This is a genomic window from Streptomyces sp. NBRC 110035, assembly GCF_000829695.1.
GTDB lineage: Bacteria > Actinomycetota > Actinomycetes > Streptomycetales > Streptomycetaceae > Streptomyces.
This window is the reverse complement of the sequence record NZ_BBNN01000028.1, coordinates 114609-170013: the sequence shown is the minus strand read 5'-3', so window position 1 is coordinate 170013 and position 55405 is coordinate 114609. Positions and strand designations below refer to the sequence as shown.

Annotated in this window: 52 protein-coding genes, 3 tRNA genes, 4 pseudogenes and 3 riboswitches (1 of these 62 running past the window's edge); of the genes and pseudogenes, 29 read left to right on the top strand and 30 right to left on the bottom strand. The window is 72.7% G+C overall.

Annotated elements, in window-relative coordinates:
* Window positions 1-188: 188 nt before the first annotated feature.
* Window positions 189-812: pseudogene (locus TU30_RS37415) on the bottom strand (radical SAM protein); the annotation flags it as partial.
* Window positions 813-1286: 474 nt separating this feature from the next.
* Here TU30_RS37415 and TU30_RS19235 point away from each other — a divergent pair.
* On the top strand, window positions 1287-2120 hold the full coding sequence (locus TU30_RS19235; protein WP_042171650.1) for an N-formylglutamate amidohydrolase: 834 nt from the start codon (window positions 1287-1289) through the stop codon (window positions 2118-2120).
* A 79-nt stretch (window positions 2121-2199) separates the two neighbouring features.
* On the opposite strand, the gene TU30_RS19230 is transcribed toward TU30_RS19235, so the two are convergent.
* From TU30_RS19230 to TU30_RS19220, 3 genes are read right to left on the bottom strand one after another with little or no spacing between them, the layout of a single operon-like run.
* Window positions 2200-2727, bottom strand: coding sequence for a hypothetical protein (locus TU30_RS19230; protein ID WP_042171678.1), 528 nt, complete (start codon window positions 2725-2727; stop codon window positions 2200-2202).
* A gap of 5 nt (window positions 2728-2732) precedes the next feature.
* Window positions 2733-3308, bottom strand: a complete 576-nt coding sequence (locus TU30_RS19225; protein WP_042171649.1) for an RNA polymerase sigma factor — start codon at window positions 3306-3308, stop codon at window positions 2733-2735.
* Between the two features lie 59 nt (window positions 3309-3367).
* Window positions 3368-4798, bottom strand: coding sequence for a S8/S53 family peptidase (locus tag TU30_RS19220; protein ID WP_042171648.1), 1431 nt, complete (start codon window positions 4796-4798; stop codon window positions 3368-3370).
* 262 nt (window positions 4799-5060) lie between these two features.
* On the opposite strand from TU30_RS19220, the gene TU30_RS19215 reads away from it, so the two are divergent.
* Both TU30_RS19215 and TU30_RS19210 read left to right on the top strand, forming a co-directional pair.
* Entirely contained in the window at window positions 5061-7652 is a 2592-nt protein-coding gene (locus TU30_RS19215) for a CHAT domain-containing protein (protein ID WP_199816873.1), read from the top strand.
* 175 nt (window positions 7653-7827) lie between these two features.
* Window positions 7828-8254 (top strand): annotated as a pseudogene (locus tag TU30_RS19210) (hypothetical protein); the annotation flags it as partial.
* A gap of 131 nt (window positions 8255-8385) precedes the next feature.
* Here TU30_RS19210 and TU30_RS19205 read toward each other — a convergent pair.
* The 4 genes from TU30_RS19205 to TU30_RS19190 form a co-directional block, all read right to left on the bottom strand.
* A complete protein-coding gene (locus TU30_RS19205; protein WP_042171646.1) occupies window positions 8386-9324 on the bottom strand; it encodes a TauD/TfdA family dioxygenase in 939 nt (312 codons plus the stop codon).
* Window positions 9325-9775: 451 nt separating this feature from the next.
* Window positions 9776-10474, bottom strand: a complete 699-nt coding sequence (locus TU30_RS19200) for a (2Fe-2S)-binding protein (RefSeq protein WP_042171645.1) — start codon at window positions 10472-10474, stop codon at window positions 9776-9778.
* Window positions 10475-10536: 62 nt separating this feature from the next.
* Window positions 10537-10944 (bottom strand): (2Fe-2S) ferredoxin domain-containing protein, encoded by a 408-nt coding sequence (locus TU30_RS19195; protein ID WP_234307909.1) that lies wholly within the window; start codon window positions 10942-10944, stop codon window positions 10537-10539.
* A gap of 63 nt (window positions 10945-11007) precedes the next feature.
* Window positions 11008-11137: riboswitch (cobalamin riboswitch) on the bottom strand.
* A 181-nt stretch (window positions 11138-11318) separates the two neighbouring features.
* Window positions 11319-12305: a ferric reductase-like transmembrane domain-containing protein gene (locus TU30_RS19190; protein ID WP_042171644.1), complete on the bottom strand. Its 987-nt coding sequence runs from the start codon at window positions 12303-12305 to the stop codon at window positions 11319-11321.
* Window positions 12306-12648: 343 nt separating this feature from the next.
* A riboswitch (cobalamin riboswitch) is annotated at window positions 12649-12851 on the top strand.
* 120 nt (window positions 12852-12971) lie between these two features.
* On the opposite strand from TU30_RS19190, the gene TU30_RS19185 reads away from it, so the two are divergent.
* The 8 genes from TU30_RS19185 (at window position 12972) to TU30_RS19150 (ending at window position 21402) form a co-directional block, all read left to right on the top strand.
* Window positions 12972-13958, top strand: a complete 987-nt coding sequence (locus TU30_RS19185; RefSeq protein ID WP_234307908.1) for a hypothetical protein — start codon at window positions 12972-12974, stop codon at window positions 13956-13958.
* A complete protein-coding gene (locus tag TU30_RS19180; RefSeq protein ID WP_042171643.1) occupies window positions 13955-14977 on the top strand; it encodes a cysteine synthase family protein in 1023 nt (340 codons plus the stop codon). Before TU30_RS19185 ends, TU30_RS19180 begins: the two co-directional genes overlap by 4 nt.
* Window positions 14974-16227: an ATP-grasp domain-containing protein gene (locus tag TU30_RS19175; protein WP_042171642.1), complete on the top strand. Its 1254-nt coding sequence runs from the start codon at window positions 14974-14976 to the stop codon at window positions 16225-16227. The genes TU30_RS19180 and TU30_RS19175 overlap by 4 nt, the downstream gene beginning before the upstream one ends.
* Window positions 16220-17485, top strand: a complete 1266-nt coding sequence (locus tag TU30_RS19170; RefSeq protein WP_042171641.1) for an MFS transporter — start codon at window positions 16220-16222, stop codon at window positions 17483-17485. The genes TU30_RS19175 and TU30_RS19170 overlap by 8 nt, the downstream gene beginning before the upstream one ends.
* Window positions 17454-18203 (top strand): class I SAM-dependent methyltransferase, encoded by a 750-nt coding sequence (locus TU30_RS19165; protein WP_042171640.1) that lies wholly within the window; start codon window positions 17454-17456, stop codon window positions 18201-18203. The genes TU30_RS19170 and TU30_RS19165 overlap by 32 nt, the downstream gene beginning before the upstream one ends.
* Before the next feature lie 55 nt (window positions 18204-18258).
* Window positions 18259-18434: riboswitch (cobalamin riboswitch) on the top strand.
* A 39-nt stretch (window positions 18435-18473) separates the two neighbouring features.
* The gene (locus tag TU30_RS19160) at window positions 18474-19490 is read left to right on the top strand and encodes an ABC transporter substrate-binding protein (protein WP_370626675.1); all 1017 of its coding nucleotides are present in this window, start codon (window positions 18474-18476) and stop codon (window positions 19488-19490) included.
* Window positions 19487-20590: an iron ABC transporter permease gene (locus tag TU30_RS19155; protein ID WP_042171638.1), complete on the top strand. Its 1104-nt coding sequence runs from the start codon at window positions 19487-19489 to the stop codon at window positions 20588-20590. Before TU30_RS19160 ends, TU30_RS19155 begins: the two co-directional genes overlap by 4 nt.
* A complete protein-coding gene (locus TU30_RS19150) occupies window positions 20587-21402 on the top strand; it encodes an ABC transporter ATP-binding protein (protein WP_042171637.1) in 816 nt (271 codons plus the stop codon). The genes TU30_RS19155 and TU30_RS19150 overlap by 4 nt, the downstream gene beginning before the upstream one ends.
* Before the next feature lie 105 nt (window positions 21403-21507).
* On the opposite strand, the gene TU30_RS19145 is transcribed toward TU30_RS19150, so the two are convergent.
* The 3 genes from TU30_RS19145 to TU30_RS37405 form a co-directional block, all read right to left on the bottom strand.
* A tRNA-Pro gene (locus TU30_RS19145) sits at window positions 21508-21581 on the bottom strand.
* 179 nt (window positions 21582-21760) lie between these two features.
* A complete protein-coding gene (locus TU30_RS37410) occupies window positions 21761-21985 on the bottom strand; it encodes a hypothetical protein (RefSeq protein WP_052479858.1) in 225 nt (74 codons plus the stop codon).
* Window positions 21960-22259 (bottom strand): hypothetical protein, encoded by a 300-nt coding sequence (locus TU30_RS37405; protein WP_052479857.1) that lies wholly within the window; start codon window positions 22257-22259, stop codon window positions 21960-21962. The genes TU30_RS37410 and TU30_RS37405 overlap by 26 nt, the downstream gene beginning before the upstream one ends.
* A 143-nt stretch (window positions 22260-22402) precedes the next feature.
* Here TU30_RS37405 and TU30_RS19135 point away from each other — a divergent pair, with 143 nt between their 5' ends.
* Window positions 22403-23563: a Gfo/Idh/MocA family protein gene (locus tag TU30_RS19135; RefSeq protein WP_042171636.1), complete on the top strand. Its 1161-nt coding sequence runs from the start codon at window positions 22403-22405 to the stop codon at window positions 23561-23563.
* On the opposite strand, the gene TU30_RS19130 is transcribed toward TU30_RS19135, so the two are convergent.
* Window positions 23544-24587 (bottom strand): LacI family DNA-binding transcriptional regulator, encoded by a 1044-nt coding sequence (locus tag TU30_RS19130; protein ID WP_042171635.1) that lies wholly within the window; start codon window positions 24585-24587, stop codon window positions 23544-23546. The genes TU30_RS19135 and TU30_RS19130 overlap by 20 nt on opposite strands.
* 126 nt (window positions 24588-24713) lie before the next feature.
* Here TU30_RS19130 and TU30_RS19125 point away from each other — a divergent pair, with 126 nt between their 5' ends.
* From TU30_RS19125 to TU30_RS19115, 3 genes are all read left to right on the top strand, one after another.
* Entirely contained in the window at window positions 24714-25922 is a 1209-nt protein-coding gene (locus TU30_RS19125; RefSeq protein WP_042171634.1) for a phytanoyl-CoA dioxygenase family protein, read from the top strand.
* A gap of 19 nt (window positions 25923-25941) precedes the next feature.
* Window positions 25942-26718, top strand: coding sequence for an SDR family oxidoreductase (locus TU30_RS19120; protein WP_042171633.1), 777 nt, complete (start codon window positions 25942-25944; stop codon window positions 26716-26718).
* 95 nt (window positions 26719-26813) lie between these two features.
* A complete protein-coding gene (locus TU30_RS19115; protein ID WP_042171632.1) occupies window positions 26814-27818 on the top strand; it encodes a Gfo/Idh/MocA family oxidoreductase in 1005 nt (334 codons plus the stop codon).
* A gap of 40 nt (window positions 27819-27858) precedes the next feature.
* On the opposite strand, the gene TU30_RS19110 is transcribed toward TU30_RS19115, so the two are convergent.
* From TU30_RS19110 to TU30_RS19090, 5 genes are read right to left on the bottom strand one after another with little or no spacing between them, the layout of a single operon-like run.
* Entirely contained in the window at window positions 27859-28878 is a 1020-nt protein-coding gene (locus tag TU30_RS19110; RefSeq protein ID WP_042171631.1) for a Gfo/Idh/MocA family protein, read from the bottom strand.
* A 37-nt stretch (window positions 28879-28915) separates the two neighbouring features.
* A complete protein-coding gene (locus TU30_RS19105; RefSeq protein ID WP_042171630.1) occupies window positions 28916-29818 on the bottom strand; it encodes a sugar phosphate isomerase/epimerase in 903 nt (300 codons plus the stop codon).
* A gap of 1 nt (window position 29819) precedes the next feature.
* Complete coding sequence (locus TU30_RS19100; RefSeq protein ID WP_042171629.1) at window positions 29820-30731, bottom strand: ATP-binding cassette domain-containing protein; 912 nt, start codon at window positions 30729-30731, stop codon at window positions 29820-29822.
* A 5-nt stretch (window positions 30732-30736) separates the two neighbouring features.
* The gene (locus TU30_RS19095; protein WP_042171628.1) at window positions 30737-31813 is read right to left on the bottom strand and encodes an ABC transporter permease; all 1077 of its coding nucleotides are present in this window, start codon (window positions 31811-31813) and stop codon (window positions 30737-30739) included.
* Window positions 31813-32835, bottom strand: a complete 1023-nt coding sequence (locus TU30_RS19090; protein WP_042171627.1) for a sugar ABC transporter substrate-binding protein — start codon at window positions 32833-32835, stop codon at window positions 31813-31815. Before TU30_RS19090 ends, TU30_RS19095 begins: the two co-directional genes overlap by 1 nt.
* A gap of 319 nt (window positions 32836-33154) precedes the next feature.
* Between TU30_RS19090 and iolC the strand changes: the two genes are divergently transcribed.
* The 6 genes from iolC (at window position 33155) to TU30_RS19060 (ending at window position 40345) form a co-directional block, all read left to right on the top strand.
* Window positions 33155-34153, top strand: a complete 999-nt coding sequence (iolC, locus tag TU30_RS19085; protein WP_042171626.1) for a 5-dehydro-2-deoxygluconokinase — start codon at window positions 33155-33157, stop codon at window positions 34151-34153.
* A 13-nt stretch (window positions 34154-34166) separates the two neighbouring features.
* Window positions 34167-35042: a hypothetical protein gene (locus TU30_RS19080; RefSeq protein WP_042171625.1), complete on the top strand. Its 876-nt coding sequence runs from the start codon at window positions 34167-34169 to the stop codon at window positions 35040-35042.
* 84 nt (window positions 35043-35126) lie between these two features.
* Window positions 35127-36020, top strand: a complete 894-nt coding sequence (iolB, locus tag TU30_RS19075) for a 5-deoxy-glucuronate isomerase (RefSeq protein WP_042171624.1) — start codon at window positions 35127-35129, stop codon at window positions 36018-36020.
* Window positions 36017-37888, top strand: coding sequence for a 3D-(3,5/4)-trihydroxycyclohexane-1,2-dione acylhydrolase (decyclizing) (iolD, locus tag TU30_RS19070; protein ID WP_042171623.1), 1872 nt, complete (start codon window positions 36017-36019; stop codon window positions 37886-37888). Before iolB ends, iolD begins: the two co-directional genes overlap by 4 nt.
* 118 nt (window positions 37889-38006) lie before the next feature.
* Window positions 38007-39500, top strand: a complete 1494-nt coding sequence (locus TU30_RS19065) for a CoA-acylating methylmalonate-semialdehyde dehydrogenase (protein ID WP_042171622.1) — start codon at window positions 38007-38009, stop codon at window positions 39498-39500.
* A gap of 59 nt (window positions 39501-39559) precedes the next feature.
* Window positions 39560-40345, top strand: coding sequence for a GntR family transcriptional regulator (locus TU30_RS19060; protein ID WP_042171621.1), 786 nt, complete (start codon window positions 39560-39562; stop codon window positions 40343-40345).
* Window positions 40346-40597: 252 nt separating this feature from the next.
* On the opposite strand, the gene TU30_RS19055 is transcribed toward TU30_RS19060, so the two are convergent.
* From TU30_RS19055 to TU30_RS19040, 4 genes and pseudogenes are all read right to left on the bottom strand, one after another.
* Window positions 40598-41752 carry a hypothetical protein gene (locus TU30_RS19055; protein ID WP_042171620.1) on the bottom strand — a complete coding sequence of 385 codons (1155 nt, stop codon included), beginning with the start codon at window positions 41750-41752 and terminating at the stop codon, window positions 40598-40600.
* 168 nt (window positions 41753-41920) lie between these two features.
* Window positions 41921-42252 (bottom strand): annotated as a pseudogene (locus tag TU30_RS19050) (DUF3140 domain-containing protein).
* Between the two features lie 6 nt (window positions 42253-42258).
* Window positions 42259-42486: a DUF2945 domain-containing protein gene (locus TU30_RS19045; protein WP_042171619.1), complete on the bottom strand. Its 228-nt coding sequence runs from the start codon at window positions 42484-42486 to the stop codon at window positions 42259-42261.
* Between the two features lie 191 nt (window positions 42487-42677).
* A complete protein-coding gene (locus TU30_RS19040) occupies window positions 42678-42893 on the bottom strand; it encodes a hypothetical protein (protein ID WP_176726263.1) in 216 nt (71 codons plus the stop codon).
* 244 nt (window positions 42894-43137) lie between these two features.
* On the opposite strand from TU30_RS19040, the gene TU30_RS19035 reads away from it, so the two are divergent.
* The gene (locus TU30_RS19035; RefSeq protein WP_042171617.1) at window positions 43138-43401 is read left to right on the top strand and encodes an HU family DNA-binding protein; all 264 of its coding nucleotides are present in this window, start codon (window positions 43138-43140) and stop codon (window positions 43399-43401) included.
* A 228-nt stretch (window positions 43402-43629) separates the two neighbouring features.
* Here the strand turns inward: TU30_RS19035 and TU30_RS19030 are convergent.
* Window positions 43630-43703 (bottom strand) — tRNA-Pro (locus TU30_RS19030).
* 99 nt (window positions 43704-43802) lie between these two features.
* Here TU30_RS19030 and TU30_RS19025 point away from each other — a divergent pair.
* Both TU30_RS19025 and cobF read left to right on the top strand, forming a co-directional pair.
* Window positions 43803-44375: a DUF309 domain-containing protein gene (locus tag TU30_RS19025; RefSeq protein ID WP_042171616.1), complete on the top strand. Its 573-nt coding sequence runs from the start codon at window positions 43803-43805 to the stop codon at window positions 44373-44375.
* 112 nt (window positions 44376-44487) lie between these two features.
* Entirely contained in the window at window positions 44488-45261 is a 774-nt protein-coding gene (gene cobF / locus TU30_RS19020; RefSeq protein ID WP_042171674.1) for a precorrin-6A synthase (deacetylating), read from the top strand.
* Window positions 45262-45325: 64 nt separating this feature from the next.
* Here cobF and TU30_RS19015 read toward each other — a convergent pair whose 3' ends face one another.
* The gene (locus TU30_RS19015) at window positions 45326-46120 is read right to left on the bottom strand and encodes a cobalt-precorrin-6A reductase (RefSeq protein ID WP_042171615.1); all 795 of its coding nucleotides are present in this window, start codon (window positions 46118-46120) and stop codon (window positions 45326-45328) included.
* A gap of 258 nt (window positions 46121-46378) precedes the next feature.
* On the opposite strand from TU30_RS19015, the gene TU30_RS19010 reads away from it, so the two are divergent.
* The gene (locus tag TU30_RS19010) at window positions 46379-47782 is read left to right on the top strand and encodes a diacylglycerol kinase family protein (RefSeq protein WP_042171614.1); all 1404 of its coding nucleotides are present in this window, start codon (window positions 46379-46381) and stop codon (window positions 47780-47782) included.
* A gap of 29 nt (window positions 47783-47811) precedes the next feature.
* Here TU30_RS19010 and TU30_RS19005 read toward each other — a convergent pair whose 3' ends face one another.
* Window positions 47812-48627: a sulfite exporter TauE/SafE family protein gene (locus TU30_RS19005; protein ID WP_042171613.1), complete on the bottom strand. Its 816-nt coding sequence runs from the start codon at window positions 48625-48627 to the stop codon at window positions 47812-47814.
* Between the two features lie 229 nt (window positions 48628-48856).
* On the opposite strand from TU30_RS19005, the gene TU30_RS19000 reads away from it, so the two are divergent.
* From TU30_RS19000 to TU30_RS18990, 3 genes are all read left to right on the top strand, one after another.
* The gene (locus TU30_RS19000) at window positions 48857-49339 is read left to right on the top strand and encodes a Dps family protein (RefSeq protein WP_042171612.1); all 483 of its coding nucleotides are present in this window, start codon (window positions 48857-48859) and stop codon (window positions 49337-49339) included.
* A gap of 180 nt (window positions 49340-49519) precedes the next feature.
* Complete coding sequence (locus TU30_RS18995) at window positions 49520-50335, top strand: SAM-dependent methyltransferase (RefSeq protein WP_042171611.1); 816 nt, start codon at window positions 49520-49522, stop codon at window positions 50333-50335.
* Between the two features lie 110 nt (window positions 50336-50445).
* Window positions 50446-50982, top strand: a complete 537-nt coding sequence (locus tag TU30_RS18990) for an NUDIX hydrolase family protein (RefSeq protein ID WP_042171609.1) — start codon at window positions 50446-50448, stop codon at window positions 50980-50982.
* A 42-nt stretch (window positions 50983-51024) separates the two neighbouring features.
* On the opposite strand, the gene TU30_RS18985 is transcribed toward TU30_RS18990, so the two are convergent.
* Complete coding sequence (locus TU30_RS18985) at window positions 51025-51705, bottom strand: GPP34 family phosphoprotein (RefSeq protein WP_042171608.1); 681 nt, start codon at window positions 51703-51705, stop codon at window positions 51025-51027.
* Between the two features lie 239 nt (window positions 51706-51944).
* Window positions 51945-52018 (bottom strand) — tRNA-Pro (locus TU30_RS18980).
* 90 nt (window positions 52019-52108) lie between these two features.
* Here TU30_RS18980 and TU30_RS37395 point away from each other — a divergent pair.
* Window positions 52109-52320: pseudogene (locus TU30_RS37395) on the top strand (transketolase); the annotation flags it as partial.
* 67 nt (window positions 52321-52387) lie between these two features.
* Here TU30_RS37395 and TU30_RS18975 read toward each other — a convergent pair.
* The 4 genes from TU30_RS18975 to TU30_RS18960 form a co-directional block, all read right to left on the bottom strand.
* Window positions 52388-52747, bottom strand: a complete 360-nt coding sequence (locus tag TU30_RS18975) for an MmcQ/YjbR family DNA-binding protein (RefSeq protein ID WP_042171607.1) — start codon at window positions 52745-52747, stop codon at window positions 52388-52390.
* Window positions 52748-52851: 104 nt separating this feature from the next.
* Complete coding sequence (locus TU30_RS18970) at window positions 52852-53148, bottom strand: hypothetical protein (RefSeq protein WP_042171606.1); 297 nt, start codon at window positions 53146-53148, stop codon at window positions 52852-52854.
* 178 nt (window positions 53149-53326) lie between these two features.
* Entirely contained in the window at window positions 53327-54232 is a 906-nt protein-coding gene (locus TU30_RS18965) for a LysR family transcriptional regulator (RefSeq protein WP_042171605.1), read from the bottom strand.
* Window positions 54233-54245: 13 nt separating this feature from the next.
* A protein-coding gene (locus TU30_RS18960; RefSeq protein WP_042171603.1) for a glycine C-acetyltransferase crosses the window boundary here: on the bottom strand, window positions 54246-55405 show its 3' portion. The gene runs 40 nt beyond the window's last position; 1160 of the gene's 1200 nt are visible here — the last part of the coding sequence; its start codon lies beyond the right edge, outside the window; it ends in the stop codon at window positions 54246-54248.

Sequence of the window (55405 nt, the reverse complement as noted above, 5' to 3'; positions counted from 1 at the left end):
GGCTTGGCCCGTCCAGAGGTCATCCCGGACACGGTCAGCTGCCGGAAGAGGTCAAGTCCTCGCGCGATTGAGGTTCTGTGGTGGTCCATGCCACGGATGGGCACGCAGTGGAACAGGTAGTGCGCTTCGATGTCCAGGTACCGAAGTTCGTCGTAGAGGCTGACAAGGGTGTCGATGTCGTCGTTCACGTCACGGAGCAGGTCAGTCTGCTCATAGATGCGGGCACCAGCTTCCTGCAGCTTGGCGCAGGCCTCGCGGACCTCGGGAAACAGCTCGCCCGGGTGGTTGATGTGGGTGGCGATCTCCACGCGGAACGTCGAACGGCGGCGGAGGGCTCGTGCCATGCGTTCGTCGACGCGTTTGGGGTCCTGGAGCGGCGTGCGGGTGCCGATGCGTACGACTTCGACCTGGGGCGCGTGCTGCTCGATCGCGTCGAGGAGAAACTCCAGCCGGTCGACGAGGATCAGAGGGTCTCCTCCGGTGATGAGCACCTCACGCACATCGGAGTTTTCCGGAGCTAAGCCGCAGTAGCGGGCGATACGCGCCAAATCGCCGTTCCCCGGAGTCTTGGTGTCGTACTGTCCGCGGATGCACCAGCGGCAGTGGGCGGCACAGATAGGGGTGGGCTCGACCAGCAGGGTCCGGCGGTACAGCTTCTCGACGCCCCTGAGCTCCTCACCTTCAAAGGTGGGGTGCAGCTCGGACTCATAGTGCCGGGCGACTTCGTGGGCCCGGCTGACATTCTCCGAGGGGTCGGCGACGTACTGAAGGTCCAGGAAAGCGAGTTCAGCACTGCTCCCCCTCTCGGCCATCTTCTGTCGCAGGTACGGAGATATCTTCTCAGTGAAGACGCCGTCTTTCGCTCCAGCCAAGGCGCCTCCTCCACATATGCGGTCGCAACAGCGCATAGCTGCGCACCGGGACGATGGCCTGGGGCGATGCAAATCGCGCCTCGCCCCACATACCCAGGCTGACTCAACCACCGCGGCTGCCCCAAGTGACTCCTCGGCCATATTCGCCGGGCACACGCCGTCTGATTAGTCACCTTTGCCACTACATCAAGCCGCTCGGAGAGCGCTTCTTCCAGCTTTTCCGCGGAGGCGGTGCGCTCGCCTGCTCTGGGCGTATCTCCTCCACCCACCAGTGACAGGTATCGCGCCCAGGTGACACCTATCTCGCCCAGTCACAGGGATCGGTCCTCGGTCTCGGTGCGTCGCCGCGTTGTCAGTGGTGTGTGGCACCTTGATCCTGCCGTGCACCACTGACAACGCCCCTGGAACAGCCGTATGACCGACGTCCCGCCGGTACCGCACCCCCCGAAGGCCCCGCACGCCCCGCGGTCCTTCCGTCTCCTTCCCGGTGCCGAGGACTCCCCCGTGATCCTCCATGTGCCGCATTCCTCACGGGAGATACCGGCCGAGGTGCGGTCCGGGATCGTGCTGGGCGACGCGGCGCTGGAGCGGGAACTGGACCACATCACCGACGCGCACACCGCCGCGATCGCCGGGGCCGCCGCCGGGGCGGCCGGGATCACTCCGTGGCGGTTCGTCAACGAACTGTCCCGGCTGGTGATCGATCCCGAGCGGTTCCCGGACGAACGGGAGGAGATGCTGGCGTCCGGGATGGGCGCGGTCTACACCCGGACCACGCACAAGGAGGCCCTGCGGCCCGACCGGTTCGAGCACGGGCCGCTGATCGAGCGGTACTTCCTTCCGTACGCACAGGCCATGACCCGGGCGGTGGCGGACCGTCTGGCGGCCACCGGGCGGGCCGTGATCATCGACGTCCACTCCTACCCCACCGCGCCCCTGCCCTACGAACTCCACGGCGGGGGCCCCCGGCCGCCGGTCTGCCTGGGCACCGACGCCTTCCACACGCCGGCCGGCCTGCTCGACGCGGCCCTCGAGGCCTTCGCGCCCTGCGGGGAGACGGGACTCGACAGCCCGTTCGCCGGGACGTACGTACCGCTGGAGTTCTTCGGGAAGCGGGCGGAGGTGACGGCGCTGATGGTGGAGATCCGCCGGGACACGTACATGACGGAGCCGGGCGGTCCCGCGGGGCCGGGCCTGCGGTACCTCGCCTCGGCCCTGGGGACCCTGGTGGACGCGGTGTCACGCTGACCGGGTGCGGGTCCCGCCCGTCACCCGGTCGTGCGCGGCGTACGGCGCAGGGCCGGCGGTGTCCGGTCCGCGGTACGGCTCAGGTGCGCAGCCACTCCGTCTCGACCACGTCCCCTGCGGTCCGCAGGCGCAGGGCGAACGGGCCGGCGGGCGGGGTGGCTCCGGTGAAGCGGCCCATGTCGTCGGCGACGAGGGAGGAGCCCGGCTGCGGTCCGCCCAGGACCTCGATCCGGGCCGGCTGGGGCGGCAGCAGCTGCCCCATGAGGCCGTGCGCGGTCACCTCGACGTCCACGGTCACCTCGCCCACGCTGAAGGTGAGCATCCGCGGCGGGTCCTCGGCTCCTCTGACCGGGATGGCGTCGACCAGCGAGTCGAAGGTCAGCTCGGCCACCCTGGTGTCCAGGTCGTGCAGCGCGTAGGCGTCCACCGCGATCTGCAGCAGCGCCGGCGGCAGCGGGTCCAGGACCGCGGCGGCCTGCCGGAGTTCCTCCTCCAGCGGGTCGGTGGCGGCGTCCCCGGCGGCGGAATCCGCCGCCCCGGGAATCTCGTCGAGCGCGCCGTCGCCGGGGCCGCCGTCCATCCCGTCCATGCCGCTCGTGCCGTTCATGGCGTTCACATCGCCCCCCGTGCCTCGATCCGGGCCCGCAGCCGGCGCAGACAGCGCTGGCGCAGGGGCCCGATACTGCCCACCGCGATACCGAGCGCGGCGGACACCTCCTGATAGCTGGGCGGCGGCGAGGCGATCAGCACGCGCAGCAACTGCCTGCACCGGTCGCCGAGTTCCTCGAACTCCTGCCACATCCGCCGTACCCGTTCGCTCTGGACCGCGGCTTCCTCGGACTCCAGCAGCGACTGCTCCGGTGTGCCGTCCTCGCTGACCCTGTCCAGGAGCTGCGGGTCGTCCGTCAGGGTCAGCCGGCGCGCGTTCCTGAGCACCTTCAGGCACTCGTGCCGCGCCGTGCTGGCCAGCCAGGCCCCGGTCCTCTCCGGTTCACGGATGCGCCCCAGGTTCTGGGCGAAGCGGAACCAGACCGTCTGGTAGACCTCGTGCGCGTCCGCGTCGGAGAGCCGGTGGGCGCGCACCACGGACCACACCAGGGGGCCCAGTCCCTCCACGATCGCCTTCCAGGCCGCCGCGTCGCCGCCGACGGCGGACTGGACCAACGCGCCGACATCAGTACGGTCCACGTCCCCACCCCTCGTGTACGGCACGTCATCGTACGCCGCGGAGGGGACGGTCCTGGACCTCATGTCCGGGCGGAGGGGAGCACGACCGGCGTGGGACGCCAGGCGGCCGGGACGAGCGCCGGTACGTTCGCCCCGCGCACCTCGGCGACGTCGCCGTTCGCGTCCATCAGCTGCTGCCGGGCCTTGCGCGGGTCGGTCTCGGCCCGCGCGGTCATGTGGGCGGCGACCATGCCGACGACGACGGGGGTGGCGAACGAGGTGCCGCTCCACTGGGCGAGGCCCTCGAACATCACCTGGTCCGGCTTGCCGGAGCCGCCCTCCTCACTGAGGACGCCGGTGTGCGGGGGGTGGCTGCAGGTGCAGGCGTAGCCGAAGCCGTAGCGGCAGGCGTCGTAGGTGGAGTGCTGGTACACGTACGGCACCGGGGTCTTGAAGCCGGTGAGCGCGCTGGTGAGGCGCTCGCCGGGCGCGTAGGCCTTCACCCAGGCACCGTGGTTGCTGAAGCAGGCGCCGAAGTCTCCGTCGCCCCGCAGGGCGCCGATCGACAGGACGGCGTCCTCGAAGCCGGGGAGGTCGGCGTAGGCGGCGGGCCAGAACGGCGTGGCGCTGGAGTTGTTGCCGGCGGCGGCGACCAGCAGGGTGCGCTGCCGCCTCAGTTCCCGCATGAAGGCGTCGACGCCGAGCAGTCCGTCGGTGCGGCCGTTGGAGGTGCCGGCGGAGAGGCTGATGACGTCGGGCCAGCCGTCTTGGTCGACGGCCTCGAACAGCTTCTCGCCGAACTCGGACTCCAGGATGGCACCGGCGTCGTTCAGGGTGCCGCGGACGGTGATGGCCGTGTGGGGGGCGACGGCCGCGACGAGCCCCGCGATGAATGTGCCGTGACCGCAGTACTGCCTCAGGACGCCGTCCTCCCCGCACTCCTCGACCTGGGCGTCGCCCCGGGTGCGGGCGAGGAGCGGGTAGGACCGGTAGTCGTTCATGAGGCCGGTGTCGATGACCAGCACACCGACGGCGCCGTCGCCGGCGTGTGCGTCGTCGGCGGCGGCCGGGTTGGGCTGCGCGCCGGCCCCCACGGGGACGGGCTCGTCGCCGGGGCAGGCGTTGACGGCGATCGACACCACGTGGTTGCGGCTGACCAGCCGGCGGCCGGTGCGGCCCTCCGGCTCCCGCAGGGCGCGCAGGGCGCCCGCCACGGCGGGGTCACCGCTGCCGTCGCCCTGCCCGGGGTCAGCGACCTGGATGCGGGTGATGCCCGAGCGGTTGGTCTCCGGGCCCGCCCGGCGCACGTGGTCGGCGGTCAGACCGGCGAAGGTGGTGAAGTGCCGCCGCACGGTGTCCTCGACGAGGCGGGCCTCCTCGCCGTCGCGGGCGAGCACGACGCCCTTCTCGTAGAGGAACTCCCCCGCGTCGTCCGGGCCGATCGCCAGGGGGACGTCGGGCATGGAGCGCTGGATCTGGCTGTACTGCTCACGGAATCGCTGGGGTGCCATGGCGTGTCCTCCACCGGGGCGATGGCGGCCGGGGCCGCGGGAGCTGTCGTAGAGCGGGGTCGGTGTCGTCGGGTGACGCGCCGTCGGGTGACGCCGTCGTCGGGCCGTGCCGCCGTCCGACGGCGCCGGTGGAACGGCGCGTCGTGAACCAGAGTCGTGGGGACGGCGTTTGATACCACGTCACACCTGTGGGGCGCGGTTGCGGAGCACTACCATCCATGAGGTGACAGCGGGAAGCGAATCGGTGCTGGAACTGCTGCCGATGGTGTTCGCCGCCCCGGGCGAGGCCCTGGCGGGGGCGGAGAAGGTGCTGGGCGGCCGTCCCACGCCGCTGCACGCGTCCGTCGCCCACCAGGTGATCGGCATGTGGCAGCGGGACTTCGGCGACCTGCGGCTGGCCCTGACCCACCTGCGGCGGGCCCGTGACTGGGCGGCGCGCGCGGACTCGGCCGAGCGGGAGGCGGACGTCCTGGGCACCCTCGGGGTGGCGCTGGTGCACGCGGGGCGCACTCGGCAGGGCATGGACGCCCTGAGCCGTGGCGTCGCGCGGTGCACCGGGCACACGCGCGCGCGCGTGCTGTTCCGGCGTGCGTACGCGTGGTGGGTGCTGGGGCATCACAAGGAGGCGCTGGAGGACGTACGGCGGGCGATCACCGTGCTGCGGCAGGTGGACGACGTGATCTGGACGGCGCGTGCCCTGACCCTGCGCGCGACGGTGCACCTGGCGCTGGGCGCGGTGGAACGGGCCGAGGCCGACTTCACCGCGGCGGAGGCGCTGTGGGACACCACCGGCCAGGAGCACGACAAGGCGGACGCCGTGGAGAGCCGGGGTCTCGCCGCGTTCCGCTCCGGTGACGTCCCGGCGGCGCTCAGGCTGCTGGACGAGGCGGAGGAACGCTACGCCGAGCTCGGCACGCCGACGTTCATGCTCGACATCCGGCGCTGCGAGGTGCTGATGGCGGCGGGACTGGCGTCCGAGGCGCTGGCCGGGGCGGACGCAGCGGTCAAGGCGCTCGACGGGATCGGCGGCCAGCCCACCCGCAAGGCGGAGTTGCTGCTGGCCGCCGCGCGGGCGGCCCGGCTGACGGACGACCCGCAGACGGCGATCGCCCGCGCGGCGCTCGCCGTACGGCTGTTCGCGGGGCAGCGGCGCACCTGGTGGGAGACGCACGCGCGGCTGGTGCTGATCGAGGCGCGGCACTCGGCCGGACGCGGTTCGGGGCGGCTGGTGGCGGAGGCGGCCGCGGTGGCCGACCGGCTGGCCGCGCTGGGTGCGCCGACGGCGCCGGAGGCGTCGCTGCTCGCGGGCCGGATCGCGCTGGACCTCGGCTGGACGGCGGACGCCGAGCGGCATCTGGCGGTCGCCGCCCGCAGCAGACGCAGCGGGCCCCCGCTCGCGCGGCTGACGGGCTGGGCGGCGCAGGCGTTGCGGGCGCAGGCGGCCGGGTCCGCGCGGGGGGTGCTGGAGGCCTGCCGGCGGGGGCTCGACGTACTCGACGACCACCGGATGACGCTGGGCGCGTCGGAGCTGCGGGCCCGTGCCACCGCGCAGGGCGCTGAGCTGGCCGCCCTGGCGCAGCGGGCGAGCCTGGTCTCGGGCGGGCCGCGGCGGCTGCTGGTGTGGAGCGAGCGCTGGCGGGCCACCGCGCTGTCCACGCCGCCCACCCGGCCCCCTGCCGACCCGGCGCTGCTCAGCGGTATGACGGCCTACCGGGAGATCGCCGCCCGCGCGGAACAGGCGCGGAGGGACGGCAGGGCCGTACCGGCGCTGGAGCGGGAACAGCGGCGCCTGGAGCGGGAGATCCGTTCCCGCACCCTGCACGTGCGCGGTACGGCGACCGACGGCCGGGGGCGGTTCGACGTCGGGGAAAGGTTCGACGTCGGCAGGCTGCTGCGGCGGCTGAGCGACAGCGGCGACGTCCTGCTGGTGGAACTCGCCGTGCTCGACGGGCGGGTGCAGGTGCTGCTGTGCGGGCAGGGGCGGGTACGGCGGTTCGAGGCGGGGCGGCTGGCCGCGGCGGAGACCGAGGCCGAGCATGTGCAGGCCGGGCTGCGGCGCCTGGCCCATCCGGGGGCTCAGGCACGGCTGCCGGTGGTGGAGGCCGCGGGCGGGCGGCTGGAGGAGCTGCTGCTGGGTCCGGCGGCGGCGCATCTGGGCACCGGTCCGTTGGTGGTCGTACCGCCGGGGCGGCTGCACCGGGTGCCGTGGGCGCTGCTTCCGTCGTTGCGGGACCGGGTGTTCAGTGTGTCGCCGTCGGCGAGCGGCTGGCTGCGCGCGCGGGAGACCGCGCCGACGCCCGGGGGCCGCCAGGTGCTGGTGCGCGGCCCCGGGCTCGCGACGGGCGGCGCGGAGGTGGCGGAGCTCGCCGGCCGGTACGGAGGGGCGCACGTCCTGGAGGAGGACGACGCGAGGGTGGAGCGGGTCCTGGAGGAACTGGACGGGGCCGAGCTGGCACACATCGCCGCGCACGGCGAGTTCCGTGCGGACGGCCCGCTGTTCTCCTCGCTGCGGATGGCCGACGGGCCGCTGATCGTGCACGACTTCGAGCGGCTCGGCCGCAGCCCGTACCGGATCATCCTCTCCTGCTGCGACACCGCGCGGTTCGCCAGCGTGGGCGCGGACGAACTCCTGGGCCTGGTCACGGCGTTGCTTCCGCTCGGTACCGCGGGCGTGGTGGCGTGCAGCGCGCCCGTCAACGACGCCGCGGTGGTGCCGTTGATGCTCGCGCTGCACAAGGGGCTCGACACGGGCCTTTCCCTGGCGGAGGCCCTGCGCGACGCGCGGGCCTGTCTGCCGGGCGACGCGGTGCACCGGGCCACCGGGTGGTCGTTCTCGGCGTTCGGCGCGGCCTGAGCGGAGTCCTTGAAGGCCGGGTACGGGGGTCGGACGGGCTGGGCCTCCCGGGGTTCGACCGACCGGGGCTCCGTCAGGCGTGATGCGGCCGACCGTGGTTCCGTCGGCCCGGGCTCCGTCAGCGTCGGCCATGCCCCCTCGCTCCTGCTCGCTGCCGCGGCAGCCGGCCCCCGCCTTCGCGCCGGGGCTGATCCTGGAACCGGAGCGGTACCGCGGTGGCGTCGTCCGCCCGGCTCCCTGTCCGCGGCCGACAAGGAGTTCGTCCTCGGCCGGTGCCCCCGGCCGAACGGCCCGGCCCGCCCGCGCCGGTGCCGTTCCGCTCGGTACCGCTGGGCCTCGGCCCCGGTGAACAGGCCGACTTCCGCATCGACCCGGTGGAGACCCGCGCGTACACGGTGGGCCCCTTCGGCGACGGCGACCTGGTCGTCGTGCTGTTCGAGGAGCGGAACGGGGAGCCCCGCTGCCTCGTCGGGCACGACGACGGAGGGACCCCGCACAACGCGACGCGCGCGGTCCGGCTCGTCAAGGGCTGCCGCTGCTTCGTCCGGATCCGCCTGTACTCCGCACGGGGTTCGGGCGAGACGGCGGTCATGTGCTGGTAGCAGCACCGGGCCGCCGCGACGACGCCACGACCACGGTCCGGCGTCACCATCGCCGTCGCCCGGCCCACGCCACCCGCCGGCCCCACGGGACCGGACATGCCTTTGCGGGGAACGGCGGTCGGCAGGGGCGCTCAGTAAGGGCGGTCGCCGGCGATGGCGACGCGCTCGGCGACCCGGCGCCCGCTGCCGTAGTCGTTGACGGCGTAGTGCTGGGTGGCGCGGTTGTCCCAGAAGGCGATGTCCCCCGGCTGCCAGCGAAAGCGCACCTGGAACTCCGGAACGTGCGCCTGCTGGAAGAGGTACCGCAGCAGCCGGTCGCTCTCCTCGCGGGTCGTCCCGGTGATGTGGGTGGTGAAGGAGGTGTTCACGAACAGCATGCGCCGCCCGGTCTCGGGGTGGGTGCGCACGACCGGATGTTCCACGGGCGGGAACCGGTCCTGATGGGGAATCAGCCGCTCGGGCCCGTAGAACCTGGCGAAGCCGGGGATGAAGTCGTGCACGGCCCGGGCACCCTCGATGCGGTCCTTCACCTCCTGGGGAAGGTTGTCGTAGGCGGCCGCCATGTCCGCCCACATGGTGTCCCCGCCGAACGGGGGCACCTCGCGCACCTGGAGGACGGCGCCGAGCGCGGGCCGCTCCCGGAAGGTGACGTCGGCGTGCCAGACGTTCTCGTAGGTCGGGGTGGCCGGGTCACGCTTGTCGAAGCGGACGACGTCCTCGGTGGCACCGGTGGCGAGCAGCGGGTTCGTCTCCAGTTCGCCCCAGTGGCCCGCGAAGGCGCGCTGCTGGTCGGAGGTGAGGTGCTGGGCGCGGAAGAACAGCACCTTCCACTCCAGCAGGGCCCGGTTGAGTTCCTCGCGGAGCTCGGGGCCGAGCGGGCGTGAGAGGTCGACGCCCTTGATCTCGGCGCCGATCGTGCGTGCCTGCGGGACGACGTCGAACCGTTCGTAGGGGCGTTCCTGCTGCCCCTCGGGCAGCCGGCGCAGTGTGCGTCGCCCCTCGTACATCCCGTCCTGCGGGATGCGCGCTTCGCGCAGGCCGACGGCCGGACCAGCGTGCGTGACGGTCATGAAGTGCTCCTTCTCGTGTCTGCTTCGCCACGGTGTCCGGCGTCCGCGGGAGACGGGCGTGCGGACGGCCTGGAAGCGGCCGGGACGGCCGGGCGCGATGATGTCCGGGGCGTCCGCCGCAAGGACGGGAGCGCGGTCCGGTGTCAGGGTCGGGGTGCGTCGAGCCTGTGGCTCAAAGGCAGCCGGTTATCGACCGGAGCGTTCACAGCCGGTTCGGTCCGGGACGCGCAGAGGCCCCGTCGTCGTGTGGAACCGGTGTGTGGTCACGGCACTGATTGTGGGATCCGCGCCGCACTCTGTCAACGGGGCGTCACCAGGAGGAAACGGTGGACGCGTGGAGGCCCGGCGTCACCGGAGTCCGCCCTGCCCCGTGCGAGGTGGTCCGCCCCTGCCGGAGCGCCGGCCTGCGCGGAGCCGGTGGGCCGGTGCGGCGCTCCGGTCGCGGCTCACCTCACGGTCCGTCCCGACCGGCCAGGCAGCAGTCACCGCATTTCGAGCCGTTCGGCACACGGTAGTAGAGGCAGCAACTGCGGCGCCGGAACGTGAGATCAGGTCCGGTGATCGTTCCCGTGCCCGCGAGCCGTCCGGTGCCCAGCAGCTCGGTCGTGAGGCCGGTGAGTGGCTCGCGCAGCCCGGGGCGGGCCCTCAGCAGGGCATGGGCCGCCCCGACGAGTGCGGAGGCGGCGTTCCCGTCCAGCAGACGCGGAGCGATCCTGACGCGGAGTCCGGCCGCGAGCCCCCGCAGATGGCCCATCACCTGCTCGTTGAGGGCGAGAGCGGGTTCGGGCAGCAGCTCGGTGTGCCAGCCGGCGGGGCGGGGCAGCCGGAGGGCCGGCCCGTCGTCGGCACGCTGCAGTTCCGTCAGGTCCGGGACGATCCCGTGCAGCAGTGCGCAAGCAAGGGCGGGGGACCACAGGCGTGCCGCGTGTCCGAGGTGGGCGATGGACACGTCGATCCGCGGTTCGCGGGTGTGGTACCGGTGCGCCACGGCCTCGGCCAGGTCGGTGAAGCCCCTCGCACAGGAGTGGTCGAGCGGATGCCAGCCCTCGTCCCGGCCACCGACGTGCACGGCGAAGAAACCGCCGAGGGCCGCCACGTCCTGGAGAGCCGCGGCGACGGCCCCGGCAGAAGCCCGGGCATGTTCGGTCATGTCGGGCGCTTCCTTTCCGGCGGGTGTACCGGCGCAGGGCCGGTGAAGGGGTGAGCGCGGTCTCAGGAAGCCGTACGCCGTCGCGGCGGCGTGATGGCGTACAGGTCGAGGATGTCCGGTGGGGGTACTACGCCGGGTCCGCCGGCGCGTGCCCAGGCGGCGATGTCCTCGGTGGCGTCCGGGTCGTTGACCAGTCCGAACCAGACGGGCCGGGCGCCGGCGGCCCGGCCCGCCGCGGAGGGCTGGACGACGATGACGTTGGCCTGTTCGCACACGTCCAGGCACGCGGACACCCGTACCGGTACCTCCGCGCGCAGGCGCGCCGTCTGCGCCGCGTGGTCGACACCGGTCACCTTCGGGCTGCCGCAGCAGCAGTCCCTGCACACGACCACTCGGCAGGGTGCCGGGGCGGGCCCCGAGGTCGCGACGTCGACGGACGTCGCTTCGGCCCTGCTCGCGTCGTCAGGCATGCGGCATCGTTCCTCTCTTCCGGGGAGATCCGCCCCGGTGACACGTCGAGGAGGCGACCGCGTGAGTCTCCTGGCTCTCGGGTCGATGCGCGCTCCGCGCCTTCCCACCCTGGTGCGGGCAGTGGTCATGTGCGGGGCTCGCTCGCCGATCACAGTGGCGGGACCGCGCCGGATTCACACCGGCTTCCTCGTTCCGCCGTCGCCTTGTCGTCGGCCATCATGGCATCGCGCGGGCTCTCGCACCACGGTGGCCTCCGTCCTCGCCCCCGAGGTGGCCTGCCGGGCGGACGGGGCGTGCGCGGTGCTCACGGAATCGGGCCGGGCCGCACGCGCGGTGCGCGTCGGGTCGTCGGGGTCGCGCCCGGACGGGAACGTCATTCCGCCTCCTGGGCGTGCGGTGCCGTCGCGGGCGGCTCGGCCGGACGGTCCCGTCCTCCGTCGCGGCCGGACACCACGACGACGAGCAGTCCGACGACGGCCGCTGCGGCCGCGAGCCGTCCACCCGCCCGCGCCGCCCAGGCCGGCCGGCTCACCCCCGCACGTCCCCGGGGCGTGCCCAGGTGCTCGGCCCTGCGGGCCGGCCGCAGCAACCGGAGCAGCAGGAGTACCGCGACCGGCAGCTGCAGCAGCCAGAGCACGGTGCGCGGCCACTCCCCGTACCAGACGTTGGTCCCGTACAGCAGGGTGTGCCACACGCTCAGCACGTACACGACGATGACGAACCGGTGCAGCCGTCGCCAGGCGTTCGCTCCGATGCGGTGCCGGACGTAGAACAACAGGCCCAGGGGGATCGCCAGATACAGGGCGCCCTGACCGAGCGGGATGGCGACCCTGCCGGTCCCGGAGTCGTACCAGCCCGGCACGAAGCTGTCCGCGAAGCCCGTCCACAGCCGTTCGGCCCAGCCCGACTCCGCCTCGTAGCGGACGAGTTCCGCCGCGAACATCAGCGCGTGCGCGAGCATCAGGGCCATCGTGGTCAGGCTCGTGGTGCGGTGCCAGCGCTCCAGTACCCGTCGGGAGACCGGCAGCCGGGCGGGACGCGGCCCGGACAGCAGCAGTCCGAGCATCACCGTGCCCCACGCCCAGAGCAGGCCCGACCACCCGAACGCCTGGCTGAGCAGATACATCCAGTAGGTGCCGGCGTCGTCCATGAACGGCATGACCGCGACCGTGTCGGAATCGCCCGAGCCCACGCGCACGTACAGGAACACGAACACGGCCGCCGTGACCACCACCGCCGCAGTGGCGTCGGGCAGAGCGGAGCGCAGATCACCCCGCAGGGCGACACGGTCGGCGGGCGGGCGTTCTCGTCCCGGCCGGGCGGCGGTCCCGTCCTCGTCCGGATTCGCGTCTGACAGCATCGGGGCCTCCCGGGCACTGGCACCTCAGGGTTGGTGCGCGTGTGTCGTGGGGCAACCAGTCTGGCTGAGGAGACGGCACATCGCCGATACCCGATCCGGCCAGAGCCCGGAGCAACGGCGAAGGCCGGCAGCTCACCGGTCCGCTGCGGGCCGCCGTCCCCGGCTCCCCACCGGGCCCAGTGGGCACAGCGGATCCGCCACCGCCGCACACCCGCGCGCGCAACCGCCAGGCTCCCCCGCCCCGGCTGCGCACCACTCGCATTCAGGACAACCGCCGTTCCCCCACTGTCGCCGGGGCGCGGGCGCCTCTACGCTGATCCGCGCAGCCGGTTCGCGACGCCCGTCCGCCCGGACGTCCGGTGGCGCGACGCAAGAGGGAACCCGGTGGGAATCCGGGACTGTCCCGCAGCGGTGAGTGGGAACGAACGCCGTCAAACGACACTGGGCCCGTGCCAGGGCCGGGGAAGTGACGGCCGGTAGGGGTCCGCGGATGTCCGGCGGGCGCGCCCACGAGTCCGAAGACCTGCCGCTGTGCCCGTGCGTCATGCGCGCGGGCTGTGCACGGTGACCTCGTGGACTGGGTCGGCGGTGCGGACGTCGCACGGCTTGCGTGTGACCGCGCCTCCTTCCCTTCCGGTGTGCAGGGCTCGGGACGGAGGAGAACGCGTGCGTGACCCAGCGGGCGCCCATCGGCTGTGCCGGTTCACGAACGCCTCGCCGCCCGGTGGGCCGGAACGGGCCGGGCCGGCCCCGGCCGTGCGCGACCGGGAGGAACAGAGGCCGCCGGGCCGGGGCACCCTGTCCGGTGTCTGCCACGGCACCCTGGGCGAGCTGTACCAGGGGCCGTTGCGGGCGGGTGCCGATCCGGACATCGCGGTGGTGTCCTTTCCCGTGAACCTCCACTCCTGGGTGTACTTCACCCCGGGGACCGCGGCCGGTCCACCGCAGCCCCCACCGCTCGGCGAGAAGGCGGTGGCCGCGGCCCGGCTCTTCCTGGAGCACTACGGCCTCACCCTGCCGCCGGGCGAGTGGAGCGCGCACTCCGACCTGCGGGTGGGCGTGGGAATGGCCAGTTCGACCGCGGACATCGTGGCCACCCTGCGCTGCCTTTTCCACGTCTTCTCCCTGCCCTGTGACATGGATGTGGTGCTCGGGATCCTGGGGGCGATCGAACGCGCCGACAGCGTCTTCCTGGACGAGTTCGCGCTGCACCTCAGCGGCCGGCACCGGGTGGTGAGGAGGCTGGGCACGGACGTCGGCTTCCACACCGCCTTCGTCACCGAGCCCGGCACCGTGGACACCCGTGCCGTCACCGGACGACTGCTCGAGCACTACCGGCGACGCGGGGAGGAGTACGAGCGGTGCCTGACCGACCTTCTCAAGGGCTTCGCCTCGGGCGACCCGGCCGCCGTCGCCCGTGCGGCGACCGTCAGCGCCACGTTGTCCCAGGAGGTGCTGCCCAAGACGGCTTTCGGCAGCCTCCTCGCCCACCGCGAGCGGTTCGGCGCCGACGGGATCTTCGTCGCGCACACCGGCTGCCTGATCGGCTACCTCTTCACCCGGCGCCCGGACGCCGACCTCAAGTCCGAACTGTCCGCTTTCTTCCACTCGCTCGGCCACCAGTGCTCATTCGCCCAAGGAGGCTACGGGTGATCCACCCCCACATCGCCGACGCCCTGAAAATTCCGGACCTGGTACGGCTCGCCGACGGAGTGGTCCTGCTCCGGTTCGAGTCCATGAAGATCTACTCGGCGCTCACCGCCGTGCGTCATCTGCTCGAGCGGGGCACGGTCCGACCGGGGCAGACCCTGATCGACAGTTCCAGCGGCATCTACGCCTACGCGCTGGCGCTGGCCTGCCACCGGTACGGCATGCGGTGTCACATCGTCGCGTCCACCACCGTCGACGCCACCACGCTCGCCCAGCTGGAGATTCTCGGCGCCACCGTCGAACAGGTCCGGCCCTCGCGGGATCTCGCACTCGACCAGGAGTTCCGGGTACGCCGGGTGCGCGAGATGCTCGCCGGGCGTCCCGACCTCCACTGGATGCGCCAGTACCACGACGACGTCCACTACCTCGGCTACCACGAGGTCGCCGACCGGATCGCGGCGGCGTTTCCGGGCACCGCGCTGACCGTGGTCGGCGGGGTGGGGTCGGGAGCGTCGACGGGCGGCATCGTGGAACGTCTGCGGGTCACGGACCCTTCTGTCCGGCTGGTGGGCGTCCAGCCCTTCGGCAGCGTCACCTTCGGCAGCCAGGACCACCACGACCCCGAAGCCATCATCGCCGGCATCGGGTCGTCCATCGTCTTCGACAACGTCCGCCACCACCTCTACGACGCCGTGCACTGGCTGGACTTCACCCACGCGATGTCCGGCGCGGTCGCCCTGCTGCGCGAGCACGCGGTCTTCGCCGGGCTCTCCACAGGCGCCGGCTACCTGGCCGCGACGTACGAGGCCCGCCGCCGTCCCGACCGGCTGCACCTGGTCGTCGGCGCCGACACCGGACACCGTTACGTCGAACGCGTATTCGCCCGGCACACGGAGGCCCAGGACCCCGCCGCGCTGAAACCGGCCGAGGTCCGCGCCCCGGAGGAGATGACCATGCCCTGGTCGAGGATGACGTGGCAGCGCACCGCCTGCCCGGCGCACGGGAAGGAGCGGGCCGTATGACCGTGGTCTGCCTGGAGTCACTGACCTTCGGACTCGGACACCTGGTGCGCGCCGCCGGCACCCTGGGCGAGCGCCTGCTGCTGCTGACCCGCGACCCCTCCTGGTACGCGTACGAACTGGACCGGCTGCCCGCCGGCTCCCTCGACGTCCTCGAGACCGACACCTTCGACGTGGAGCGGGTGGCCGGCCTGCTGCACCGGACCCGGGACCTGCGCGGCCTGATCAGCTCCACCGACACCTGGACCCTGGCCGGAGCCGACCTCACCGCCCGCTTCGGCCTGCCCGGCCTCGACCCCGCCGTCCTGCGGCTGACCCGGGACAAGGCCGCCGTACGCAACCGGTTGCACGAGGCCGGGCTCACGCGCGGACGAGCCGTCGAGACCACCGGCTCCGCGGCCGGCACACGGGAACTGCTGCTCAAGGAGGCCGGACTGCCCGCGATCCTCAAGGACACCGCGGGCACCGGAAGCCAGAACGTCTGGCTGGTCCGGACCGTGGGGGAACTGGACGCCGTCCTGGGCGAGGCGGCCGGGCGGCACCTGAAGGGCCGGCTGTTCGCCGAGCCCTACTTCAGCGGCCCGGTGTACAGCGCCGAAACCCTCACCTGGGCGGGCCGCACCCGCCTCCTCGGCGTCGCCAGCAGACTCATGTCACCGGAACCGCACTTCCGTGAGGAGATCACCGCCTTCCCCGTGGCCCTCCCGGAGGACCTGCGGGCGTCGCTGGAGGGGTGGCTCGGTGAGGTGCTGGCCTCCCTCGGGTACACCGACCGCTTCGCACACGTCGAGTTCGTGCTGACCGCCGACGGTCCGGAGGTGGTGGAGGTCAATCCCCGGATCGGCGGCGCGCTGGTCGGCGAGGGCATGTGCCGGGCGCTCGGCGTCAACGTGTACGAGGCGATGGTCGAGACCGCTCTCGGCCGCCGGCCCCGCCTGATCGACGCCGCGCCACCCGGTGGTCCGGCCGTGGCCTTCGTCCTGGGGTACCCGGCCGCACCCGGCGTCTTCACCGGGGTCGCCGGGCTCGACCGCCTGGCGGACATGCCGGGAGCTCCGGCCTGGTACCCGGTCAAGCGGACCGGCGATCCCGTCGAGCACCTGGGCGACAGCCGCGGGTACGCGGGCATCGTCTACGCCGAGGCCGAGACGGCCGAGCTCGCCACACACCGGGCGGTGGCCGCGGCCAACGCCCTGCGCGTGCTCACCCACCCGTTCCCCGACCGCGCCGGGCGGAAGGTCTCCGGTGGCTGACCGCACCGCGCGGGGGGCGGGCCCGCGAACCGGGCTGTTCCCGCTCGACGGCCCGCCGCGCTTCCTGCTGCTCAGCTCCTTCCTGATTCCGCTCGGCAGCTTCATGGTCCTGCCGTTCATGTCGGTCTTCCTGCATGAGCGGCTCGGTATGGATCTCGGCGCGGTCGGCGCCGTCCTCGCCGTGGCCTCCCTCGTGCAGTTCTCCGGCGGCATCGTGGGCGGGGCGCTGGCGGACCGGATCGGGCTGCGCCGCACGATGCTGTGGGCGCTCCTGATCCGCACGGCCGGTTTCGTCGGCCTGCTGATGGCGTTGCGCTGGCCGCCGCTGGCTGTCGGCGCGCTGATCCTGACGTGCTGCGGCGCCGCGCTCTACCTGCCGGCCAACAAGGCGTATCTGGTGCACGGCGTGGACGACGAACGTCGCCCGGCGTTCCTGTCGGCGGGCAACGCGGCGCTCAACGCGGGCATGGCCGTAGGCCCTCTGGTCGCCGGGCCGTTCGTACTGTCCTCGCCCGGCTGGCTGTTCGCGGCCGTCACGGCCCTGTTCCTCGCGGTCACGGCGGGCCACGCACGGCTGCCCGACGCGGACGGGAAAGGGACCTCCACCCCGGACACCGGCCGCAGCGGTCTCCTGGCCGGTGTGGCCGTCGTGCCCTTCGCCGCCAACGCGCTGGCGTTCTACCTCTACTTCCACTTCCAGCACTTCCTGGCGGTGTACGCCGTCGAGCGCGCCTCGAGCGAGTTCTACAGCCTGGTGCTTCTGCTCTGCTTCACGCTGGTCGTCGTCGTGCAGCCCCTCGCCTCCGGCCTGATCCGGCGCATGCCGTACGTCCTCGCCCTGGCCGTCGGTTTCACGGGGCTGGCGGCCGGGCTGGCCGTCCTGGCGATCGGCACCCGTGCGGCGCTGCTTGCGGGCGGTGCGCTGATCACCCTGGGCGACATCGTGCTGTTCCTGAAGAACGACCTGGAGGCACTGCGCCGAAGTCCCCGCTCCGACGCCGTGGTCTTCGGTCAGCAGCGGCTGGCCGCGGGCCTGGGCGCCTGCGCGAGCGGTCTGCTGGGCGGGCAACTGTACGGTTTCGGCGAACGGGCCGGGGACACCGGCTCGTTCTGGCTCCTGGCCGCCGCTCAGTGCCTCCTGCTTCCCCTTTTGCTCCTGCCGCTGCGCCCCCGCAGGGCACAGCGGCACCTCTCCCACGGAAACGACGAAGGAGTGCTGACGCGGCATGACACGGACGGGTGGGTTCCAGGACGATGACTTCTGGACCGAGTTCCACGACTTCCTCTTCTCCGAGCAGCGCCACCAGCAGGCCGAGGAGCTGCTGGACACCTCTCCCCTGCTGTCCTTCCCGCCCGGATCGCGGGTGCTGGACCTGTGCTGCGGTCCGGGGGTGTTCACCGTGCCGCTCGCCCGCCGCGGTCATGAGGTGACCGGAGTGGACCTCAGTCCGGCCATGCTGGACCGGGCGCGCAAGCGGTCGGCCGACGCCGGCGCCCGGGTCGCCCTCGTACGGGCCGACGCGCGCCGGTACGAGGCGCCGGACGGCTTCGACGTCGTCCTCAACATGTTCACGTCGTTCGGGTACTTCGAGGATCCCGACGACAACGTACGCGTGCTGCGCACCATGCACTCCTGCCTGGTGCCGGGCGGCGTCCTGGTCCTGGACCTGGCGGGCAAGGAACTGCTGGCCCGCAAGGTCGTCCCGCCCAAGGTGGTACGGCGCGGTGACGACCTGATGGTGCAGACCGACACCGTGCTCGACGACTGGGCCCGGCTGCGCAGCGACTGGGTGCTGGTCCGCGGAGAGCGGGTCACGCGGGCCACCCTGGTGTGGTTCGTGTACAGCGCGGTGGAGCTGCGCCGCATGGCCGAGGAGGCGGGCTTTGCCCGTGTGGAGGTCTTCGGCGGTTTCGACGGCCGTCCCTACGACGAGAACGCCGAGCGGCTCGTCCTGCGGGCTGTCCGCGCGACCTGACGGGAGTGGGGGCGTACGGCCGGTCCCGTACGCCCTTTCGCCCTCGCCTCCGGGAAACGTAGTATCACGTGGTCATCGCCGCGACGGGAGACAGGAAGCCGGTGCGAATCCGGCACGGTCCCGCCACTGTGACCGGGGAGCGCCCCTCCGACACGCCACTGCGCAGCGCGCGGGAAGGCGGGGGGGAACGTCGATCCGGGAGTCAGGACACTGGCCTGTCGCGGGCCCGTCCCGAGGAGCGCGGACTCCAGGAGGCTTCACGTGTTTCCCCTGCTCACCCCTGCGCGAAAGCGCCGGTCCCTTCGCACGACGGCCGCGGCGGTCGCGCTGTCGGCGGTCCTGCTGACCGCGGGCTGCGGCTCGTCCGACGGCGGCACCGGCGACGCGGGGGCCACCGCGGCCGCGGCCGAAGGCTTCCCCGTCACCATCGACAACTGCGGTGTGCGGACGACGTACGACGCACCGCCGTCCCGGGTGGTCACCGTCCACCAGCACCCCGCGGAACTGATGCTCGCCCTCGGTCTGAAGGACCGCATGGTGGGCACCGCCTTCCCCGACTCGGCCGTGCTGCCGGAACTGAGAGAGGACTTCGAGGCGATACCGGAACTCGCCGAGAGGGAACCGTCGTTCGAGAAGATCCTCGACACCGGACCCGACTTCGTCTACGGCGGCTACGGCAGCGCCTTCGCCGAGAACGAGGGCCGCTCCCGCGAGGCGTTCGCCGATGCCGGCATCGACACGTACCTCAACCGCGAGTACTGCGGCGAGAAGCGGCTGACGATGGAGGACACCTACGCCGAGATCCGCACCATAGGCCGGATCTTCGACGTGTCCGACCGCGCCGACGAACTGGTCGCCGACCTCCGGGGCAGGGTCGGCGAGGCCGCGTCCGCCGTCGAAGGGGAGCCGGAGGTAACGGTCTTCGTCTACGACAGCGGCGACAAGAGCGCCTTCACCGCGGGCGGCAGGGGCCTGGGCACCGAGCTGATCCGGCTGGCCGGCGGGAGGAACGTCTTCGCCGACCTCGACGAGGTCTTCGGTGACGTCTCCTGGGAACAGGTGGTCGAGCGCCGGCCCGAGGTGATCGCCCTCTACGACTACGCCGGTGCCGGCGGCGTCGAACAGAAGAAGGAGTTCCTGCTCTCCCAGCCCGCCCTCGCCGACGTACCCGCCGTCGAGAACGAGCGGTTCGTCGTCCTGCCGCTGACCGCGACCCTGATCGGTGTCCGGTCGGCGTACGCGGTCGAGGACCTGGCCCGCGGGCTGCATCCGCAGAGCTTCCGGTGACGGGCACCGTCACCGGGACACCCGCCGGCCCGGTTTCGGCAAAGGGGCGCGAGGAGGGCCGCACGGCCACGGCCGGCGTCCTGCTCGTGCTGGCCGTCCTGCTCGTCGCCTCCGCGACGGCGGGTCTGGCCATCGGATCGGTCCGGGTACCGCCCGGCCAGGTCTGGGGCATCGTGACGCACGCGCTGGGCGCCGACTGGACGCAGCCGGACTGGTCCGGCGCACGGGAGACCATCGTGCTGGACGTACGGGCGCCGCGCGTCCTGCTCGGAGCCGTCACCGGCGCCGGCCTCGCGGTGGTGGGCACCGCCCTGCAGGCACTGGTCCGCAACCCGCTCGCCGAGCCCTACCTGCTCGGGGTCTCCTCCGGGGCGTCCCTCGGCGCGGTCGCGGTCATCGTCTTCGGGGTCGGCGTTCTCGGTCCCCTCTCCCTGTCCGCCGCCGCGTTCGCCGGTGCGCTCGGCGCACTGCTGCTCGTCTACTCCACCGCCCGCACCGGCGGGCGCATCACCTCGACGCGTCTGGTCCTGTCGGGGGTGGCGATCGCGTCGGTGCTCACCGCCGTGCTCAACCTGCTGCTGCTCACCACCGACCGCGGCAACGAGGCCCGGGCCGTGCTCGCCTGGACCCTTGGCGGCCTCGGTGGCGTCAACTGGGGCACGCTGTGGCTGCCGGGGCTGGCGGTGCTGCTGGGGATCGGCGTTCTCCTGGTGCAGGCCCGGAACCTGAACCTGCTGCTGGCCGGTGAGGAGGCGGCGACGACCATGGGGCTGGACGTGGCCCGCTTCCGGGCCCGGATGTTCGTCCTGCTCTCCCTGGTCACAGGTGCCCTGGTCGCGGCGGCCGGCCCGATCGGCTTCGTCGGCCTGATGCTGCCGCACATCGTGCGCCTGTTCGTCGGCGGCGAGCACCGCCGGGTGCTTCCCACGGCCGCGCTCGCCGGGGCGGTCTTCCTGATCTGGGCCGACATCGCCGCCCGCACGATCGCGGCGCCCCTGGAGATACCGGTCGGTGTGCTCACTGCGCTGTGCGGCGGACCGTTCTTCCTGTGGCTGATGCGCCGGGACGCCCGGCGGAACACCGACCGAGGAGTGGCATGAGCGCCGCGACCGACCTGTCCGTCGAGGGCGTCACCCTCACCGCCGGTGCACGTCGCCTGGTGCACGACGTGTCGCTGACCGCGTCCGCGGGGCAGGTGGTCGGGCTGGTCGGTCCCAACGGCAGCGGCAAGTCCAGTCTGCTCAGGGCCGTCTACCGTGTGCTGCGCCCCGTCGCGGGGACGGTCCGCGTCGACGGCACCGACGTCCGGTCGATGCCCGTACGGCACCTGGCCCGCACGGTGGCGGCGGTCGTGCAGGACTCGGCCGCGGACTTCGACCTCGCTGTCCGTGAGGTCGTCGCCATGGGCCGCACCCCGCACCAGCGGCTGCTGGCCGGCGACACGGCGGAGGACGCCGCCGTCATCGACGACGCGCTTGCCGCGGTGGACGCCCTCCATCTGGCCGACCGCCGCTTCGACCGGCTCTCGGGCGGCGAACGCCAGCGCGTCCTCATCGCTCGTGCCCTCGCCCAGCGGCCCACCCTGCTCGTACTCGACGAACCGACCAACCATCTGGACATCCGCCACCAGTTGGATGTCCTCGGCGTGCTGCGCCGGCTGCCGGCGACCGTGCTGCTGGCCCTGCACGACCTGAATCTGGCCGCGTACTACTGCGACCGCCTCCATGTCCTGTGCGAAGGCGAGGTCGTGGCCTTCGGCACGCCCGCCGAGGTCCTCACGCCCCGGCTGCTGGCCGACGTGTACGCGGTCGCGGGCGAGGTGACCGTCCATCCGCGCACGGGCGCCCCCCAGGTGACCTTCCTTCCGGGGGAGCACCGGCGCGACCCCGCGGTGGACGCTCCGCACCACTGAGCCCGCATCCGCTCCGGCCGACCGGCCGGCCGGCCGGCCCCGAACATGGTCAAGGGCCGGTTTCGGATCTCTCCGAAACCGGCCCCGACCTGCGACTCGTACGAGTCGGGACGACAGGATTTGAACCTGCGACCCCTTGACCCCCAGTCAAGTGCGCTACCAAGCTGCGCCACGTCCCGATGCGGCCCGCGGGGTGAACCGCGTGATCACGCAGGTCAACCCTACCGCATACGAGGATGCCCCGAAGACGCCGTGCGGCGCTCGCCCCGCGGTGGTGAACGACCGGCCGTCAGCCGCGCAGCACCTCGACCACGCCGACGAGGTGGGCGCGCACGGCCGCCTCGGCCGCCTCCGGGCATCAGGCCCCGATCGCCTCGATCGGGGCCAGGCACCCGGTCAGGGAGTGCTGCGCGCGTCCCGGCCCGGGCGCCGACGGGAAACGGTGGCGCACCCGTCGGCCGTTGAGCCGGTCCAGCAGGCCCACGGCTGTGCACCGGCCGGAGAACTCCTGGACGCGGATGCGGAGTTCCGGGTCGAGCCGGGAGCAGGTGGAGAGCTCACCGCCGGCCACGGCCCCGGCCATCGCCGCACCCGGTCCGGTGAGCCGGTCCGGTTGCGCGTCGCCGGCCGTGGGCCGTGGCGGCGGTCCTGGCCGCGCACAGCCCTGCGAGCACCGTCCGGCACGGGGCGCGGGCGACCGCTTCCTCCACGGTCGCCCTCCGCACCCGCACCCGTGAGCCGCGGTTGCGGATCCGCTCGACCGGGCCCAGTGCCTCCGGGCCGATGAGCGCGGCCCGGAGGCCGGCCCGGGGCGCCCGGAACCGCTCGGCGAGCTCGTCCTCCACACGGTCGGCCATGTCGTTCGTTTCCTCGCGGACAGGTACCGCTCACCCGGTTTCCTCCTTGACACCCTCACCCGTACGCACTCAAGGTTTGTCTGGACAATGCTCGACGGAACAGGGAACGGTCCGGTCACGGAACGGTCCGGGGAAGGGCTCTCATGGTGGATACGCTCGGTGTCGCCGTCATCGGATTCGGCTGGATGGGGCGGGTGCACACCCAGGCGTACGCGCGTGTGCCGCACCACTACCCGCGACTCGCCCTGCGCCCGGAGCTGATCACGGTCGCCGAGGAGGTACCGGGCCGGGCCGAGGAGGCCGCCGCGCAGTTCGGATTCGCCCGCACCACCCGCGACTGGCGTGACGTGGCCGCGGACCCGCGGGTCCGGGCGGTCAGCATCACGGCCCCGAACTTCCTGCACCGTGAGATCGGCGTCGCGATGGCCGAGGCCGGCAAGCACATCTGGATCGAGAAGCCGGTCGGTCTCACCGCCGAGGACGCCCGCGCGGTGTCGGACGCCGTCGCCAAGGCCGGCGTCCGCAGCGCGGTGGGCTTCAACTACCGCAACGCACCGGCCGTCGAGGCGGCCCGTGCCCTGATCGCCGACGGCGACATCGGTACCGTCACCCACGTCCGCATCCGCCTGTTCAGCGACTACGCCGCCCACCCCGAGTCCGCCCTGACCTGGCGCTACGAGCGGGAGCGCGGGGGCAGCGGAGTGCTCGGCGACCTGGCCTCCCACGGCGCCGACCTGGCCCGCTTCCTGCTCGGCGACATCGCCTCGCTGACCGCGGACACGGCGATCTTCCTGCCCGAGCGGGCCCGCCCGGCCGGGGCCACGGCGGGCCACGCCCGCGCCAGTGGCGGCGCGCTCGGCCCGGTGGAGAACGAGGACTACGTCAACTGCCTGCTGCGCTTCGCCTCCGGCGCGCGCGGCGTGCTGGAGGCCTGCCGGGTCTCGGTCGGCGAGCAGAACAACTACGGCTTCGAGGTGCACGGCACCAGGGGGGCCGTGTTCTGGGACTTCCGCCGGATGAACGAACTCGGCGTCAGCCGCGGCACCGCCTACCAGGACCAGCCGGTCAGCACGGTCCACGTCGGTCCGGGCGACGGCGAGTTCGGCGCGTTCCAGCCGGGCGCGGCGAACGCGATGGGCTACGACGACCTGAAGGTGATCGAGGCCCACCGTTTCCTGCGCTCCGTCGCCGAGGACGCCGAGTACGGCGCCACGCTCACCGACGCCGTGCGCAGCGCGGCCGTACTGGACGCGATGGTGCGCTCGGCCGAGAGCGGCGTGTGGGTCAACGTGCCTTCGTCGTAGGGACGTTGGTGGGCATGTTGTAGGGCGTGACCACCTGGATCGGGGACGGCGGGGTGGGGCCGGCCGGCGGCAGGGCGCCGTGCGCGCGCATCACGATGTGGCAGGCCTCGCGCAGGTCCTGGCGCAGGTCGTGGTGGAGCACCGCGGACAGCCGGTGCTCGCGCAGCAGCCGGGTGTTGTCGTGGTCGAGGTCGTGGGCCACGAACACGGCGCACTCCCGGCCGGCGTCCTCGAAGGCGCGCAGGGTCGCGATGTTGCCGCCGCCGATGGAGTAGACGGCGCGGATGTCCGGATCGCGGTCCAGGGCGGTCCTCACCAGGTCGTACTGGGTGGCGTCCAGGCCCTGGCCCTCGGCGATCTCGACGAGCGTGCGCCGGGGGTGACGGGCACGCATGGCGCTGCGGAAGCCCATCTCGCGCTCCTCCTCGTTGCGGAAGGATCCGCTGCTGAGGCTGGTGAGCACATGGCCGGGCCGCTCCCCCAGCCACTGGCCCACGAGGTACGCGGCGGTGGCGCCGGCCGCCCGGTTGTCGCTGCCGACGCAGCCGACGCGGGTGCTGGTGGGCAGGTCGGTCACCAGGGTCACCACCGGGACGCCCGCCGCGGCGAGCCGCCCGACGGCGTCGGTGATCCCGGGGACGTCCGGCGCCTTGAGGATCACCCCCTGCGAGCCGCGCCGGGCTATCCGGTCGAGGACGCCGGTCAGCCCGTCGGCGGGTCCGGTCTCGCGGAAGTGGAAACGGGAGCGGACCACCGCCGGGTGCAGCGCGGGGAGTTCGGCCTCCAGGGCGGCCCGGACGGCGGTGGAGAACCGCTCGGGCGACTGCATCACGATGTCCACCATGAACGTACGGCCGACCAGCCGGACCTGGGTGCGCTGCCGGTCCAGGTCGGCGATCGCCCGGCGCACCTCCTGCGCGGTGCTGTCCCGCACCCCGCCCCGGCCGTTGAGCACCCGGTCGACCGTGGCCTCGCTCAGCCCTGCCTGACGTGCGATTTCCCTGATCGGGAAGGGGTGGCCCATACGACCGGCTCCTGAGACTCCTGAGGGGTTTTTGATGGCTGGCTGCTGGTTGTTCGAAGGCTTTGTACTGACAAGAATGACAGAGCCGCGTCCCCGTGACCCGAAACGTGACCCGAAAGGACGATCATGTCCTTCTCCACCGCCTCCACCCCGGTCCAGCCGTCCGCCGGCACCCCCGCGCAGGCAGCGGAGCGGCGGCCCTGGCTGTCCGGGCAGGACTGCGACCTGGACGCCTTCCGCGCCCTGGTCGAGCGGACCACGGACCTCGCCGCCCACCCGCACGCCGCCGCCGTGGAGCAGAACGTGCTGCTCTACGACGCCGACCGGCTCGCCCTCGCCGACCGGCGCGAGGTCCAGGCCGAGCTCGTGCGCGCCCTCGCCGACGGCCCCGGCGTCGTGGTCGTCCGGGGCGCCTTCCCCGACCCGGCGGTCGTGGACCGGGCCACCGCCGTGTTCGACGCGCTGATCGCCGAGCAGCGCGCCACGGGCGCCACCGCCGGCGACCACTTCGCCAAGCCGGGCGCCAACGACCGGGTGTGGAACGCCCTGGAGAAGGCCGCCCTCTACGATCCGCAGGCCTTCGCCGACTACTACGCCAACGACGTGATCGCGCTGGTGTCCGCGGCCTGGCTCGGCCCCGGCTACCAGGTCACCTCCCAGGTGAACGTGGTCAACCCGGGTGGCGCGGCCCAGACCGTGCACCGCGACTACCACCTCGGCTTCCTCTCCAGCGAGGTCGCCGCCGCCTACCCGGCGCACGTGCACCGCCTCTCCCCCGCGCTCACGCTGCAGGGCGCGGTCGCGCACTGCGACATGCCCGTCGAGTCCGGGTCCACGCTGTACCTGCCGCACTCGCAGAAGTACGGGCCCGGTTACCTCGCCTGGCGGCTCCCCGGGTTCCGGGCGTACTTCGAGGAGCACCACGTACAGCTGCCGCTCGCCAAGGGCGACGCGGTCTTCTTCAACCCGGCGCTGTTCCACGCCGCCGGCGCCAACCGCTCGGCGGACGTCCGGCGCATGGCCAACCTGCTCCAGGTGTCCTCCGCGTTCGGACGGGCCATGGAGACGGTGGACCGCGAGACCGTGACGGGTGTCGTCTACCCGGTGCTGCTCAAGAGCCGGGCGGAGGGCGCCGGCGAGCAGTGGCAGGAGAACGTGATCGCGGCGAGCGCGGAGGGCTACCCCTTCCCCACCAACCTCGACAACGACCCGCCCGTCGACGGCCTGGCCCCGCCCTCGCAGGCGGACCTCGTACGGCGGGCACTGCGCGAGAACTGGACCGTGCGCACCCTGCGGGAGGCGCTGCGGGCCGGCGCCGGACGACGTGAGAGCTGAAGGGAACCGGGACACGGTCATGGGACTTCTCGACGACAAGGTCGTCCTCGTCAACGGCGGCAGCCAGGGTGTCGGCGCCGCCGTCGCGCGGGCCGCGGTCCGCGCGGGGGCGGCCGTGGCCGTCACCGGGCGGCGGTCCGAGCCCGGTGAGGCCCTCGTGGCGGAGCTGACCGCCGCGGGCGGCAGGGCGGTGTTCGTCCGCGCCGACCTGGCCGACGCCGAGCAGGCCAGGGGCTCCGTCGCCGAGGCCGTACAGGCGTACGGCCGGGTCGACTGCCTGGTCAACTCGGCGGGGCTGACCTCGCGCGGGACCCTGCTGGACACCACACCCGAGCTGTTCGACCAGCACATCGCGATCAACCTCAAGGCACCGTTCTTCACCATGCAGGCCGCCGTCGCGGACATGGTGCGGCGCGAGGAGCCCGGCACGATCGTCAACATCATCACCTCGTCGGCGCACGGCGGGCAGCCCTTCCTGGCGCCCTACGTCGCCGCGAAGGCCGGACTCGTCGGACTCACCCGCAACGCGGCGCACGCCCACCGGTGGGACAGGATCCGGATCAACGGGCTGAACATCGGCTGGACCGCCACCGAGGGCGAGGACGCCACCCAGCGCACCTTCCACGGTGCCGGCGACGACTGGCGCGAGCGGGCCGCCGCCCGGCTGCCGATGGGCAGACTGGGCCGGCCGGACGAGATCGCCGACTTCGTGGTCCTGCTGCTGTCCGACCGCTCCGGCGTGGTGACCGGCTCCGTGATCGACTGGGACCAGAACGTCCTCGGCGGCCTCGACTGACAGGGCAGCACCCGCCACGCCCCGCTCCCTCCCCCCGCGCAAGACCGCACCCACGCCCCGCACCCCGCACCCCGCACCCAAGGAGCACCACCCCCATGCGCATCGGAATCCTCGGTCTCGGCCGTATCGGCGCCTTCCACGCCGAGACCCTCTCCGGGCTCGACTCCGTCGAGTCGCTCGTCGTCTCCGACCCGTTCGCGGACGCCGCGAAGGCCGCCGCCGAGCGCTTCGACGCCGAGGTCGCGGACTCCCCCGAGACCGTGCTCGGCGCCGGCGTGGACGGCGTGGTGATCGCCGCGGCGACCGACGCCCACCCCGGGCTGATCCTCGCCTGTGTCGAGGCGGGTGTCCCCGTGTTCTGCGAGAAGCCGGTGGCCCGCACGATGGCCGAGGGGGTGCGGGTGCTGAAGGCGGTCGAGGGCCGAGGCGTGCCGATCCAGATCGGTTACAACCGCCGCTTCGACGCGGGCTTCGTCGCCGCGCGGGCGGCCGTGCGCGGCGGGGAGCTGGGCAGGCTGCACACCGTGCGCTCGACCACGCTGGACCCGGCGCCGCCGCCGGCCGCGTACGTCGCCGCGTCCGGCGGGATCTTCCGTGACTGTTCCGTGCACGACTTCGACATCATCCGCTGGGTGACCGGCCGCGAGGTGACCGAGGTGTACGCGGTCGGCGGCAACCGGGGCGCCGACTACATCAAGGAGGCGGGCGACGCCGACACCACCGGCGCGATCCTCACCCTGGACGACGGCACCATCGCCGTGGTCTCCAACAGCCGCCACAACGCCCGGGGGTACGACGTCCGCATGGAGATCCACGGCTTCGCGGACTCCATCGCGGTCGGTCTGGAGGACAAGCTGCCGCTGCGGTCGGTGGAGCCCGGGGCGGCCTTCCCCGCGGACACCCCGCACGACTTCTTCATGGACCGCTTCACCGCCGCCTACCGCGCCGAACTCACCGCGTTCACCGAGGTCGTGGCCGGCTCCCGGCCGTCCCCGTGCACGGTGGCGGACGCTCTGGAGGCGGGCTGGATCGCCGACGCCTGCACCCTGTCCCTGCACGAGCACCGCCCCGTCACCGTCGAGGAAGTACGGCAGGCCTGAGCGGCGGTACGGGCCCCCGGCCCCCGCACATCACGTCACCTCACCGGTACAGCGCCGGTTTCTCCGCCAGTTCGACCGGCACGCGGCAGCCCTCCTGAAGGGCCCGGACGCCGGCCTCGCAGACGGCGGCCGCCGCGTAGCCGTCCCAGGCGCTGGGTCCGTCGACCCCGCCCCGGCGGGTGGTGTCGACCCAGGCCCGCAGCTCGTCGTCGTAGGCCTGGGCGAAGCGCTCGGTCCAGTCCTGGGTGATGGTGCCGCCCCAGCGGCCGGCCGTGTGGGTGACCAGGTGGTGGCCGTCGCCGACGCGGGCGGTGCCGCGTTCGCAGACCACCTCGGCCTGGACCTGGTAGCCGAAGCCGCAGTTGACGAAGATCTCGACGTCGCTCAGCGCGCCGCCGTCGGTCTCCAGGACGACGAACTGCGGGTCGCGCAGCCCGTCGGGCGCCCCGGCGGAGGAGTCGGGGGCGAGCACCGTGACCGCCGTGATCTCGTGACCCAACAGCCAGCGGGTGACGTCGACTTCGTGGGAGACGGAGTCGGTGATCAGCATGGAGCTGGTGAAGAACGGCGAACTGGCCACGTTGCGGTGCCGGTTGTGCAGCATCAGGGGGCGGCCCAGCTGCCCTGTTCCCAGCAGCGCCTTGAGGCGGACGTACTCGGTGTCGTAGCGGCGCATGAAGCCGACCTGGATCCGGCGGTGGCCGAGTGCCTGTTCGGCTTCGACGACGCGCAGCGCGGAGGCCGCGTCGGGGGTGAGCGGCTTCTCGCACAGGACGGGCAGGTCCAGCTCGAACGCGGCGAGCAGGGCGGCCTCGTGGGCCGGTCCCGGGGAGGCGATGAGCACCGCGTCGACCCCGGCCACCGCCATCGCGGCGGCCGGGTCGGTGTGCGCGGTGCAGCCGTCGATGCCCGCGGCCACCGCATTGGCCCGTTCCGCGTCGGTGTCGGCGACCGCGGCGACCCGTGCGCCGCTGATCACCCGGTCGATCCGGCGCACGTGGTCCGCGCCCATGCGGCCCGTGCCGATGACGGCGATGCCCAGGGGCTGGTTGCCGTGCACGGCTCCCGCCTCCCTTCCGGGTCGTCCGGCGACGGTTTCAGGCGCCGCAGGAGCGCAGGAACCTGCGGGTGCGGACCGCGATCGGCAGCGGCTTGTCCGGCTCGCAGGGGTACATGTCCTGCTCGACGATCGCGAACAGGTCCACGTCCAGCTTCTGGGCGGCGGTCAGGACCGCGCCCAGCTCCGGTACTCCGGCGGGCGGTTCACACATCACTCCGCGCTGCACGGCGGGACCGAACGGGATCCCGTTCGCGACCACGTCGGTGAGGATGTCCGGGTCGACCTGCTTGAGGTGCAGGTAGCCGATGCGTTCGCCGTAGGTCTCGATGAGCTTGACGCTGTCGCCGCCGCAGTAGGCGTAGTGCCCGGTGTCGAGGCACAGGTTGACCAGGGAGGAGTCGGTGGAGTCGAGGAAGCGCTCGACGTGCTCCTCGGTGTCGATGTGGGTGTCGGCGTGCGGGTGGACGACGATGTCGAGCCCGTAGGTGTCCCGGGCCCGGCGGCCGAGGCGCTCCATGCCCTCGGCGAGGTGGCCCCACTGCTCGGTGCTGAGCTCCGGGGGCTCCAGGATCTCGGCGGTCTTGTCGTCGCGCCAGAAGGACGGGATGACGACCAGGTGCTTGGCGTCCATGGCCCGGGTGAGCGAGGCGACCCGGCTGACCTGCTCCCAGGTGGACTCCCACTCGGAGGGGCCGCGGTGCAGTCCGCAGAAGATGGTGCCGGCGGAGACCTTGAGGTCCCGCTTCTTCACCTCGTCGGCCAGGCGGGCCGGGTCGGTCGGGAGGTAGCCGTAGGGGCCCAGTTCGATCCAGGAGTAGCCGGCCTCGGCGACCTCGTCGAGGAAGCGCTGCCAGGGCACCTGCTGCGGGTCGTCGGGGAACCAGACGCCCCAGGAGTCGGGGGCGGAGCCCACCCTGATGCGGTCGAGTGCGACTGCCATGTCAGGACTTTCCTTCCGGGGATGCCACTGCGGGGGCCTGGAGGTCTCCCTCCTCGGGGAGCCCCTCGACGTCGACGCCGCGGACCTGCGCCAGTTCGTGTTTGAGTGCGGCGAGTTCGGTTCCGCCGGCCATGTGGTTGGTGAGTTCCTCCAGGGAGACCTCGCTGCGGGCGGCGGAGAGTTCCGTGGTGCCCAGGCGCAGGACGCTGAAGTGGTCGCCGACCATGTAGGCGTGGTGCGGGTTGTGGGTGATGAAGATGACGCCGAGGCCGCGGTCGCGGGCGGCGGCGATGTACTTCAGCACCACACCGGACTGCTTGACGCCGAGGGCGGCGGTGGGCTCGTCCAGGATGAGGACGCGGGCGCCGAAGTAGACGGCGCGGGCGATGGCCACGCACTGGCGCTGGCCGCCGGAGAGGGTGCCGATGGGCTGTTCCAGGTCGTCCAGGACGATGCCCATGTTGCGCAGTTCCTCGTCGGCGGTCCTCTTCATCCGCTCGATGTCGAGACGGCGGACCGGCCAGGGGCCCCTGGTCATCTCCGAGCCGAGGAAGAAGTTGCGCCACACCGGCATCAGCGGGACGACGGCGAGGTCCTGGTAGACGGTGGCGATGCCCTTGTCGAGGGCTTCGCGCGGGGTGGAGAACCGTACCGGGGCGCCGTCGACGAGGAACTCGCCCTCGGTGTGCTGGTGCAGCCCGGAGACGATCTTGATGAGGGTGGACTTCCCGGCGCCGTTGTCGCCGAGCACGCAGGTCACGCGGCCGGGGTGGACGGCCAGGTCGACCCCGTGCAGGGCGCGGATGTTGCCGTAGGACTTGCCGGCTCCGCGGAGCTCGACCAGGGGGTGCTTCCCCTCGGGGGCGGTGTCCTGCAGGACACCGCCGTGGGTGCCGGTCGTGTCGTCGGTCATTGCGGTCACCTCCGGGTCGCCGTGCGCTGGACCCACAGATTGATGAGGACGGCGCCCAGGAGCATCACGCCGAGGAAGGCCTTGAACCAGTCCGGGTTCCAGCCGGCGTAGACGATGCCCTGCTGCACCATGCCGAACATGAAGGCGCCGAAGACCGGGCCGATCGCGCTGCCGTAGCCGCCGGTCAGCAGGCAGCCGCCGATCACCGCGGCGGCGATGTAGATGAGCTCCTGGCCCACGCCCTCGCCGGACTGCACGGTGTTGAAGGAGAACAGCTGGTGCATGCCGACGAACCAGGCGCCGAAGCCGACCAGCATGAACAGGGAGATCTTGGTGAACGTCACCGGCACACCGACGGCGCGGGCGCTCTCCTTGTTGCCGCCGACCGCGAAGATCCAGTTGCCGTACCTGGTGCGCAGCAGCACCCAGGAGGCCAGGACCGCGAAGGCCAGCCACCACACGACGGTGATCTTCACCTGGACGCCGCCGACCTCGAAGCTCGAGGCGAAGACGGCCCTGGCCTGCTCGAAGCCGTCCATGTCGCTGATGTCGTCGGTCGCCACGTTCCCGGTGACCAGCTTGGTCACCGCCAGGTTGACGCCCTGCAGGATCAGGAAGGTGCCGAGGGTGACCAGGAAGCTGGGCAGCCCCGTCCTGACCAGGAACCAGCCGTTGAACAGGCCGACGGCGAGGGACACCGCCAGGGCGACGATCACGCCCACCCAGACGTTCATGGACAGCTGGTAGGCGAGCATGCTCGCGGTGAGCGCCGAGGTGACCACGGCGACACCGGCCGACAGGTCGAACTCGCCGCCGATCATCAGCAGCGCGACCGGCAGGGCCATGACCCCGATGGTCGACGACTGGTACAGGATGTTCGCCATCGAGCTGCCGTCCCGCATGGGCGGGGCGGTGATCAGGAAGAAGATCAGGACGGCCAGGGCGCCGAGGAAGACGCCGACCTCGGGCCGGGCCAGCAGCCGCAGGGCCAGCGGGCGCCGCGCGGTGCGGCCGTCGGTCGCCTTCGGGCCGGGGGCCGGCGGTGGGGTCACCGCCGGCTCAGCCTGTCGGGTCATACTCATCACCGGGTGCCCTTCGCGGCGTACTCGGCGACCGCGTCGACGTTGGACTCGTCGACGAACGCGGGGCCGGTCAGCACCGGCTGCTCACCTCCGCCGCTGTAGTTGCCGTTGTTCTCGTAGAGCCACAGGCCGTCGACGGCGAGGTAGCCCTGGAGGTAGGGCTGCTGGTCCACGGCGAACCCGATGTCGCCGGCCTGGATCGCCTTGGTCAGTTCCTTGTTCAGGTCGAAGGTGGCGACCTTCGCCTCGCTGCCGGCGTCGCCGACCGACTGCACCGCGGTCTGTGCGAAGGGGGCGCCGAGGGTGGCGACGTAGTCGATGGAGGAGTCCTGCTTGAGCTTGGCGGTGATCGTCGACTTCACCGACGGCATATCGGTGCCGTTGACGTTGAGGATCTGGGTCTCGCCCTCGAAGGTCTCCTTCAGACCGTCGCAGCGCTGGGTCAGGCCGACGTTGCCCTGCTCGTGGACGACACAGACGGTGTTCTTGGCGCCGACCTCGTTGAGCTTCTTGCCGAAGGCCTCGCCGGCCACGGACTCGTCCTGGCCGAAGAACTCCAGCAGGCCGAGGTCCTTCCAGTCGCTGAGGCCGGAGTTGAGGCCGACGACGGGTATGCCGGCCTTCTCCGCCTTGGCGAGGACGCTCTTGAGGGCGTCGGGCTTGGCGAGGGTGACGGCGATGCCGTCGACCTTCTGGTCGATCGCGTTCTGCACCAGGTTGGCCTGGTTGCCCGCGTTCGGGTCGGCGGAGTAGATGAGATCGACGTTGTCCTTCGCGGCGGCGGCCTCGGCGCCCTTGCGGACGATGTCCCAGAAGGTGTCGCCGGGCGCCTGGTGGGTCACGAGGGCGACGGTCATCTCGGGCGTGCTCGCCTTGCCGGCCGACGCGCCGTCGCCACCGCCTTCCTCGGCCTCCTTGCCGCCGGAGCCGCTGGAGCAGCCGGCGAGGGTCAGGGCGGCCGCCGCGGCCACCGCGACGAAGGGCACGATTCTGCGGGGGCGGTGGTGAGAAGAGCGGTCCATCTTGCCTGCACCTCACTGTGCTACGCGGAAAAGGGGCGGGGGTCCGAGAGTCCTCCCCGGAGCCTCGGACGTCCGGGTCTGTGTCGTCGTGCGAAACAGCTGTCGTGCTGGGACGGGATCAAAGTCCCTGACGCGCACTCTGTCAATACTTTGTTAAGACATCATTTCACTTGCTAGTCCGAATGTAAGTACAAACTATTGACACCGCCGCCCTCCGAGACCTACACCTGAGAGGCGGCAGGTCCCCCGGCTTCCACGTCCCCACCGTGGCAGGGCACCCCGGGACCCGCATCCCCAGTAGTTCGAGGAGCTTCGCTCGATGACCGACTCAGACGCACCACAGTATTTCGACCTGATCACCATGGGCCGCATCGGGGTCGACCTTTACCCACTGGAGACCGGCGTTCCGCTGACAAAGGTCGAGACCTTCGGAAAGTTCCTCGGTGGTTCGGCCGCGAACGTGGCGGTGGCCGCCGCCCGGCTCGGCCGCTCCACGGCCGTGATCACCCGTACCGGGGACGATCCGTTCGGCACCTATCTGCACGAGGCCCTGAGGGACTTCGGCGTCGACGACCGGTGGGTCACACCGGTCGCCGCGTACCCGACGCCGGTCACCTTCTGCGAGATCTTCCCGCCGGACGACTTCCCCCTGTACTTCTACCGCCGGCCCAAGGCCCCCGACCTGGAGATCCACACCGCCGAACTGGACCTCGCCGCCGTCCGCGCGGCCGGGATCTTCTGGATCACCGGCACCGGCCTGAGCGAGGAGCCGAGCCGCCGGGCGACGCTCGACGCGCTCGAGGCACGCGCCAAGGCGGGCACCACCGTGTTCGACCTGGACTGGCGCCCGATGTTCTGGCGCGACCCCGACGAGGCCCGCCCCCACTACCGCCGGGCACTGCGGCACGCCACGGTCGCGGTCGGCAACCTCGACGAGTGCGAGGTCGCCACCGGGGTGCGCGAGCCCGAGGCGTGCGCCGAGGCGCTGCTGGCGGCCGGGGTGGAACTCGCCGTGGTCAAGCAGGGCCCCCGGGGCGTGCTCGCCGTGCACCGCGACGGCACCCGCGCACAGGTGCCGCCGGTCCCGGTGGACGTGGTCAACGGCCTCGGCGCGGGCGACGCCTTCGGCGGCTCGCTCTGCCACGGTCTGCTCTCGGGCTGGGACCTGGAGCGCACCATGCGCCACGCCAACGCCGCAGGCGCCCTCGTCGCCTCGCGCCTGGCCTGTTCGTCCGCCATGCCCACCGGGCCGGAAGTCGCGGACCTCCTCACGCGGGCCGTGCCGCCGGGCGACCCGAGCCTGCCGAGCCAGTCCTGAACGGAGTCCTTCCTTGAACCTCAGCATCTGTGACCTCACCATGGTCCGGGCCCGGCATCCGGAGGCCGTCGCCGAGGCGGCGGCCCGCCGGGCCCGCCGTCCGCTGATCGGCGACGGCGGACGGCTGATGATCGTGGCCGCCGACCACCCCGCGCGGGGTGCGCTCGGCATCGGCGACCGGCCCCTGGCCATGGCCGACCGCGCCGACCTGCTGGAACGGCTGTGCCTCGCGCTGTCCCGGCCCGGCGTGGACGGAGTGCTGGCCACCGCCGACATCCTCGAGGACCTGCTGCTGCTCGGCGCGCTCGAGAACAAGGTCGTCATGGGGTCGATGAACCGCGGAGGTCTGGCCGGCGCGTCCTTCGAGATGGACGACCGCTTCACCGGCCACCGTCCCGAGGACATCGAGCGGTTCGGCTTCGACGCGGGCAAGCTGCTGGTCCGCATCGACTACGACGACCCGGGGTCCCTGACCACCCTGGAGTCCACCGCCCGCGCCGTCGACGCCATGGCCGAGCGCCGGCTCCCGGTGTTCGTGGAGCCGTTCATCTCGCGCCGGGTCGACGGCAGGGTCCGCAACGACCTGTCCGCCGAGGCCGTCACCCGCTCCATCGCCATAGCCTCCGGACTCGGCGGCACCTCCGCCTACACCTGGCTGAAACTGCCCGTCACCGAGAACGCCGACGACATGGCGGAGGTCCTGCGCAGCTCCACGCTGCCCGTGGTCCTGCTCGGCGGCGAGGTCGGCGACCAGGAGGCGGCGTACGAGCGGTGGGGCAAGGCGCTGAAGCTGCCCTCCGTGCAGGGCATGGTGGTCGGCCGCTCACTTCTCTACCCGGCCGGCGGCAGTGTGGAGGAAGCGGTGGACACGGCCGTGAGCCTGCTGTGAACGGTACGTCGGCCGTGAACCACGAGTCTGCTGATCCTGTTGTGAACTGTGAACCATGAGCCGGTTGTGACCGGAAAGGCTGCCATGACCCATCACCTTCCCGCGGACCGTGCCCCGGCCGGCCCGTACCGTGTCGACGTGACCCCCGAGTCGGCCGGCTGGGACCACTCCAGCCTGCGTGTGCTGGAGCTGGAGCCGGGCGGCACGCACACCTTCGACACCGGCGGGAGCGAGTGGATCGTCCTGCCGCTCAGCGGCGGCTGCACGGTCGCCGCCGCCGACGACTTCGGCCACGACTCGTTCGAACTCGTCGGCCGCACCGGCGTGTTCGACGGCGTCACCGACTTCGCCTACGTGCCGCGCGACGCCCGCGCCACCGTCACGTCGGTCGGCGGCGGACGGTTCGCACTCACCGGCGCCCGCTGCACCCGGCGGCTTCCCGCCCGCTACGGACCCGCCTCCGACGTCCCCGTGGAACTGCGCGGTACCGGCACCTGCTCCCGTCAGGTCAACAACTTCGGGGCGGCCGGCACGTTCGAGTGCGACAAGCTGATCGCGGTCGAGGTGATCACCCCCGGCGGCAACTGGTCGTCGTTCCCGCCGCACAAGCACGACGAGCACCGGCCGGGCGAGGAGTCCGTGCTGGAGGAGATCTACTACTTCGAGTTCGCGGACCACGACGGCATCCCCGGCCTCGGCTACCAGCGGGTCTCCCCGTCCGGTCCGGGCCGGGACACGGACGTCCTGGCCGAGGTGCGCGACGGCGACGTGGTACTCATCCCGGACGGCTGGCACGGGCCGTCCATGGCCGTGCCCGGCCACCACATGTACTACCTCAACGTCATGGCGGGCCCCGAGGACGAACGCGCCTGGCTGATCTGCGACCATCCCGACCACGCCTGGATCCGCTTCACCTGGCCCGACCAGCCCCTCGACCCCCGCCTGCCCCTCTACACCGCCCCGGAGAGGTCCGTATGAGCGCCGCCACCCGCCGACTGACGACCGCCCAGGCCCTGGTGCGGTTCCTGGCCGCCCAGTACACGGAACGGGACGGCGTACGACACCGGCTGATCGCGGGCACGTGGGGCATCTTCGGCCACGGCAACGTGGCGGGCGTCGGGCAGGCGCTCGTCGAGTACGCCGATGTCATGCCGTACCACCAGGGCCGCAACGAGCAGGCCATGGTGCACGCGGCCGTCGCCCACGCCCGCCAGCTCAACCGGTTGTCGGCGCAGGCCGTGACGACCTCGATCGGCCCCGGCGCCACCAACCTGGTCACCGGCGCCGCGCTCGCCACCGTCAACCGGCTGCCGGTGCTGCTGCTCCCCGGCGACTGCTTCGCCTCGCACGCGGCCGACCCGCTGCTCCAGCAGCTGGAGCACCCGGTCGAGGCGGACCTGTCCGTCAACGACACACTGCGCCCCGTCTCCCGCTACTTCGACCGGATCACCCGCCCCGAAGCGCTGATCGCGTCCGCGCTGAACGCCGTACGGGTGCTCGCCGACCCGGCCGAGACCGGCGCCGTCACCCTCTGCCTGCCGCAGGACGTGCAGGCCGAGGCGTTCGACTGGCCCCGGGAGTTCTTCGACGACCGCGTCTGGCGGGTGAGGCGTCCGGCGCCGGACCCCGTCGAGCTGGAGGCGGCGGCCAAGGCCGTACGGGCCGCCCGGCGCCCGCTGATCGTCGCGGGTGGCGGCGTCCACCACAGCGAGGCCGAGGAAGCACTCCGGGCCCTCGTGGACGCCACCGGCATCCCGGTCTCCTCCACCCAGGCCGGCAAGGGCTCCCTGCGCCACGACCACCCGGCCGACCTGGGCGGCATCGGCCACACCGGCACGGCGGTGAGCGACGAACTGGCCCGCACCGCCGACCTGGTGATCGGCGTCGGCACCCGCTACTCCGACTTCACCACCGCCTCCGGCACCCTCTTCGCCGACCCGGGCGTGCACTTCCTCAACCTCAACATCACCGGTTTCGACGCCCACAAGCTGGGAGCGCACACCCTGGTCTGCGACGCGCGGACCGGTCTGGAAGCGCTGGCCGGGGCGCTGGCCGGGCACCGCGTGGACGCCGCGTACGAGGCCGGGTACGCAGCCGGGAAGGAACGCTGGGAGCAGGTCGTCGAGGCCGCCTACCGCGCCGGCGACGAGAACGCCGTACCGACCCAGACCCAGGTGCTCGGCGCGCTCGACGCGGTCGTGGGCGACGCGGACGTGGTGATCAACGCGGCCGGTTCGCTCCCCGGCGACCTGCACAAGCTGTGGCGGGCACGCAGCCCGCGCCAGTACCACCTGGAGTACGGCTACTCCTGCATGGGCTACGAGATCCCGGCCGCGATCGGCGTCCAGCAGGCCGCACCCGGCACACCGGTGTGGGCGCTGGTCGGCGACGGCACGTACCTGATGATGCCGACGGAGATCGTCACGGCCGTCCAGGAGCGGCTGCCGGTGAAGCTGGTGCTGATCCAGAACCACGGGTACGCCTCCATCGGCGGCCTGTCCGAGGAGACCGGCGGCGAGCGCTACGGCACCGCCTACCGCTACCGGGCGAAGGACGGCACCTTCAGCGGTGCCCCGCTGCCCGTGGACCTCGCGGCGAACGCGGCCAGCCTGGGCATGGACGTGCTGCGCGCCAAGACCGTGGGGGAGCTGCGCCACGCCCTGGCCGAGGCCCGCGCCGCCGAGCGTCCGACCTGTGTGTACGTCGAGACGGACCCGGCGCCCACCGCTCCCCCGGCCGAGGCCTGGTGGGACGTGCCGGTGGCGGAGGTCGCCTCCCGCGAGGCCGCCGTCCGGGCGCGCGAACGGTACGACGCCCAGGTCGCCGGCCGCCGCCGCCACCTCTGAACCGCTGCGCCCCTGCACCGTCGCACCGCCCCGCCGGCACCCCGGGCCCGGAATCCCGGGCCCGGGATCTCGAGCCCTCCCGTATCGACTCACCGCACGTGAAAGGTCGTCCGCTCTCATGAAGACCATCAGCCACTGGATCGGCGGCAAGCCCGCCGAAGGCACCTCCGGCCGTTTCGGCCCCGTCTGGAACCCGGCCACCGGCGCCCAGGAGAAGCAGGTCGCGTTCGCGGACACCACGGAGGTGGACGCCGCCGTCGCCGCCGCGAAGGACGCCTTCGGGAGCTGGGGCACCTCGTCGCTGGCCAGGCGCACGGCGATCCTGTTCAAGTACCGCGAGCTGCTGGACGCCCACCGCGACGAGATCGCGGAGCTGATCACCGCCGAGCACGGCAAGGTGCACTCCGACGCCCTCGGCGAGGTCGCGCGGGGCATGGAGATCGTGGAGCTGGCCTGCGGGATCAGCGTGCAGCTGAAGGGCGAGCTGTCCACGCAGGTCTCCAACCGCGTCGACGTCGCCTCGATCCGCCAGCCGCTGGGCGTGGTCGCCGGCATCACGCCGTTCAACTTCCCGGCCATGGTGCCGATGTGGATGTTCCCGCTGGCCATCGCGTGCGGCAACACCTTCGTGCTGAAGCCGTCCGAGAAGGACCCGTCGGCCTCCGTCCGCCTCGCGGAACTGGCCACCGAGGCGGGCCTGCCGGACGGTGTGCTGAACGTCGTGCACGGCGACCGCACGGCCGTGGACCGCATCCTGGAACACCCCGACATCGAGGCCGTCTCCTTCGTCGGCTCCACCCCGATCGCCCGGCACATCCAGCTGAAGGCGACCGAACACGGCAAGCGGGTGCAGGCCCTGGGCGGCGCCAAGAACCACATGCTGGTCCTGCCCGACGCCGACCTGGACCTGGCCGCCGACCAGGCGATCAACGCGGCGTACGGTTCGGCCGGCGAGCGCTGCATGGCCGTGTCGGTCGTGGTCGCGGTCGGTGACATCGGCGACGACCTGGTCGGCCGGATCACGGAGCGGGCCAGGAAGCTCCGCATCGGTCCGGGCAACGACCCGGCCTCCGAGATGGGCCCGCTGATCACCCGCGAGCACCGCGACAAGGTGGCCTCGTACGTGGCGGGCGCGGCGGCGCAGGGCGCCGAGGTCGTGCTCGACGGGACGGGGCTGACGGTCGACGGCCACGAGGACGGCTTCTTCGTCGGGGTCTCGCTGCTCGACCGGGTGCCGCTGACCGCGGACGCCTACCGGGACGAGATCTTCGGTCCGGTGCTGTGCGTGGTCCGCGCGGAGACCTACGACGAGGCCGTCGCGCTGATCAACGACTCCCGCTGGGGCAACGGCACCGCGATCTTCACCCGGGACGGCGGCGCCGCCCGCCGCTTCCAGCTCGAGGTGAAGGCGGGCATGGTCGGCGTCAACGTGCCGATCCCGGTCCCGGTGGGCTACCACTCCTTCGGCGGCTGGAAGGACTCCCTCTTCGGCAGCCACCACATCTACGGCAACGACGGCGTCGCCTTCTACACCCAGGGCAAGGTCATCACCACGCGCTGGCCGGACCCGTCCGACGGGGGCATCAACCTCGGCTTCCCGAGCAACTCCTGACCCCCGGTCCCCCGAGCGGCTCCTGCCCCGGGAGCGCTCCGCGACAGGAAGGTACGTCCATGGCGAAGACCGGTGGCCCGGCCCGTGCCGTGACCGGACCCGCGCTCAGCTCACTGGACTTCCCCCTGGACCGGGGCAGTCCGGTGCCGCTGTACCACCAGCTCGCCCAGCAGCTGGAAGCGGCGATCGTGCAGGGCGTCCTCGCCCCGGGCAACCTGCTGGGCAACGAGGTCGACCTCTCGGTGCGCCTCGGCCTGTCCCGCCCCACGGTCCGCCAGGCCATCCAGTCCCTTGTCGACAAGGGACTGCTGGTGCGGCGGCGTGGGGTGGGCACCCAGGTGGTGCACAGCCAGGTCAGGCGCCCCCTGGAGCTCAGCAGCCTCTACGACGACCTGGAGGCGGCCGGGCAGGGCCCGAGCACGGAGGTCGTCCGCCACGAGACGGTCCCGGCGCCCCCCGGCGTGGCGGCGGCCCTGGGTCTGCCCGAGGGCGGGGAAGCGGTCCTCCTCGAACGTCTGCGCCGCACCCACGGCAGGCCGGTCGCCCTGCTGTGCAACTACCTCCCGTCGGGCCTGCTGGAACTGGACGACGCCCGGCTGGAGTCGACCGGCCTGTACCGCATGATGCGTGCGGCGGGCATCCCCCTGCACAGCGCCCGGCAGACCGTCGGTGCCCGTTCGGCCACCGCCGGGGAGGCGTCCCGCCTGGACGAGAAGGAGGGTGCCGCCCTGCTGACCATGCACCGCACCGCCTACGACGACACGGGGCGCGCGGTGGAGTACGCGGCCCACGTCTACCGCGCCTCACGCTACTCGTTCGACTTCCAGCTGCTGGTCAGATCCTGAGCGGGTGCCCTTCGGCGGGCCCGGGGCGGGTGCCCCGGGCGTCCCGGTGCGCCGCGTCCAGCCGTGCCCGCTGCTCCGGCGCCGGCGCCGGCTCCAGGCACGGGTCCACCGCCGCCGGGTTCTTCTCCCCCTGGGCCGCGGAGGACGCTCCGGCCGGCGGCAGGACCGGCGGTTCGTGGCCGAGCTGCCGGGGCCGGCGCCACCTGTCCGGCGCCGGCCCCGGCGCCGGTCTCCCGGACGGCGGGGAGCGGCCTACTTGTTCGTGGCCCGGAAGCGGCCGAACGCCTTGGTGAGGCTGCTGAGCGGCGAGCCCTCCTCCCCGGCCGCCGGTTCCGGCGCGGGTGGCCGGGGTACGCCGTCACCGGCGGTCACCTCGGCGAGTGCGGCCTGCGCCGCCTCGGCCGCTTCCCGGTACAGGTCACGGGACTCCGTCATGGCTTCGAGCGCGTGGGCGTACCTGGCGACCATGTCCTGGGCGTGGGCCAGCTCCTCGTCCGGGCTGAGCAGGTGCCAGCCCTCGCGCAGCCGCGTCAGGGCCTGCTCGGCCCCGGACGGCAGGGGCCTCGGGAGTGCGGCGGACTCGATGATCCGGCCGAGGAACTCGACCGGCTCCGAGCCGTCCAGGAAGATGGTGCGTACCGTGAAGTGCTCCGGGTCGTAACCCGGTTGCTGCGGCACCGTGGGCAGGACGACGGCGCCTCCGCGCGGCATCCGCAGCTTCAGCTCCCGTTGCAGCGCGAAGTCGGCGATCCGGGCCTGCTCCGGCGTGCCCCGGTGTTCGACCACCCGGTGCCGCAGGCTCGGCGGCAGGAACTCCGCGACCGGCCGCTGCCCGCGCGCGTCCGGTGTCATCGCCTCGTGCACCACGACGTGGACGAACCAGCTGCTGCGCGCGCAGTCCCGCAACCGGCGGCGCACGTCGTCGTCGTCCTTCGGCAAGTGGTTCACCGTCCGCAGGCGCACACCGGGGACCGTGTCGTGGTCCCACTCGACCTGGCTGCTGTCCGGCCAGAACAGGGTGGCGGGCGACGGCCAGCGAGCGTCCCACGCGCGCTCCGCCTCGGCGACGAGGATCCAGGTGACCCCCTCGGCCTCCGCCCCTCGGACCTGCGGGTCGTACGTGGTCAGCTGCGCGCGCACCGTGATGTCCCCGGCCACACGCCAGCGGGCCTCGAAGAGGCGGCGGGCCGACGGGCCGAGGTCGGCGGAGGCGTCCCGGGGATGCAGGACGGTGGACCGGACCGCCTCGACGGGGTCGAGCTCCAGGAAGTCGTCGAGGCCTCCGGCCGCCTTGAGGGCGATGAGGTTGCGCCGGACGTCCAGCTCGGGCTCGGGGCCCGGGTGGCGCCCGCGTGCCAGCCATACGGTGTCGGGGACGGTGGGCGTGGGAGTGCTGTTTTTGACCATGGAGTCGTTCTGTGAGTGACCAGGGGCCCGATCAGTATGGTCGGTGCACCGGCGCACCGTCCATGACCTGCGGCACCTTGCTCACGGACACCGGCACTGTCCCGGCTTCCGGCATGCTCTTCATGCGCCCCGCAGCGGCGTGGGGAAGCGCCCCTGACACGGCCTTTGTCATGCCGGCGGGTCGTGGCCCCGGTTCATGGGCGAATACCGCCACCGGGTGTCCCGGACGTCGCCCGAGGGCCGCTGGGCCGGATGCCGCCGAACGTGGCCGACGACTTTCCGCATGTGCCGGTGGTCGTCGTCCGCGAGGTCGCCCTTCCTCGCGCGCAGGACATCCACGATCCGGCGGCTCGAGGCGTGCCCCGTGGACTCCCCCCGCCCCTGTCCTGTCCGGCGTTCCGTGGCTGTTCCGAGGCCGGCCACTTCTCCGGTTCGGCCGGCTCCGTGTTCACCGGCTCACGGAATGCGCCCCAGGTCCTTTCCCGCTCGTCACCGTCCACGCGGCCTCACTTCTTCTTCAGGGCGGACGGCTTGTGCACCGCGGACCTGCCGGACTTCTCGCTGCGGACCTGGTACTGCGGGTCGTCCGGCGAGGCGTCCACCGTTCGTCCCGCGGCTTCCGTCCGCTCGGTGATCTCCTTCTCCACCTCGCCCTCGGTCCGACTTCCGTGACTGCTCCAGACGACCTTGTCGCCTTTCTCGGGCTTCTTTCCCTCACCACGGCTGTCTGCCATTCCGGTTCCCCTCACTGTGGGCTGCGGGAAGCTCGGTTTCTCTCCTTCCAGGGTGAAGGACCACCGTGCGCCCCGCAGCTCACGAGCGGGGTCGGGCCGGGGAGGGGCCGGACCCGGAAGTCACCGCCGATGCGATACCGGGCACGTTCCGGGAGCGATGTCCCGGACACCGTCCCGGTGTGCCGCCGGTACTACTTCTCGTAGGTCGACAACGCCAGGCCGAGGGCGAAGAAGGTGGGGGCCCACTCTCCGACGAAGATGCCCCACCGATCGGCGCGCTCCTCTCCCTTCTTCTCCACCCGCAGTGAGGCGTTCCAGGAGACGACGGACAGACCGATGGAGACGAAACCGGCCGTGTAGGCGTGTTCCGCCCGGATTCCGGCCTCGTGCAGCTTCTTGACCAACACGAATGACTCGCTTTCTGCTGAGGGAGGAGAGGACACCCACATCACAACCGCGGTCCGGTGGATCAGCGAGCGGTGTGCCGCCGAATGGCTCACCGTCCCCCGGTGGGGGCCAGGACGTCGCACCGTGACGCGGGGCCCCCTCCCCCACCCGCACGCCCGTCAGGAGATGCACCGGGCACCGGATGCCACGATCGTGGCATCGCAGGCTTCGGCTCCCCGGCTCCCCGGCGAACAGGCAGGACACATGGACAGGACCCAGTTGATCGAGGCGACCGCGGGCAATGCGGCGCACAACGGCGACGGCAGCCGGCTCACCCCCGAGCATGCCGAGCGTGCGCTCGACGCCCTCTTCGGGACCGTGGAACATCCGGGCTCGATCGCCGAGGCCCTCCGGAGGGGGGAGACGGTCGTCCTGGGCAGCTTCGGCAGTTTCCGGACGGACGGCGAGACGGTCACGTTCCGGCCGGGCAAGGCCCTGACCGAGTATCTCCGGCACGCGACGGGATGACCGCGGCGCATGAGGCGACCGCGTGAGGACGGCGGTGGCGCCGGGCCATCGCGCTCGGGGCTGCCGTCGTCCTCTCCTCCACGGCCGGCGCTCCCGTTCCGGGAGACGCCGTCGGTGCGGTTGCTCGCTCCTGGACGGCGGTCCTGCAAACCTGTACCGCCCCCGAACAGGCCGAAGGGCCGGTGTCGGACATCTCCGGCACCGGCCCTTGCCTGCGACTCTCTCGAGTCGGGACGACAGGATTTGAACCTGCGACCCCTTGACCCCCAGTCAAGTGCGCTACCAAGCTGCGCCACGTCCCGATGCGCTCACGTGCGGTGAACCGCGTGAGCGCGCGGTCCGTACTGTACCCCACGGCCGTGCCCGGACCGAAAGCGGTCCGGGCACGGGACAATCGGGGTATGGGCAGCAAGGACGGCATCTTCCGGCAGCAGGACGACAGGACCGCCTCCGAGCGGGCGGGCGACGCACGCGACCGGGACGGTGACGGGCGGGCGCGCAGCGCGCGGCCCCGGGACGGGCTGGGGCGGCCGCTGCCCTACGGGGCGCAGGGCGTGCCGCGGCAGCCGGAGGGGGTGGTCCGGCCGCCGCTGGAGAGCGTCGCCGAGGCGCAGCGGCTGCTGGACGAGGGGAAGCCGTTCCACGCGCACGAGGTGCTCGAGGACGCCTGGAAGTCGGGGCCCGAGGAGGAGCGGGAGCTGTGGCGGGGGCTCGCCCAGCTCGCTGTGGGGCTCACCCACACGGCGCGCGGGAACGTGACCGGCGGGGCGCGGCTGCTGCGGCGCGGGGCGGGCTCGGCCGAGGAGTGGGCGGCGGGCGCGGGAAGGGCGCGTCCGTACGGGATCGACCTCGGCGGTGTCGTCGCGTGGGCCAGGGAGCTGGCGGCGGAGGTCGAGCGGGGGGACGGCGTTCCCGTGGACGCCGGGGCGCGGGCGCCGCGGCTGCGGGCGGGGGCGCGGGGGCAGGGCTCGTAGGGAGGGAGGTTCCGGGAGGTTCCTGGACGGCGGCCCCTGCAACGGGGCGGGCGGCAGGGGGAGATGTGGAGGCGGTGGGCCCGGCGTCGGTGGCGTGCGGCAGACTCGGGGCGTGCGAAAGATTCATGTCATCGGTATCGGTGCGGGCGACCCCGACCAGTTGACCCTGCAGGCGGTCAGGGCGCTGCGCGGCACGGACGTGTTCTTCCTCCTCGACAAGGGTGAGGTGAAGGCGGACCTGACCGGCCTCCGCCGGGACATGCTCGACGTGCACCTGCCGGAGCGGGTGTACCGCGTCGTGGAGGCGCGCGACCCGGAGCGGGACCGGCGGGCCGGCGGCGTCGCCTACTCCCCCGCCGTCGACGACTGGCGCAGCGCCCGCGCGGACATCTACGCCCGGCTGATCGCCGATGAGCTGGGCGAGGACCAGGTCGGCGCGTTCCTGGTGTGGGGCGACCCCTCGCTGTACGACAGTACGCTCGCGATTCTCGAGGAGGTCCTGGCGCGGGGCGAGGTCGCCTTCGACTACGACGTCGTTCCGGGGATCAGCAGTGTCTCCGCCCTCGTCGCCCGGCACCGTACGGGACTCAACCGGGTCGGCCGACCGGTCCAGATCACCACCGGCCGGAGGCTCTCGGAGGGCTTCCCGCAGGGGGTGGACGACGTGGTCGTGATGCTGGACGCCCACCAGGCCTTCCGGCGGTACGTGGACCAGGACGTCGACATCTACTGGGGCGCCTACATAGGCACCCCGGACGAGATCCTCGTGGCCGGACCGCTTGCCGAGGCGGCGCCCCGGATCGAGGAGCTGCGTGCCGAGGCCCGCGAGCGCAAGGGCTGGATCATGGACACGTACCTGCTGCGCCGGAATCCCGGGGACGGATGAGCCCCGGGGACGGATGAGCCCTGTAGGCAGGTGCGCCCCGGGGACGCGTGGGCCCCGGGGCGCCTCAGAGGGACTCCAGTCGCTCCAGGGCGCCCGCGACGTCGGGCACCGCGCTCACGCCTTCCGGAAGGGGCGGGCGGCTGACGACCACGACCGGCAGGCCGAGTCCGCGGGCTGCCGTGAGTTTGGCGGAGGTCGCCGGTCCCCCGCTGTCCTTGGTCACCAGGACGTCGATGCGGTGCTCGCGCAGCAGAGCCGTCTCGTCGGCCACGCCGAACGGTCCGCGGGCCAGCAGGACACGGGTGTGCGGCGGCATGGGCGGCTCGGGGGGCTCCACCGACCGTACGGCGAAGTGGAGCCGGGTCAGGTGTGCGAAGGCGGCGAGACCGAGGCGGCCTGTGGTGAGGAGGACCCGCTGCCCGAGCCGGGGCAACAGGTCGGCGGCGGCCTCCAGGCTGGGGACCGGGTGCCAGCGGTCGCCGGGGCCCGGCTGCCAGCCGGGGCGGCGCAGGACGACCAGGGGCAGGCCGGTCGCGGTCGCGGCCCGAGCCGCGTTCGCCGTGATCGTCCCGGCGAACGGATGGGTGGCGTCGATCAGGGCGGTCACGCGCTGGTCGCGCAGCCAGTCGGCGAGTCCTCGGGCCCCGTCGAAGCCGCCGACGCGCACCTCGCCCGCGACCGCTCCGGGCCGCGCCACGCGCCCGGCGAGCGAGGTGGTCACCCGTACGCCGGGGCGGGCGGTCAGCTCGGCGGCGAGTTCGCGTGCCTCGGTGGTGCCGCCGAGGAGCAGGACGTGCGGGGGCGGCAACGAGGGTGAGGGGCGCGAGGGTCGCGGCGGATGCGACGGCTGCGGGGACATGGCGTCGAGCGTACGGGGCCGGTACGAGGCAGCCGCGGCCGCAGGTACCGGGCCGGTTGCCGGAGGGCGTGCGGCGGGCCCGGGAAAGGGGCGCCGCGAGGGCCGGACCGCGTCACGGCGAGGGCCGGAACGGATCATGGCGGGTACGGGAACGGGGCAGGCCCACGGATGTCGGACATGAGCCGTGACCGGGTCACGGAACCCGGTCTCGCCCCCGGCCCCGTACGCCCTACGATGACGCCGGCGACTGGAGGAGTCATGGCCGTGGACTTGAGCAGGCGGGCCTACCGGGCCCAGCGGTGGGCCGCACGGGCGGCGCTGGCCGCGGCCGCGCTCGCGGTGGTGATCCCGCTCGTCTACGGCGGCACGCGAGGCCTGGTGGTGCTGCTCTGCGGTGCGGTCGGGCTCGCCGTCAGTGCCGCCGCCCTGTGGTGGACGCTGACCCTGCGGGGGCCGCTGCGCTGGGTGGCCGCGCTGGTCGCCGTCTGTGTGCCCGCGGCCGTCGTCACCGTGTACGCGGTCATCCTGTTCTGGGCCCTCCCGCTGTCGCTGGCCCTGTGGGCGCTGTCCGTGTGGAGCGGCCGTTTCGCGCTGCGCGGGACGGGAAGCGAGCGGCTGCGCGGACGGCCGGGGGAACAGCGGACTCCGCCGCCCCGGCGGGCGGTGCTCATCATGAATCCGCGGTCGGGCGGCGGCAAGGTGGGCCGCTACCGGCTGCGGGAGAAGGCGGAACGGCTGGGCGCCCGGGTCGTCCTGCTCGATCCGGACAAGGAGAACGACGTGATGGCGATGGCCCGGGAGGCCGTCGCGGGCGGCGCGGACCTGCTGGGCGCCGCGGGCGGTGACGGCACGCAGGCGCTGGTCGCGGCCGTGGCCGCCGAGCACGACGTCCCGTTCCTGGTCATCAGCGCCGGGACCCGCAATCACTTCGCCCTGGACCTGGGCCTGGACCGCGGCGATCCGGCGGCCTGCCTGGACGCGCTCACCGACGGGGTGGAGCTGCGCGTCGATCTGGGTTTCGCCGGTGACCAGCCCTTCGTGAACAACGCGTCCTTCGGCGCGTACGCGTCGATCGTGCAGAGCCCCGCCTACCGGGACGACAAGATCGGCACCAGCCTGGACCTGCTGCCCGACCTGCTCACCGGCCAGCAGGGCGCCCGGCTGGTCGCCCACGTGGGGGACACGGCGCTCGACAATCCGCAGGCCGTACTGGTCAGCAACAACCCCTACCGCACCGACGACCCCTTCGGCCTCGGCCGACGGGAGCGGCTGGACACGGGGGTGCTCGGGGTCCTCGGCGTCAAGGTCGAGAGCGCGGTAGACGCCGCCGTGCTGCTGCTGGATCCCTCGCGGGGCCGCCTCACCAACCTGACCGCCTCCGAGGTCCTCGTCGAGGGCGACCGGGCGGAGATCGAGGCCGGGGTCGACGGTGAGGCGCTGCTGCTGCCCGCGCCCGTCCGCTGCCGTATCGCGCCCGGCGCGCTCCGCGTCCGCGTCCCGCGCAAACGGCCCGGCGCGGCCCAGGCCCCCCCGCGCCTGAACTGGCGGCGGCTGCGCAAACTGGCGGCGACGGTCGGCCGTACGGCGGCCCCGAGCCGGTTCCGGCATCACCCGGACCTCCCGGACGTACCGGAAGGGCAGGGTCCCTTCCTCGGACGGTGAGCCGGGCGCGCACCGCAACGGCTCCCTCCTCAGCGCAGCAGGAGTTGCAGGCCGCCCACCACCGTCGCCGCGATCACCAGGTGCTCGAACAGCCGCTGGTTGATCCGGCCGACGGCCCATGTCCCGAGCAGCGCGCCGGGAACGACGAACAGCACGAGCGCCGCGTCGAGCAGCAGTGACTCCGCGTTGATCAGTCCGAGGCCCACGCTGAACGGCACCTTGGACGTGTTGACGATCAGGAAGAAGAACGCCGAGGTCCCGAGGAACCCCAGTTTCCGGAAGCCGGCGGACAGCAGGTACAGGGACATCACCGGTCCGCCCGCGTTGGCGACCATGGTGGTGAAGCCGCCGAGGACGCCGTACGAGCGGGCCCTGATCCGGCCGGCCCGGGAGGCGACCCCGTCCGGGCCGTTCCGTTCGCCCCGTTCGCGCTCGGCCCCGGAGGCGGTTCTCGCGGCCCGGTTTGCCGCCCGCCGCCGCCATACCGTCACCGCGGCCATCAGCAGCAGGATCGCCCCGATCGACGTCCCCACGGCCTCGTCGTCCGCCCACGTCAGGAAGACGGTGCCGACGACGACACCGGCCGCGACCGCCGGGAACAGCCGCCACAGCGTGGGCCAGTGGGCGTGCCGCCGGTAGGTGAGGACGGCGAGCACGTCACCGGCGATGAGGAGGGGCAGCAGTACGCCGGTGGAGGCGCGGGCGGGCAGCACCGCTGCGAAGAGGGCGAGGCTGACCGTGTTCGCCCCGCTGACGGCGGTCTTGGAGAAGCCCACGAGCAGGGCGGCGAAGGCGAGGGCGGCGAACTCCCAGCCGGTGAGGTGCCAGAGCGTCATCATGTCCATTGCGGAGACCGATGCTATGTCCACCTAACGATCGCCGTAAGCACCGTCTCGCCTGTCGGTTCCTCGTCCGGCGCCCGGGCTCGGTGCCCGCGCTCGCCGCCCGGCGCCCGCCGCCGCCCGCGCCCGACTCCGCGCGCACCGCGGAGGGCCCGCGTTTGCACCGGGGAACCCGGGGCACCCGCGCGTTCGCCGAGCACCCACGAAACCGACCGACGAGGAGCGACACCCCATGACCGTTGTGCGGAGCACCCTGCCCGACGAGGCCCGCCGGGTCGCCGCCAAGGCACTCCAGGACACCCTGGTGGATCTGCTCGGTCTCTCACTGATCGGCAAGCAGGCCCACTGGAACGTCGTGGGTCCGCGGTTCCGCTCGGTCCACCTCCAGCTGGACGAAGTGGTCTCGACCGCGCGCACAGGGGCCGACACGGTCGCGGAGCGGGCCGCGGCGCTCGGCGTACCGCCGGACGGCCGTCCGGAGACCGTTGCCAAGGTCTTCGCGCTGCCCGTCCCCGAGGAGGGCCGGCTGCGCGACGCGGACGTCGTCCGGCTGATGGCGGAGGCGCTGGGGACCGCGATCGTACGGCTGCGCGAGCGCGTCGACGTCACCGGGGAGCCGGACCCGGTCACCCAGGACCTGCTGATCTCCGTCACCGCCCAGCTGGAGAAGCAGCGCTGGATGTTCGAGGCCGAGAACGCCCCCGACCAGGCGTGACGGGCCGCGACGGCGGACCCCACGACGCTCCCCGCCTCTCCTCGGCGTCCCCTTTCCTCCGGCCCCCGCCCCGCTCTGCCGTTCCCGGGACAACGTGATCACCGCGCAGGCACAATGGCCGCGGCGGCCGGATCCGGTCGTGGGAAAGGGCGAAGGCAGGAAAGAGGGAGGGGAAGGGACGTGGGTGAGAACCGCACCCCGCCGCGCGGCTCGACGCGGCTGGACACCTCGGTGGCGCACAACGCACGCGTGTGGAACCACTGGATCGGCGGCAAGGACAACTACGAGGTCGACCAGCGGGTCGGCGACCGGGTCGCCTCGATCATCCCCGTCATCCGGGACATCGCCCGTGCGGACCGGGGGTTCCTGGGGCGGGCCGTCACCTACCTGGCCGGTGAGCGCGGTGTGCGGCAGTTCCTCGACATCGGCACCGGGCTGCCCACCGCGGAGAACACCCACGAGATCGCCCAGCGGATCGCGCCCGACTCCCGGATCGTCTACGTCGACAACGACCCGATCGTGCTGATGCACGCCCGGACCCTGCTCACCGGCACCCGGGAGGGCGCCACCGACTACATCGACGCCGACGTGCGCGACCCGGACGCCATACTCGAGCAGGCCGCGGCCACCCTCGACTTCGACCGCCCGGTCGCGGTGATGATGCTGGGGATCCTCAACTTCGTCCTCGACACCGAACAGGCGCGCGCAACCGTGCGGCACATCATGGACCGGCTCCCCTCCGGCAGTTTCCTCGTCCTCACCCACCCCACCCACGACGCCGAGGTGGGCGGCGAGAACCAGGTCCCGGCGATGGAGTTCTGGAACGAGAACGCCACTCCCCCGATCACCGCTCGCGGTGCCGAGGACATCGCCGCGTTCCTTGAGGGGCTGACTCCGGTCGAGCCCGGCCTGGTGTCCTGCTCGCGTTGGCGCGCCGGGACCGGCTCCGCCGCCCCGGTGGTACCGCAGTACGGCGCGGTGGCCGTGAAACCCTGACGCGTCGCTCCGCCCCCGCCCCGCTGACCCGGCCGGGCTCTTCGAGGAGGACACACCACCGCGGAGCGGCCATCCCTGTCAGCCCGAACCGTTGAAAGTATGATCAAACAATGTCTGACACGACCGAAACCACGCCTGGATGGCTGTCCTCCGACGAACTGGAGATGACACGTGCCCGCATGCCGATCCTGTACGTCGAGTCCGTCCCCGTACGTGTCGACGACAGCGGCGAAGTCACCAGCGTAGGCCTGCTGCTGCGGATCGGGCCGGACGGCACGGTCAGCCGGACGCTGGTCTCCGGCCGGGTGCTGCACCACGAACGCGTCCGGGACGCGCTGCTGCGCCATCTGGAGAAGGACCTCGGCCCGGTGGCGCTGCCCCGGGTCCCGGCGTCGCTCCAGCCGTTCACGGTCGCCGAGTACTTCCCGACGCACGGGGTCACGCCGTACCACGACCCGCGCCAGCACGCGGTGTCCCTGGCCTACATCGTGCCGGTGACGGGTGACTGCCGGCCCCGGCAGGACGCCCTCGACCTGGTGTGGTTCAGCCCGCAGGAGGCGCTGTCGGAGGCGGTGCAGAGCGAGATGCCGGGCGGGCACGGGGTCCTGCTGAGGCAGGCCCTCGCGCACGCGGGCTGCCTCAGCTGACGGGCTCTCCGCCGCTTCCCCGCCGTTCTCGTCGCACCCCGGTCACACGGCTCGCCAGATGTTGTCGAAGGCCGCCGCCTCGACGGCCCGGCGCTGCCGTACACCGGCCAGTTCGACGACGGCTTCGTTGACCGCGGCCAGCACGGTCACGACCCGGTCGTCGCCGAGATCCGCGAGCTCGTCGTGGCCCCCGGGGCCGTTGCCGGGGTCACCGTCGCCCGGGTCGCCGCCGTCCGCGGCGGCGACGCCCGCGGCGGCGGCGAGGGCGGCGAGCACGGGTTCGTGCGCCGCCCAGCGGTCGTTCGCGTGGCGGCGCGCCGGTGAGTCGGCCAGCGCCGAGGGGTCGATGCTCAGCGACGGCTTCCGGCTCCGCCAACGGGAGGCAGCCGATCCCGTCGTCCCCAGCTCCGCGAGGTACGCGGCCACCAGGTCGCGGCCACGGCGCCACAGCCAGTCCTCGACCGGCTCATGAGGTTCCTGCCGGACCAGCGAGGACGCTGCCTGCCGCAGCAGCGGATCGCCGGTGGCCGGCTCCGGGGCAGGCTCCGCCGCCTGCCCCGGAGCCGGCACCACCACTCGGTCCCCGCCGAGGTCGGCGGCCCCGGCGTCGATGAGGTCGATCAGCTCCGCGCCCGCGAGCGCCAGCGACAGATCGCCCGGCTCGACGGACGTACCGGACCGTGTGTCGATGACGACGACGAGCAGATCCCGGGCTGTGGTCATGAGGGGCTCCACGTGAAGAGGGGGCGGCGGCGAACGAGCGGCAACGGCTTCAGGAGCTGACCCGTCGTCTCCGGAACCACGAAGGCCGCCTCTCCATTCCCGCTGCCCCGGCACCGGCGGCCAGGGAGCGGGAAGGCTTCGGGTGCGTGTCGGGCGTCCACTCCCAGAAAACTCGTGAACGGCCGAGGGGCGGTTCCGGACACCTCCGGAACCGCCCCTCGGTCTGCGACTTCCTCACGTCGGGACGACAGGATTTGAACCTGCGACCCCTTGACCCCCAGTCAAGTGCGCTACCAAGCTGCGCCACGTCCCGTTGCCCGTCTGACCTGGGGATTCCCCGGCGTCGACGTGCACGGAAACAATACCGCACCCGGGGCGGTGATCGCGCACCTCTTTGTCCGGGGCCGCCGGGACTGATGTCGTCCTGGTCGAGCCGTCTCTGGCGGGTACGTCGGCGAACGAGGCGCTGTCCGACGCGCCGCACCGGGTGCCGGGGCTGGGTGGGGGCCGGCGGGAGCTGGGACGGTACGGGCGGCTCGAGGAGCATGTCGCGCGCACGGTCTCGACGCCCGCTCGCTGCGGGAGCGCATCGCGGCGTTCACGGGAGCCGGAGCCCCCTCCGGCTCGGGCCGCCGTCCGCGCTCCCGGAGCGTGCCACGGCCCACCGACACGGCCCCGGGGATCACTCCCCGGGCGGCCGGCCCAGCCGGGGATGGGCGTCGAGCAGCCGGGGCGGGGCCGCCTGGCGCCAGGAGTCGGCGAGGATGTCACGCAGTTCGTCCTCGTCCTCCAGGGCGGCGAGGCGGACCCGGACCCAGGCGAACTGCGCCTCGTGGCCCGCGATCCAGAACTTCTCCGGCTCCGCGAGGGCCAGTTCGTCGCGCTCCTCCTTGGGACAGCGCACGGCGACGGACGTCTCGTCGTCGGGCAGGGTGGCGAACATCTTCCCCGCCACCCGGAACGTGGGCATGCTCCAGGCCACTTTCTCCGTCGTGTCCGGCAGGGACAGTGCGATCCGCTGTACGTCTTCGGCATCCGGCATGGCAGGCACCGTAGCGGTCGGCACTGACAATCACCTGGCGGCAGCGGCGAGGGCCCCGTGCGGGCGCCCGCACCGTGCGCTCGCTCCTCACATGGCGCCGAGCGTCACGCCCGCCAGGGGTACGGCCGCTGCGAGCCCACCGAGGAGCGCGGCGGCCGGGACGGCCGGAGCCCGTCCCGCGTGAGGGGTCGGGCGACGCGCGACCGGGCGGACCGCCGCCGTGCCGGGAAGACGAGCACGAACAGGGAGAGCACGCCGGCCGGGGCGGCGCAGACCGCGGTGGCCCGCCGGGTGACCTTGCGGGTGAAGCCGCGGCGGGCGGTCGGACGGGTGCCCACGCCCGCGAAGGCGGCACCCCCGAGGGGCACACCGACCACCGGGGAGGCGGCTGCTGCTTCCACGAGTGCGTCTTCTCCTCGGGATCTGTTCCGTGTGGCCCACACGGCCTCGCGTGGCCCACACGGCCTCGCGTGGCGGCGTGGCCGACTGCGGAGACGGCCGGACGGGCTGCTTCGGTTCCAGCTGGAGGAGGCCGGCCCGGGAACAGGGGTGCCGCCGCCGACGCCGACGTGGTCGGTCCTACGCCTCGTCGGCGGCCTCGCCGAGCGCGTCCAGGACCGGGCGGATCAGCGGGTGTTCCTCGGCTCCCCGGCGCACGGCGGCGAAGACCCGGCGGGTCGGCGCGACACCGTCGACCGGCCGGACGGTCACACCGGTCAGGTCCGTGCCGCGCAGTGCCGAGCGCGGGACCAGTGCGACGCCCACGTCCGCCGAGGCCAGGGCCACCACCGCGCGGAAGTCGTCGGAGGAGTGCTCGAGCCGGGGCTGGAATCCTGCGTTCTCGCAGGCCAGGACGACCACATCGTGGCAGGGGTTGCCGGGGTACGGGCCGATCCACGGGTCCTTGGCCAGTTCGGCGAGCGGGACCTCGGCGATGTCGGCCAGCCGGTGGGTGACGGGGACGACCGCGTCGAAGGGCTCCGCGTACAGGGGGACGTGCGTCAGGCGGGGGTCGTCGGCGGGCGGTGCCCCGCGGTACTCGACGGCCACGGCGACGTCGACCTGCCGGTCCAGGAGCATCGGCAGGCTGGCGTCGCCCTCGGCGTCCTGGACACGGATGCGGATACCGGGCGCCGCCGCGGCGAGGCGGACCACCGCGGGGGCGACGACCTGGGCGATCCCGGTCGCGAAGGAGGCGACGGTGACGGTGCCGGCCGCGCCCGAACCGTATGCGGCGAGTTCGGCCGCGGCCCGCTCCAGCTGGGCGAGGACCACATGGGTGTGGCCGAGCAGGATCTCGCCGGCCGGGGTCAGCCGTACGCCCTTGGCCCCGCGCTCCACCAGCCGGTGGCCGGTCTCCTGCTCGAGCGCGGCGAGCTGCTGGGACACCGCGGACGGGGTCAGGTACAGCGCGGCGGCCGCCGCCGTGACCGTGCGGTGGTCGGCCACCGCACGGAGGATGTGGAGCCGCCGTGCCTCGATCATGCAACCGATTCTCTCAGGCGTCGAGCTCCGCCCGCGCCGCCACGAAGGCCTCAACCACGCGGTTCACGTCCCCGGCCGAGTGCGCGGCGGACAGCTGGACCCGGATCCGGGCCTGCCCCTCGGGCACCACGGGGTAGGAGAAGCCGATCACGTAGACACCGCGCTCCAGCAGCAGCTCCGCCAGGCGTCCCGCGCGGGACGCGTCGCCGATCATCACCGGGGCGATGGGGTGGTCGCCGGGGAGGATGTCGAATCCCTCCTCGGTCATCCGGCGGCGGAACAGGGCGGTGTTCTCGGCCAGCCGGACCCGCAGGTCGTCGGCGGACTCCAGCAGGTCGAGGACCTTCAGCGAGGCCGCGGCGATCACCGGGGCGAGCGTGTTCGAGAACAGGTACGGCCGGGAGCGCTGGCGCAGCAGGGCGACGATCTCCGCACGGGCGGCGACATAGCCGCCGGAGGCGCCGCCGAGTGCCTTGCCGAGGGTGCCGGTGAGGATGTCGACGCGGTCCATGACGCCGTGCAGTTCGGGCGTGCCGCGTCCGCCGGGTCCGACGAAGCCCACGGCGTGCGAGTCGTCGACCATGACCATGGCGTCGTGCCGTTCGGCGAGGTCGCAGATCTCGGCCAGCGGCGCGACATGGCCGTCCATGGAGAAGACGCCGTCGGTGACGATCAGCTTGCGGCGCGCCCCGCCCTCGGTGGCCTCCTTCAACTGGCGTTCCAGGTCGGCCATGTCTCGGTTGGCGTAGCGGAAGCGGCGGGCCTTGGACAGCCGGATGCCGTCGATGATCGACGCGTGGTTCAGCGCGTCGGAGATCACCGCGTCCTGCGCGCCGAGCAGCGTCTCGAACACGCCGCCGTTGGCGTCGAAGCAGGACGAGTAGAGGATCGTGTCCTCCTGGCCGAGGAACGCCGACAGCCGCGCCTCCAGGTCCTTGTGCACCTCCTGCGTGCCGCAGATGAAGCGCACCGAGGCCATGCCGTAGCCCCAGCGGTCGAGGGCCTCGTGGGCGGCGGCGAGCACCTCGGGGTGGTCGGCGAGGCCGAGGTAGTTGTTGGCGCAGAAGTTGAGGACCTCACCGGGCCGGCCGCCCGCGGTGACGTTCACCGTGGCGGACTGCGGGGTGCCGATCACGCGCTCGGGCTTGTGCAGTCCGGCGGCGCGGATCTCGT

Excerpts from the sequence above, each read along its gene's own strand:
- TU30_RS19235 (WP_042171650.1), top strand. The coding sequence starts at position 1,287 with ATGACCGACGTCCCGCCGGTACCGCACCCCCCGAAGGCCCCGCACGCC.
- TU30_RS19230 (WP_042171678.1), bottom strand. The coding sequence starts at position 2,727 with ATGAACGGCACGAGCGGCATGGACGGGATGGACGGCGGCCCCGGCGAC.
- TU30_RS19220 (WP_042171648.1), bottom strand. The coding sequence starts at position 4,798 with ATGGCACCCCAGCGATTCCGTGAGCAGTACAGCCAGATCCAGCGCTCC.
- TU30_RS19215 (WP_199816873.1), top strand. The coding sequence starts at position 5,061 with ATGGTGTTCGCCGCCCCGGGCGAGGCCCTGGCGGGGGCGGAGAAGGTG.
- TU30_RS19205 (WP_042171646.1), bottom strand. The coding sequence starts at position 9,324 with ATGACCGTCACGCACGCTGGTCCGGCCGTCGGCCTGCGCGAAGCGCGC.
- TU30_RS19200 (WP_042171645.1), bottom strand. The coding sequence starts at position 10,474 with ATGACCGAACATGCCCGGGCTTCTGCCGGGGCCGTCGCCGCGGCTCTC.
- TU30_RS19195 (WP_234307909.1), bottom strand. The coding sequence starts at position 10,944 with ATGCCTGACGACGCGAGCAGGGCCGAAGCGACGTCCGTCGACGTCGCG.
- TU30_RS19190 (WP_042171644.1), bottom strand. The coding sequence starts at position 12,305 with ATGCTGTCAGACGCGAATCCGGACGAGGACGGGACCGCCGCCCGGCCG.
- TU30_RS19175 (WP_042171642.1), top strand. The coding sequence starts at position 14,974 with ATGACCGTGGTCTGCCTGGAGTCACTGACCTTCGGACTCGGACACCTG.
- TU30_RS19165 (WP_042171640.1), top strand. The coding sequence starts at position 17,454 with ATGACACGGACGGGTGGGTTCCAGGACGATGACTTCTGGACCGAGTTC.
- TU30_RS19150 (WP_042171637.1), top strand. The coding sequence starts at position 20,587 with ATGAGCGCCGCGACCGACCTGTCCGTCGAGGGCGTCACCCTCACCGCC.
- TU30_RS37410 (WP_052479858.1), bottom strand. The coding sequence starts at position 21,985 with ATGGCCGGGGCCGTGGCCGGCGGTGAGCTCTCCACCTGCTCCCGGCTC.
- TU30_RS37405 (WP_052479857.1), bottom strand. The coding sequence starts at position 22,259 with ATGGCCGACCGTGTGGAGGACGAGCTCGCCGAGCGGTTCCGGGCGCCC.
- TU30_RS19135 (WP_042171636.1), top strand. The coding sequence starts at position 22,403 with ATGGTGGATACGCTCGGTGTCGCCGTCATCGGATTCGGCTGGATGGGG.
- TU30_RS19130 (WP_042171635.1), bottom strand. The coding sequence starts at position 24,587 with ATGGGCCACCCCTTCCCGATCAGGGAAATCGCACGTCAGGCAGGGCTG.
- TU30_RS19125 (WP_042171634.1), top strand. The coding sequence starts at position 24,714 with ATGTCCTTCTCCACCGCCTCCACCCCGGTCCAGCCGTCCGCCGGCACC.
- TU30_RS19120 (WP_042171633.1), top strand. The coding sequence starts at position 25,942 with ATGGGACTTCTCGACGACAAGGTCGTCCTCGTCAACGGCGGCAGCCAG.
- TU30_RS19115 (WP_042171632.1), top strand. The coding sequence starts at position 26,814 with ATGCGCATCGGAATCCTCGGTCTCGGCCGTATCGGCGCCTTCCACGCC.
- TU30_RS19105 (WP_042171630.1), bottom strand. The coding sequence starts at position 29,818 with ATGGCAGTCGCACTCGACCGCATCAGGGTGGGCTCCGCCCCCGACTCC.
- TU30_RS19100 (WP_042171629.1), bottom strand. The coding sequence starts at position 30,731 with ATGACCGACGACACGACCGGCACCCACGGCGGTGTCCTGCAGGACACC.
- TU30_RS19095 (WP_042171628.1), bottom strand. The coding sequence starts at position 31,813 with ATGAGTATGACCCGACAGGCTGAGCCGGCGGTGACCCCACCGCCGGCC.
- TU30_RS19090 (WP_042171627.1), bottom strand. The coding sequence starts at position 32,835 with ATGGACCGCTCTTCTCACCACCGCCCCCGCAGAATCGTGCCCTTCGTC.
- iolC (WP_042171626.1), top strand. The coding sequence starts at position 33,155 with ATGACCGACTCAGACGCACCACAGTATTTCGACCTGATCACCATGGGC.
- iolB (WP_042171624.1), top strand. The coding sequence starts at position 35,127 with ATGACCCATCACCTTCCCGCGGACCGTGCCCCGGCCGGCCCGTACCGT.
- iolD (WP_042171623.1), top strand. The coding sequence starts at position 36,017 with ATGAGCGCCGCCACCCGCCGACTGACGACCGCCCAGGCCCTGGTGCGG.
- TU30_RS19065 (WP_042171622.1), top strand. The coding sequence starts at position 38,007 with ATGAAGACCATCAGCCACTGGATCGGCGGCAAGCCCGCCGAAGGCACC.
- TU30_RS19060 (WP_042171621.1), top strand. The coding sequence starts at position 39,560 with ATGGCGAAGACCGGTGGCCCGGCCCGTGCCGTGACCGGACCCGCGCTC.
- TU30_RS19055 (WP_042171620.1), bottom strand. The coding sequence starts at position 41,752 with ATGGTCAAAAACAGCACTCCCACGCCCACCGTCCCCGACACCGTATGG.
- TU30_RS19045 (WP_042171619.1), bottom strand. The coding sequence starts at position 42,486 with ATGGCAGACAGCCGTGGTGAGGGAAAGAAGCCCGAGAAAGGCGACAAG.
- TU30_RS19035 (WP_042171617.1), top strand. The coding sequence starts at position 43,138 with ATGGACAGGACCCAGTTGATCGAGGCGACCGCGGGCAATGCGGCGCAC.
- TU30_RS19025 (WP_042171616.1), top strand. The coding sequence starts at position 43,803 with ATGGGCAGCAAGGACGGCATCTTCCGGCAGCAGGACGACAGGACCGCC.
- TU30_RS19015 (WP_042171615.1), bottom strand. The coding sequence starts at position 46,120 with ATGTCCCCGCAGCCGTCGCATCCGCCGCGACCCTCGCGCCCCTCACCC.
- TU30_RS19010 (WP_042171614.1), top strand. The coding sequence starts at position 46,379 with ATGGCCGTGGACTTGAGCAGGCGGGCCTACCGGGCCCAGCGGTGGGCC.
- TU30_RS19005 (WP_042171613.1), bottom strand. The coding sequence starts at position 48,627 with ATGGACATGATGACGCTCTGGCACCTCACCGGCTGGGAGTTCGCCGCC.
- TU30_RS19000 (WP_042171612.1), top strand. The coding sequence starts at position 48,857 with ATGACCGTTGTGCGGAGCACCCTGCCCGACGAGGCCCGCCGGGTCGCC.
- TU30_RS18990 (WP_042171609.1), top strand. The coding sequence starts at position 50,446 with ATGTCTGACACGACCGAAACCACGCCTGGATGGCTGTCCTCCGACGAA.
- TU30_RS18985 (WP_042171608.1), bottom strand. The coding sequence starts at position 51,705 with ATGACCACAGCCCGGGATCTGCTCGTCGTCGTCATCGACACACGGTCC.
- TU30_RS18975 (WP_042171607.1), bottom strand. The coding sequence starts at position 52,747 with ATGCCGGATGCCGAAGACGTACAGCGGATCGCACTGTCCCTGCCGGAC.
- TU30_RS18965 (WP_042171605.1), bottom strand. The coding sequence starts at position 54,232 with ATGATCGAGGCACGGCGGCTCCACATCCTCCGTGCGGTGGCCGACCAC.